The following is a 57671-nucleotide window of genomic DNA, read 5'->3' on the forward strand; positions in this document are numbered from 1 at the left end:
ACCAACCCCCCCCCGCGCCCCACGGCCGCCCCGCGCCCTACAGCGCCCGGGCCCCCCCCCCCCCCCCGGGCCGAGGCACCAACCGCCACCCCGGAAGCACCAAGAAGGCCAACCCCCGGCCAGATCAGCGAGCCCGCAACCGACCAGCCCACCTCTCGACCGCCTCCGACAACTCGCCGTTGCCGACCACATGCGGCACCCCGACCAGTCCGAGCAGGAACGGCACCATGGGAGCCATCGCCTCGCCGGCGACAAACCCCAGCGCGCAGACAGCATCGGCCAGTTCACCAACAGCCCTGCGGGCCGCGCCCCCGTCCCCGTAGGCGATCCGGGACAGCAACAGGGGAACGCGGTCGGCCGGAGCCCCCTTCGCATCACGCGGTTCTCCCCAGCTGACCCCGGAAACCGCCCTCCGCAGAGTTCCCGCACCTCGAGCGAACCGGGGCCCTCGCGCGAGAAGTCGGCCGGTCCGACTTCTCGCGCGGGCCGAGGCCCCTACCGCCGAGCCGGGAGCGCCAGGAAGGCTAGCCCTCCGGCCACGACGGCGAGCCCGCGACGGAGACTCGGCCTTGCGGACCGTGTGTGGCGCCCCGGGCAGGTCGAGTAGGAACGGCACGGACGACGAACCTCAGCGGGCGGACGGCATCGGTCAGTTCACCGACAGACCTGCGCCCCCACAGGCGATCCGGGACAGCAGCCGGGGAAAGTGCCCGGTCGCATTGCGCGGTTGCCCCCTCGGCAGGGTTCCTGCAGTGCGAGCACCCCCGGGGCCGCTACCGGCGGGCTGGGAGGGCCAGGAAGGCCAGGCCTCCGGCGAGGACGGCGAGGCCGCACCAGGAGACGGTGGGCAGGCGTTCGCCGAGGGCGGCCACGCCGAGGACCGCCGCGACGGCGGGTTCGGCGAGGGTCAGGGTGGTGGCGGTCTGGGCGGTGGTGTGGCGTAGGCCGTGGCCGAAGAGCCAGTAGGCGAGGAAGGTGGTGATCACCGCGAGGTGCAGCACCACGCCTGCCCCGCGCGGCGTGAGCAGCCAGCCCGTGGGGCCGCACAGCAGTACCGGGAGGACGATCAGCGCTCCGCCGCCGAACATCGCGCCCATCACCCCGCCGGAGGGGTGTCCGCCGGCGATCAGCCGCCCGCCGATCAGCGAGTAGACGGCGTACGAGAGTCCCGAGAGCGCGGCCAGGAGCACGCCCGGCAGGTCCACCGTCGTGCCGCCCCCGGCGAGTTCGGGGCCGAGCACCAGGAGGGCGCAGCCGAGTACGGCCAGCGCGGTGGCACCGGCCCAGCGTCCGCCGGGCCGTCCCTGTCGGGTGAGCCAGCCGAGCAGCCCGGTGAACACGGGCGCGCTGCCGAGCGCGATGACGGTGGCGACGGCCACGCCGGTACGGCTCACCGCCGGGTAGAAGGTCACCGGGTATCCGGCGACCGCGATGGCGCCGGCCGCGAGCAGCCACCGCTCGTGCGGCCCGCACTTCCGGGGGAGTACGCGGGCGGTGCGGTCGGTGAGGAAGAGGAGCAGCCCGCCGAGGACCAGCCCGGCGGCTCCGATTCCCGCGGCCGGGGCGCCTGCGGGTGCCAGCGAACTGGCCGTCCCGGTGGTGCCCCAGAGCACGGCGGCGGTCAGGATCGGCACCACGCCGCCACGCGGGCGGGTGCGGCGGGGGGCCGTGGGGCGGGTGCGGGCAGGTGAGGACAAACGATTCGGCACAGTCGTGAACTTCCGTCGTCGAAGACCGTCAGGGGAACGGGTTTCCGAGAACGGGCGCACGCCGCCGGCCCACGGCGGCCGCTGTCGGGCCGAGCCGGGGTCGTGGGGGGTCAAGCCACCGAAGCGCGCGCCCGATCAGGCGCTGAGCGGTGGCAGCACGACGTGCCAGTACAGGTTCACGCGTCGATGGTACCGACCGGCGGGCATGAGAAGTCGGCCGGTCCGACTTCTCACGCAGCGAGGGTCGTTGACGCGTCCTCACCCCGCAGGAACGGTCTCCTCGCGGCAGTCGCGGGGTCCGGGGCGATGGTGACCGCCCGCCCCACGCGCCCCCGGGAGGCCGTCACGCCCCTCCCGGGGGCGCGTCTCCTCGGCCGTGCAACCACCAGCGGCCCGCCCTCGACTTCCGGACCGTAGCGGACCGTTCATTCCTCCCTACGCTGAGTGTCGACCCCATCGGCCCACCGGAAGGACCCGCTCGTGCGCCGCTCCAGCCTCGTGCTGTCCCTGGCCCTGACCACCGTGGTCGCCTCCGCCCTGATGGCCGCCGACGTCGTGAAGGACGAGCCCTACTTGTCGGTGACCCTGCCGGTGCTCCGCGATCCGAAGGCGCAGCAGTTGCTCCACCACATGACGGACCCGGTGCAGGAGTGGGTGGAGTCCCGGGATCCGGCGGCGGCCGGCTACGCCGGGACGGTGATCGACGCGGCGAACCAGCACGCCGACATCTACTGGAAGGGCGAGACCCCGGCCCAGGTCCGTTCCCTGCTGGACGCGAACGCCGCGGACGTCGGCCCCGGCTACACCGTCGACGTCCATCCGAGCCCGTACTCCCGCGCGGAGATGCGCGCCGCGATCGACCGGTTCACCGCCGCGGTGGCGCGCGACGCGTGGACGTCGATCGGCCCGCAGGAGGATGGCACCGCCATCGCGATCACGTACGCGCCGGCGCCGGCGAAGCAGCTGACCGGTGGCGACGCGACCGTGCAGGCGTACTCCTCGCGGGCCGCCGAGATCGCCGGGATGCCGGTGACGGCCGGCGTCGAGGAGACACCGGTGGCGCTGTCCGGCAACCGGCACTCCGACAGCGCGCCGTACTACGCGGGCGCCGAGGTGAACACCGGAAAGGCGTCGTTCTGCTCGACGGCGTTCAGCGGCTGGAAAGGCGGGACGAAGGTGGTGCTGACCGCCGCACACTGCGGCGGCGGCCGGTACTACAACGGCACCGGCAGCTACATCGGGGACCTGGCCGCGGTCGGCAACGGCCTGGACGTCGGCATGATCGCGGTCAACGGGAACGGCGGCGGCCGGTTCTACGACGGTTCCTGGTCGGACAACGGCGGCTCGTCCCGGCACACGTACGGCGCCGGGCGGAACAACGTCGGGGACCTGATCTGCCTGAGCGGCGCCCAGTCGGGGTGGAGGTGCGACGTGCAGGTCAAGCGGGTCGACGTGGAGACGACGAACGACGAGGGTACGAAGATCAAGCCGGTGGACATCGCGGAGTCGAAGGGCGGCGACCGGCGGGCGGTCGCCGCGAAGGGCGACAGCGGCGGCCCCGCACTGGCGAACCCGTCCGGCCCGAACGGCGACATGGAGGCCCGCGGCGTCATCGTCGCCGCCAGGTCGGAGGTCGCCTGCCCGCCCGGATCGACGGCGCACCAGACGACCTGCTACGCGCAGGTGCTGTACGTGCCGATGACGCCGGTGGTCAACCAGATGGGCTTCTCGATCTCCTGACCCGGGACGTCATGACCCGGCTTCGCCACCCCCGATGGCGAGCGCGAGCTTCCACACGCCGGTGGACGGATTGGTCTCGTGCTCGCTCCCGGGCTCCGCCAGCTGCTTCGCCCGGCTCGCCGCCAGCCGCCAGTGCGGTTCGTAGTGGTCGAACTTCACGCCGGTCTTCTCGTATCCGGCCGGGAAGGTTCTCTCAAGGACTGGCAGGAGTTCCCTGAACGAACGGGCCGGACGGCGGTATTCCGTGAAATGCAGCAGGAGCCACACCTCGAAACACGGATTGGAGAACGCCACCTCGATATTCCGAGCACTCGACTTCAGCGCCTGTGGGACGCTTGCGTCCGCTCGGCTTCGCCGCCCTTGCCATCATCGTCCCCCCGCGCCGCAATGGCGCTGGCAAAATCGTCGTCGATGTACGGCACGCCGCCGTAACTCCCGCCGAGGTACCGCCGCTCGCGGTTCTCCTCCTGGCGCGGCTTGAAGTCGGCGAGGGCGAACAGCTCCGTCTCGCCGTGCTCGTTCTTCTCCACGAACCAGACCTGGTCCCGCCGCAGGACGTCCTCGCCGTCGGTTCGGCCGAGCAGGCTGGCGTCGTGCGAGGTGAAGATCAGCTGGGCACCGTTCGGGTTGGTCGCGGAATCCTGGAACAGCCCGATCAGGCGCGCTGTCAGGATCGGGTGGAGGCTCGAATCGATCTCGTCCACCACGAAGGTGCCACCCCGACGGAGCGCCCCCATGAAGAGAGGTGCCTGCCGCAGGAGGGCCTGGGTGCCCTCGGACTCCTCGGAAACGTCCATCCTGACGATCCCGTCGCGCCCGCGATGGCCTATCCAGGGGCGCATGACCTCACGTGGTCCGTGCTCTTCGAGTTCCTCCAGCCGCCACGACGGAATGCGCGTACCGTAGCGCTTCCGCAGCTCTTCCTCGTCGAGCAGCACGCGCTCCGTGCCGCATTCCGCGATCCCGAGGTCTGCGGCACGCAGGAGCGCGATGAACTCAGGGTGCCGGTCCGGGTTTTCGAGGATCCGCGCTGTACCGATGCGGCCAGGGCCCTGCATTCGCCGGCTGAACTGGAGGCTTCGGGCGAACCAGTCGTACACCGGGCGGAAGTCGTCCTGCCGGGAGCGTGCCGCGAGGGACATGAAGAGGACGTTGGGCTCGGTGATGTTCTCGACCAGCTCCAGCTCTCGCCGGTGCTGCGAGTCACCGATCTCCAGCCCGTCGACCGAACGCTCGAAGATCTTGCGCTTCCTGCCGTGGGGGAAGCTGTGCAGCCATTCGTCGACCACCCGGTCGTCGTCCACGCTGAACCCGTAGGTGTAGCGGATCCCGTCGATCAGCAGGTCCACCACGTACCAGGACGGTTCCCCGCGCGCCGCCTCTTCGAGCCGGAAGGGTTGCCGGGCCACGCCCCCGTCCGGCTCCGCGTCGCGATGCGAGCTGACGACCATCCTGGTCATGTACGCCAGGGCATCGATGACGTTCGACTTGCCGGCGGCATTGGCCCCGAAGATGCCCACCACAGGGACCGCTTCCCAGTGCGTCCCGGGCGGCCGGTCCGCGTCGTAGACCGGGTTCAGCTGTAGGGATTGCTCGTCTCTGATCGAGCGGTGGTTCGCGACCCTGAAGTTCAACAGCATCTGTGATCCCCCCTTCGCGGGCTGTGGGGCCTTTCTGTGCAAGTGAATCGCGCAAACAGGCCTTGGGCAAGCGTGGACAGGCTCTCACACGCCAGTGACCATCCCGGGAGCCACAGACCTCCCACGCCGAGGCTCCCGAATCCGGCGCAGGAAGTCGGCCGGTCCGACTTCTCGCGCAGGCCCCTCAGGTGGAGAGAGGTTCAGCGGCGCTGACGGCGGCCATGGCCACCTCGTCGGCGAACACGGCGGACACGGCGGACATGGCGCGAGCGGGCGCCACATCCGCCGCGAAGTCCTCGTCCGGCCCGGATCGCCGGAGAACGTCGTTCAGCGCGGCTCCATTGCCCGATGCGGCGGCCGCCCCGGGCGTGAGTGCCGGGGCTGCTCGGCAGGGCTCGTGGTCAGCGCGTGGCCGGGTGCAGGCCGCCGATGGGCCATTTCGGGCCGGTGTCCGGGGCGCCCTGCCAGGCCCACTGGGTGTCGGGGGTGACGGTGATGCCGTAGTCGTACGGGTCGGGGCGGCCCAGCGCGTCCCACTGCGTCCAGGCGGCCAGCACCTCGTCGCCGAGGCGGCGCGGCCCGCCTTGGAGGAGCTGCGATCGGGGGCGGATCTCGGCCCACGAGCGGTCCCCGTCGTGGAGCAGGGTGGCGGGCCCGTCCTCGCCCTGCGCGGTGAACAGCACGGCGTCCGGGACGGCGACGCGCAGCGCGAACCGGAGGTGCCAGTCCTCCAGGCCGGCCGGGTCGCGGTCCAGTGCCCCGTGCGCCTCGGGTTCGGCACCGCCGCGCACCTGCGCATAGGCGGCGGGCCCCGTGCCCGGCTGGGCCGGACCGGTCCGGTCGCCCATGAACTGGGCCAGGCCGTGGACCCAGCCGTGTGCGGCGGCGCCGACGACCGCGGCGGTGAGGGCGAGGTACCCCAGCCGGCCCCAGGGGTAGACGATCCGTCCGCCGGGCCGCACCGCTTCCACCCAGGACCAGGGGACGGTCTCGACGGCATAGGTGGCGTGCAGCCGGTCGACCCGGCCGCCGCCCGGCACCCCGCCTGCGGTGCCGTCGCCTGCCGTCACCTCGGCGTCGAGTCCGGCGGCGGCGAGCCGGGTGCGGGCGAACGCGGCCAGGTGCCCGTCGACTTCGGTGCCGACCACCAGGCCGGGCCCGGCCCGCCGGGCGGACAGCACCGCCGTCCAGCCCTGGCCGGTGCCGAGGTCCCACACCCGGTGCCCGGGTTCCAGGCGGAGGCTGTCCAGCATGTCCGCGACCGCGGAGGGCGCGGAGAGCGAGGAGGACGGGAGGCCGTCGGTGAGCCGGGTGACGGCGGCCGAGTGGACCCCGGAGTACAGCTCGTCCGCCCAACCGCCCGGATCTACCGCGCGGTCGAGCGGTGCGTAGGCCCGGCCGTCCCACCGCCACAGCCGGTCCGGCGCGAACCGGTCACGGGGCAGCGCGGCGAAGGCCTCGCGCAGCCACGGCGAGTCGGCCGACCACGCCCCGCCCTGCTGCATCTCCGCGTCCAGGCGCGTTCGGCGCCCGGCCAGGCCGCCGTCGCCCACCGTCACTTCTTGTGCTTCCCGTTGCCCGGGGGCGGCAGCTCGACCTTGCTGTCGGTGTTGTCCGGCGGCGGCGTTCCCTGCCCGGGGTCCGGCGGCTGCTTCTCGTGCTCACCCATCGCGCTTTCCCCTTCGGTCGGGTGCAACGGTCGGCGACCAATCTGGCGTCGCACCGCACCAGGCGGTAGAGGCGTGCGGGAGCTGCCAGGGGCGCGTACGCGTGTGTGTCCCGCCGGACCGTGCGAGGACCACCCCGGCTGGCGCGAGAAGTCGGCCGGGTCGACTTCTCGCGCGGCCGGCGGATGGCCGCGCCACCCACGACGGCCCCGGGTGTTCCGTCCCGTGAGGTCGGGGATGCGGGTGCCACCGGTGGCGTCGGCGCCGCGAAAACCCCGGCGGGGCTTGCGGGCGCTGCCGTAGGATCCGGGCCCGTGCAGAGTGACGATACGACCGGGTCCGAGAGTGACCAGGGGGCCGAGGAGCCCAGCGGCCTCCGGGCGATCTGGGCGAACACCCTGGAGCCGGTGGCTCCGCTGCCCTGGTACCGGCGGGTGCCCCGCAACGCCCTGATCGCGGCGGGCGTGGTCGTCGGCCTGTTCGCCGCGGTGACCGTCGCGGCGGTGACCGGGTTCGGCGCCCCGACGCGGCACCGGATCGTGCTCGCGGACCGGATCGGCGACCAGGTGCGGCTCCCGGACGAGGACAGCATCCTGACCCTGCGCGCCGACATCGAGCGGCAGATGACGGCCCTGCGGCCGTACCGGGAGCTGACGGTGGCCGGCTACGGCCCCGCCGGGGCGACCGAATCCACGCTGACCGTGATCGGGCTGACCGGCAGCTTCCCGGACGTCCGGCGGGAGCTGGACAAGTACTTCGGCACGGAGACGCAGACGACGGGCGCCCCGTCGGACGACCCGGTGGTGGTCGGGCGCCAGGACTACCCGGCCGGCCCCCTCGGCGGCGCGATGGACTGCGCGGTGCTCGACTTCCCGGCCGTGCCCCAGACCACCTGCGCCTGGGCGGACGGCAGCACCGTCGGCATCGTCGTCGACGAGACGGGCGCCGGCGAGCCCGGGGAACTGGCCCGGCGCACGCTGGACATCCGGGCGGCCGTCGAGGTCGAGGCGAAGGACTGATCGACGGTCCGGCCGGAACCGCCGTGGCCCGGGCCGCCGCCCAGGTGCTGGGCGAGGACCCGGACCGGGAGCCGTGGAACTGACCTCCACCAAAGCGGTTGAGCGCGAGAAGTCGGCCCACCCGACTTCTCGCGCGGCCGGCGACAGGACCAGCGGCGGGGCCGGTCAGTCCCGGTGGGGCTCCGGGGACCACCGGCCGAGCCACTGGTCGGCGCCGAAGGCCTCGAAGCGCTCGACCTCGGTGAAGCCCAGCTTCGCGGCGAGGCGCATCGAGGGGAGGTTGGCGGTCTGGGTGGCGAGCACCACCGGCTCGCCGGGCAGCACGCCGGTGAACCAGTCGAGGACCGCCGCGCACGCCTCGGCGGCGTAGCCGCGACCCCAGGCCTGCGGCAGGAACAGGTAGCCGAGTTCGGCCTGCTCGCCGACCCGGCCGAGGCGCCCCGCCTCCTTGCGGAGCAGGACCTGGCCGATCGTCTCCCCGTCGAGGTCGACCGCGAAGACGCCGGGGCTCCGGCGGGGCGCCCCGGGCATCTCGCGCTCGACCTCGTCCCGCGGCTTGGGGCCACCGAGGTAGGTGTTCACCTCCGCCGAGGCCAGCAGCTCGACGAACGCCGCACGGTCCCGGGCCTCGGGCTCGCGGAGTACGAGCCGCTCGGTCCTGATCGGGGCGGGCGGCCAAGGCAGCGGGCGCATACAGGTCTCCTGATCCTCTCGGGCGCCGGTTGCCGACGCCGTCGAAGATCAGGACGCGCTCCGGCGGAGCGCCAGTTGCGCGTCTCCGCAGGTCGCGGGCTCAGCCGTGCGGGTTGGCCGGGGTGGGGAGGGCGAGTTCGCACCAGACGGTCTTGCCGATGTAGCCGTCACCGCGCAGGTGGGCGCCCCACGAGGTGGCCAGGGCGGCGACGAGTTCGAGGCCCCGGCCGGACTCGTCGTCCGGGGTGGCCTCGCACGGGGTCGGGAGGGTGGAGTTCGCGTCCGAGACCTCGATCCGGAGCAGGGAGTCGGTGGGGAGGAGGATCCGGACACCGATCATCCGGTCACGCGGGGAACGGGCGTGGCGGCAGGCGTTGGTGACGAGTTCGCTGAGGAGGATCAGCCCGGTCTCGGCGGAGTCGATCGGCACCTCCCACTCGAAGGCCTGCCGGATGAACCGGATACGGGCACGGCCGGCGCTGCGGGGGAGCCGGGGGAACATCCACTCGACGACATCGGCGGGCTGAGTGAGCATCAGGGTCCTTGAGGGGTGTGTACGGACGGCGTCACTCGGGAGAGCTGAGTTCGGCCTTTTCACCCTTCAAGCGTCGGCAGCCGGGCATAGCCTCAGCAGTTACACCGCAGGTACAACGAGAGCTTGAACCGCCCTGTGACCAGGGCAGGGAGGAGCGCGGGATCGTGAGCGCGCCGAAAGAGAACCCCATGGCGTGGAAGTACTGCGGTGATCAGCTCAAGCGGTGGCGCGCGACGGCGGGCGTGACCCGGGAGCAGCTGAGCAGGGCGGCCTCCTACGACGTCGAGAGCGTGCGGTCGATGGAGGCGGGGCGGCGGAAGCCGACGCTCAAGTTGCTCCAGGCGGCAGATGATCTGTGTGATGCGAAGGGGATGCTGCTGGGAGCGGCTGCGTTCCTGGCACCCGAGAAGTTTCCGTCCTATTCACAGGGCTACACGGATGCCGAAGCCGACGCAATCGCGATCCACACCTACGAAGCCCTGCTTATCCCGGGACTGCTCCAGACAGAGGAGTACGCCCGAGAGCTGATCAGTCACGCCTGTCCGCCCCTGGACGACGAGACCGTCGAAGCGCGCGTCGCGGGCCGAATGCAACGCCAGGAGAAGCTGGCGAACTCGCCGACGGTGCTGTTCGGTTTCGTGATCTACGAGGCTGCGTTGCGGGCAAAGGTCGGCAGCGCAGGGCTAATGAAGAGGCAACTCGCGCACATCATCGACATGAGCAGCCTGCGGAACGTCGCGATCCAAGTGCTTCCTGCAGATCGTGCGGCATACCCCGCCCTCGGCGGCCCCATCATCCTGCTGGAGACGGCCAACAATGAGCAGCTGGCCTACGTGGAAGGGCACCGAACCGGGGTGCTGCACACCGATGCGGACAAGGTGAACGTCCTCAGGCAGCGGCATGGAATGATCCGCACGCAAGCCCTCAGTATCGAGGAGTCCGTAGAGTTCATCAGGAAAGTCTCGGAGGAGCTATGAGTGCCGAAGTCGGCTGGTTCAAATCCAGCTACAGCGACGACAACGGCGGAGCCTGTGTCGAGGTAGCCTCCTCCCCCTCCACCATCCACATCCGCGACTCCAAGGACAAGGCCGGCCCGACCCTCACCTTCTCCCCCGAGGCCTGGTCCGCCTTTGTCACCTTCGCCGCCGAAGCTCAAGTGACACGAGCCGAGTGACCCCTTAATGGAACGGTGAGGTAACTACCTCCCAACCACCCTCGCACGCAGCACATATGACTTATCGTCACGACTACACCACAGCCGGTTCCCCCGTGTAGCGTGCGCACCAACGAAACAACCCCCGCCGGTGCGCCAACACCGAACGGGGGTCTGACCGGCACGATCGAAATGCGAGCTCGATCCTGTGGCTACCCACGACGATACCGCCATGGCCACCCCCGGGTACGGCAAGCAGTCCGCCCCGGAGCAACTCCCCCGCTCCGCGCGCGACTTCGCCCACCTCCCGGCCCGCGAGGCCTACCTCGCCTCGCTCATCGACCGCCTCCCCGACGGCGCCGCCATGGACGCGAAGACCCTCGCCGTCCTCCAGCCCCACTACGGGCAGATGGCCTGCCGCTCGGCCCTCACCAAGCTCTCCACCGCAGGTCACCTGCGTCGCGTCCGTGAGCGCCTCGACTCCCGGCAGTGCCGCTGGGTCTTCCGCACCTACTTCTCCCGGACGTCCCGCTCCGACGGCTGGTGGGCGCACTTCCTCTCCACCGGGGAGGCGTCAACGCCCGCCGCACCCGATCCCCCCAGGGAGCGAACGCTCAACCGCACCTCCCCCACTTCGGCCGCCTACGCCGCCCTCGCCGGCCTCGGCCTGGTCGACCCCCGCCTCGCCCTCTCCGCCGCCGACTGCGCCGCGCTCGAACCGCTGGCCGCCGAGTGGCTGGACCGGGGGACCACGCTCCCCCTCTTCACCGCCGCGCTCACCGCGAACCTGCCGCCGGACATCCACAGCCCGGCGGGCTTCACCCGGCGCCGCCTGATCGACAAGCTGCCACCCGAACGTCCGCAGGCCCCGCGCCCCCCGCAGCCGGTCCCCATCCCCGAGTGCACCGACTGCCGCACCCCCTGCCGCCCGCACGCCCTCCTCGGCGGCCTCTGCCGCGCCTGCCGCAGCACCCCCGGCAGCCCACCGGCCGCACCACCCCGCCCGGGCGCCCTCTCCCCGGCCGCCGTCCACCGCCACGCCGCCCGGATCCGCGACACCCTTCGCGATCACAACAGCCAAGCGGTGCACATCCGTTGACATGTCGACCGAAGCGGACAGGGCCCTAGACTTCCTATAAACAGATTGGGCGAGACGCATGGCGGGTGAGCGTTGGACGAACGACAGTGGGCCTTCTACGAGGGCGCGGACGGATCGACGCCGGTGCGCAAGGACTTGGAGAAGGCCCGTCTCGCGTCCCACGAGGAGACCAAACTCGCCGTTCTGATGCGGCGGGTCCAGGAGAGGCAGACCCTGCCGGGCGACGTCAAGAGCCTCGGGAGCGACCTCCTTGAGGTTCGGCTCACCGGCAACCGCCGCATCTTCCGACTCCTCTACGCCGAGGAGGCCGACGGTCTCGTACTCCTCGCGCTGTCCTTCTTCCAGAAGAAGACCCAGAAGACCCCGCCGAGCGAGCTCAGCACAGCTGAGAGGCGCCTCAAGGATTGGCGGAACCGTAACCCAAAAGACTGAGCACCCGGTTCTCGGTATCGGCTTTGGGCGATACTGTTGAATCAACGGGAGGGTAGGGAGACCATGGCACCCACACTGCATGATCTACTCGGCATCGACCCGGACGACCCCCACACCGCAGCGGGCCTGGAAGACGCCGAGGCCTACGCCGCACTGGTGGAGACGCTCGTCGTGGCCCGCCAGAAGCGCGGCCTCACCCAGCGCGAGGTCGCACAGCGCATGGGGACATCCCAGTCGACCGTCTCCGAGTTCGAACGCGTCGGAGGCGACGCCCGCTACTCCACCCTGCAGCGCTACGCGCGGGCCGTCGATGCCCGGCTCCACAGCATGGTCGACCACACCTGCTCGGCCGTCGCACCGGCCTGGCAGCCGGCCCCCGTGGAGGTCGAGGTCCACGTGGCCGTCCGTGAACGGGGGCCCGGGCCACGACCCGCGGCCTGGGAGCCGGACAGCCAGAGGCCGGTGACGGCGTGATGGCGGGTCGGTCCACCGACAGGCCGACTCGGCGATTCGCGTCCGTCGGCGAGATCACCGAGGCCGCCGAACTCCTGGACGTCACGTTCCTGGAGGTCTCAGGCCGTCGGCTCTTCGACCAGCAGGAGGATCGCGAGGAGGCGGAGAGCCGGACGACACTCCTCACATGGCTCCGCGAGCGGGACGGCGGAACCGTCCTGGAAGTGCGGTGCCGCCTTGAGCTGGCCGGCACCCAGGCGGACTTCGCCGTCGATGCGACGGCCGCGTTCTCCGTCGGCGAGCCGTTCGAACTGGCGGAAGACCTCCAGCGGCAGTTCATCGAGCAGATCGGGGTCACCGTGCTCTACCCGTACCTGCGGGAGTCGCTGCACAGCACCGCGACGAGGCTCGGCGTCGACACCCCGATGCTCTCGCTGCGCAACCCCTGGCAGCCGACGAAGTAGGCAAGCAGGCCCGTGATCATGAATATTCACAGGCGGCAGCGTTAACCTATGCAAAATCCAAAGGTGAACTACGTAACATGCCTTGCATTCGAAGTCATCCGGTTTGCCCGCATGCTGAGATCCATGCGATAGTCGAAGCAGCCCAACGGCGGGCGACACCGCACGCCGCCCTGGGTTGATGACTTCGGCGGGCCCGACCTGGCACTGCCGACGCCCATCGCGCGGCACGCACCCCCTTGGCCGGCGCGATGACTTGCAAGGGCCCCCGCCCGCCGGACCACGGCGAATCCGGGGGCCCTGCGCGTTTCCCCGTGAAAAACGCCGACCGGCCGAACGCCTCAGCCCCGCTCGCGCACCTTCAGCTCGAACCAGACACCCTTGCCCCGCGGCAGCAGGTCCGCGCCCCAGCGGTCGGCGAGGTCGTCGACGACCCTCAGCCCCCGCCCGCGCTCGTTCACCGGCTGGGGCTCGGCGAGGATCATGCAGGGCAGCGCCCGGGAGGAGTCCCGGACCTCGATCCGGAGCCAGCCGGGCTTGCGGCTGACGTGCAGTCCGATGGTGCGGCCGGCCGCGTGCCGCACCGCGTTGGACACCAGCTCACTGGTGAGCAGTTCCCCGGCCTCCAGGTGCTGGTGGAGCTCCCAGGACTCCAGGACCGAGAGCACCAGCCGACGGGCCACCGGGCCCGACTCCGGCCGGGAGGGCAGCCGTACCTCGTTGGGCGCGGACTGGTCGCACAGTCTGCTGGAATACATCTCCTCCAGCTCCGCGGAGGTGAGCCGCTCCAACGCCGAGAGCCCGCCGCCCTGGACGTCGATCCAGGACACTTCGGCGACCACGCCGGCCCCGGAAACCAATGACTGATCTGCTTCGCCCCAACCCGCCATGCGGACCATCATTGCGGAACGCAAGCAGCCGCGTACGGACAATGAGCAAACGATCTCTCCGCGTCGGCATATGCCGGATGCAAGAAGGGGTCCCCCCGGGCCGACTTCCGTCAATCCCGGGTTGACCCCTCCCCCACCTCAGCGGCGGTTTACCAGGCGCTCCACGGGACGTTCCAGCCGCTCAGCCCGTTCGACGGGTCGAGCGTCTCCTTCCGGATCGAGTTCTTCACGATCATCACGTCACCGATCAGCGAGCCGTCGTAGAACTTGCCCGCCGACGTGCCGGAGCCGCCGCCCTCGACGTCCTTGAGGCCCACGCAGCCGTGGCTGACGTTGTCCTCGCCGAAGGTCCTGCTGCTGCTCCAGTAGTTGCCGTGCACGTACGTGCCGGAGTCGGTGAGCCGCATCGAGTGCGGGACCTGGAGGTCGTACGGCGCGCCGGTCATGCCGGGCATGCTGCTGGACTGCATCCGCACCACGCCCTCCTTGGACATGACCACCATCGTGCCGTTCCAGGTGGGGTGTTCGGGTGCGCCGGCGCTGATGTCGATCTCGCTCGACTGGCCACCCTGTACGACCGTCATCTTGTGCGCAGCGGCGTCAACCGTCGAAATCTGGGACCGCCCGATCGTGAAGGGCTCGTCCCGGTCCGCGCCGTACACCCCGGGGGCGATCTCGACGCTCTTCAGCCGGTACTTGACGGTCACCTTGGTGTCCGGCGCCCAGTACTGCTCGGGGCGGAAGTCCAGCCGGCGGTCGCCGAACCAGTGGCCCTTGACCACGGTGCCGTTGCTGGTCTCGAAGCTGATGCCGCGGGCGACCTCGTCCCGGTTCTTCACGTCCTTGCTGAAGTTCACCGAGACGATCATGCCGACGCCGTAGGTGGCGTTGTCGTCCACATTGTCCGAGGCCTTGGCGAGCGCCGTCGGGGTCAGCGTGGTGAAGTCGCTGTCCGCCGTGGCGACCGCGCCGTCGGCGTCCGCGGCCATCGCGCTGACCCGGTAGGCGGTGCCCACCTCCAGGCCCGCCGCGGGCGTCCAGGAGGCGCCGTCGGCGGAGATCGTCCCGGGGACCTCCTTGCCGGTCCTGTCGCTCACCTTGACGGTGGTCAGCTTGCCCCCGGTCGCGCCGACCTTGAGCGCGTTCGGCGCCACGTCCACCGAGCCGGCCTTGGGCTCGATGCTCACGGCGGCCGTGGAGACCTTCGGCGTCTTGCTGCTGGGCGCCGCCTCCGTGGGCTTGGCGCTCGCCGCGCCGGCCGCCAGATCGGCCTTGGCCGCGCTCCCCCCGCCCCCGTTCCCCCCGCTTGCCCCGCTGCCCCCACCGCAGGCGGCCGTCAGCGCCATCGCCCCGCCGACCAGACCGACGGCCACCACTCTGCGTATCGACCTCATCGTCGATTCCCTCCCTCAGAAGATCCGAGAAACTCCCCGTGGACCCGACGGACCCGACCGGTATACGCAACCGGCCACCGGAAAGGTTGCGCCATGCGTGGGGCTGCTCGCCCCGGAAACCGCGGCGGCCCGACCCCAACGAGTGAGGACCGGGCCGCACGACGGACGACGGACGCCGAAGGGGCCTACCAGGCGGCCCAGTCGACGTTCCAGCCGCCGAGCCCGTTGGAGGGCGCGACGGTCTTCTCCTTGGTGTTCACGACCTTGATCGGGTCACCGATCATCGAGTCGTTGAAGAACTTGCCGGCGACGGAGGAGTCGCTGCCGCCCTTCACGTCCTGCATCGACACGCAGCCGTGGCTGGCGTTGGTCTTGCCGAACGGGCTGGCCCAGTAGTTGCCGTGCACGAAGGTGCCGGAGGTGGTCAGCCGCATCGCGTGCGGCACGTCCTGGATGTCGTACTCGCCGCCGAGACCGACGGTCTGCGAGTTCATCCGGGTGACCTTCTCCTTGGACATGACCACCATCGTCCCGCCCCAGGACGGCGTGGCGTCCGCGCCGAGGGTGACCGGCAGGGTGGTGCTCTTGCCGTCCCGCTCGACGGTCATCTGGTGCGCCTTGGCGTCCGCGGTGGAGACCATCGACCGGCCGATGGTGAACGGCTCGTCCTTGTCCACGTCGCCGTAGATGCCGGGGGCGACCTCGACGTTCTTCAGCCGGTACTTGACGGTCACCTTGGTGCCCGGCGCCCAGTACGCCTCCGGACGGAAGTCCACCCGGCGGTCGCCGAACCAGTGGCCCTTCACCACGGTGCCGTTGCTGCTCTCGATGGAGATGCCCTTGACGACGGCGTCCTTGTTCTTGACGTCCTTGTTGAAGTTCACCGAGACGATCATGCCGACGCCGTAGGTGGCGCCGTCGCTGATGTTGTCGTTGGTGGAGATCTTCTTCTCCGGCGTCAGCGTGGTGAACGAGGTGGTGGACGCGGCCACCAGGCCCTCGCCGTCCTTCGCCTGGGCGTTCACCTTGTACGCCATGCCGACCGCGAGCGCCCCCGCGGGCTTCCAGCCGGAGCCGTCCGGGGTGATCGCGCCCTCGACCGGCTTGCCGTCCTTGTCGGTCACCTCGACCGTCGTCAGCTTGCCGTTCGAGACGGACACCTGCAGCCCGTTCGGCGGGACGTCCAGGGCTCCGTCCTTCGGCTCCACGGCCAGCACCGCGGCCGAGGGCTTCGGCGTGGCCGACCCGCCCCCGTCCGCCGCGGCCGAGGCCGCGCTGCCGCCGCCCGAACCCCCCGTACCGCCCGAACCACTGCCCTTGTCGTCGCCACAGGCCGCGGTGAGCAGCAGTACCCCGCCCATGACCAGCGCCATCGCACTCTTCCGCCCGTAGCGGTTGGTGGTGCGTATCGCGGTGCCGGCCGTCTTCCCCGTCTTCACGGTTTCTCCCCTCCCGGTATTCACTCTCTTGACGCGTTGAGTGCCCCCGTGAGTTGCACCGGACGTGGATCTTTCCGGGCCGGGCTGCGGGCGCGCCGGAGCAGGATAGCTAAGCCGTCCGAGTGAATCCTGAGAGGAGTCGGTTGACGCGGGCGTGAAACCGTGGTGAAGACAGGACGTAACGGGCGAACGGGACTTACGGCAGCGCCGAAGCCGACGGAGGAGCCGCCGAAGCGGACGCGGTGGCCGCCGCCCCCCGCCCCAGCGCGCTCCCCGCCACCCACTGCTCCCACGGCACGTTCCAGCCGTTCAGCCCGTTCTGCGGCGGCACGAAGTCCCCCGAGGAGGCCTTCACCTCCAGCACGTCCCCCTCCAGGGTGTGCTCGAACAGCCAGCCCGCCGGGGAGTCCTTGCTCGCCCCGCCCTTGGCATCGGACAGCCCGATGCAGCCGTGACTGGTGTTGGCGGCGCCGAACACCCCCGGGTCCGCCCAGTAGTTGCCGTGCACGAAGGTGCCGGAGGCGGTCAGCCGCATCGCGTGCGGGACGTCCTTGATGTCGTACTCGTCACCCATGCCGACGGTCTGCGAGTTCATCCTGGTCACCTTGTACTTCTCCGACACCACCATCACCCCCCGGTAGGTGGAGTGGTCCCGGCTGCCGCCGGAGACCTTGAGCACCCGGACCACCTTGCCGCCCTGCCCCGCCCGGACGGTCAGGGTGTGGGCGTCCAGGTCGACGGTGGAGACCTGCGCCCGCCCGACGGTGAAGTGCAGCTCCCGGCTCTGGGTGCCGTACTCCCCCGGCGCGCCCTGCACGTCCTTCAGCCGCAGCGCCACCGTGACCCTCGTCCCGGCCGCCCAGTACGCCTGCGGGCGGAAGTCCAGCCGCTGCCCGTCGAACCAGTGCGCGGCCACCGGCACCGGCGGATCGGCGGTGACCTGCACCGCCTTCTCCACCGCCGCCCGGTCGGTGATCGGACGGCTGAACCGCAGCGAGACCGGCATCCCGACCCCCACCGTGGAACCGTCCTCCGGGGTGAAGAACGCCACGAAGGTGTGCGTCGGGGTGACGGTCGTGAACGCCGAGTGCTGGGCCGCCCGCTGCCCCTGGTCGTCCTCCGCCACGGAGTCCACCGTGAAGGCCGTCCCGAGTGGCAGCGGCCCGTCCGGCGCCCACGCGCCGCCGTCGGCCGCGATCGTGCCCGGCACCTCCGTGCCCTTCCCGTCCGCCAGCCGCACCGAGACCAACCGCCCCTGCGCCACCGTCACCCGGACGGCCCCCTCCGGCCGCACATCCTGCGCCCCGTCCACCGGCTGCACCGAGAGCACCGCCCGCGAGGGCGCCGCCGGGGCCGTACGCCCACCCGGCCCCACCGCGTCCCCGTCCGGCACGCCCGGAGGCCCGCCGCACCCCGCCAGGACCGCCACGCAGCAGGCCACCGCCGCCACGCCCCGCGCCCACACCCGTCCACGGCGCCGCATCCCGGGGCCCTCCCACTGTTCAAGTCCGATGCCCGGAACAACGAGAACCCTCCCAACGAAGACACGCCGCCCCCGAAACCCCCGCTCCCGAAACCCCGGACCGCTTCCGGCCAACACATTCCGGGAAAGAGAAGGTGAATGGACCCAGAACACCCCGCCCAGGGAGGCCCCCGCCATGGCGTCAGAACAGCAGCTGAACCCCGGCAGCTGCCAACCCCTCGGCGCCCGCTACCACCTCGACCGCACGGGCCGGCGAGGCACCAACTTCGCCCTCTGGGCCCCCGCCGCCGAAGCCGTCGAACTGTGCCTGTTCGACGAGGACGGCCAGGAGACCCGCCACCACCTCACCGAGCAGGACGTCCAGGTCTGGCACGGCTTCCTCCCCGGCGTGCGCCCCGGCACCCGCTACGGCTACCGCGTGCACGGCCGCTGGGACCCGTGGACCGGCGCCCGCTGGAACCCCGCCAAGCTGCTGCTCGACCCGTACGCCCGCGCCGTCGACGGCTGTTACACCTCCCACGACGCCGCCTGCGCGGCCGTCCGCAACTGGCCCGAGGCGGACGTCGCCGACACCGTCCGGGACAACCGCGACTCCGCCCCGTACGTGCCCAGGTCCGTGGTCGTCCACGACGAGGACGACTGGTCCGACGACCGCCGCCCGAAGACCCCGTGGGCCGAGACCGTCCTCTACGAGCTGCACGTGCGCGGCTTCACCATGCGCCACCCCGACGTCCCCCCGCCCCTGCGCGGCACCTACGCCGGCCTCGCCCACCCCGCCGCCCTCGCCCACCTCACCCGCCTCGGGGTGACGGCCGTCGAGCTGCTGCCGGTGCACCAGTACGCCAGCGAGGACCACCTCCAGGCCCGCGGCCTGGTCAACTACTGGGGCTACAACACGATCGGCTACTTCGCCCCGCACGCCGGCTACTCCGCCTCCGGCTCCCGCGGCGGCCAGGTCGGCGAGTTCAAGCGGATGGTCCGCGCCCTGCACGCCGCCGGGATCGAGGTGATCCTGGACGTGGTGTTCAACCACACCGCCGAGGGCGCCGAACTCGGCCCCTCGCTCAGCCTCCGCGGCATCGACAACGCCGCCTACTACCGCCTCCCGCCGAACCGCCCGCGCGGCTACGCCGACTACACCGGCTGCGGCAACACCCTGGACACCCGCCGCCCCCAGGTGATCCGGCTGGTCACCGACTCGCTGCGGTACTGGGTCACCGAGATGGGCGTGGACGGCTTCCGCTTCGACCTGGCCGCCGCTCTGGCCCGCGGCGGCACGAACGGCGGCGACGCCGTCGACACCGACCACCCCTTCCTCGCCGCCGTCGCCCAGGACCCGGTGCTGAACCGGGTGAAGCTGATCGCCGAGCCCTGGGACGTCGGCCCCGGCGGCTACCAGGTCGGCGGCTTCCCCCCGCTGTGGGCCGAGTGGAACGACAAGTACCGCGACACCGTCCGGGACTTCTGGCGCGGCGCCCGCCCGGACGTCCGCGAACTCGGCTACCGCCTCTCCGGCTCCTCCGACCTCTACCAGCGGGCCGGCCGCCGCCCGTACGCCTCGGTCAACTACGTGACGGCGCACGACGGTTTCACCCTGCGCGACCTGGTCTCCTACGACCGCAAGCACAACGAGGCCAACGGCGAGGACAACCGGGACGGCACCGACGACAACCGCTCCTGGAACCACGGCGCCGAGGGCGAGACCACCGACGAGCAGGTCAACCGGCTGCGCCTGCGCCAACTGCGCAACCTGACGGCCACCCTGCTGCTCTCCGCCGGCGTCCCGATGCTCACCGCCGGGGACGAGCTCGGCCGCACCCAGGGCGGCAACAACAACGCCTACTGCCAGGACAACGAGGTCGGCTGGCTGGACTGGTCGCTGCTGGAACAGCCCGGCTGGCAGGAGCTGTGCGCGCTCACCGCCCGGCTGGTCCGGCTGCGCCGGGACCACCCGGTGCTGCACCGGCGGGCGTTCTTCTCCGGCCGGGCCACCACCCCCGGCGGCCGGCCCGACCTCACCTGGTTCACCCCGCGCGGCACGGAGATGACCGAGGCCGACTGGTTCGCGCCGACCGCCTGCCTCGGCATGCTGCTCTCCGGCTCCGCGTTGCCCGAACACGACGAGGCCGGGCGGCCGATCGGCGACGACGGCTTCCTGCTGCTGCTCAACGCGGGCCACGAACCGGTGGTGTTCACCCTGCCCGCGGCGGCGCCGGCCCCCGGCTGGGAGCCCCTGGTCGACACCGCCGCCGTGCACCCCGACGAACCGGCCCCGGCCGGCACCGTCGTGCTGGGCGGGCGCTCGCTGCGGCTGCTGCGCGCGCCCGCCCCCGCCACGTAGCCGGGGCTCAGCTCCCGGCGTGCCCGAGCTCGACGTTCTCCAGCACGCCGATCGCGTCCGGCACCAGCACCGCCGCCGAGTAGTAGGTGCTCACCAGGTAGGAGGCGATCGCCTTCTCGTCGATGCCCATGAAGCGGACGTTCAGGCCCGGCTCCACCTCGTCCGGGATGCCGATCTGGGTCAGGCCGACCACGCCCTGGTTGTCCTCGCCGACGCGCATCGCGATGAACGCGCTGGTCTGCTGGTCGGACACCGGGATCTTGTTGCACGGGAAGATCGGCACCCCGCGCCAGGTCGGCCGCTGCTTGCCGAGGACGTCGACGGTGGACGGGTAGACGCCGACCCGGTTGCACTCCCGCTCGAAGGCCGCGATCGCGCGCGGGTGGGCGAACAGGTAGTCGGTGTCGCGGCGCATGCTCAGCAGCTCGTCCAGGTCGTCCGGGGTGGGCGCCCCGGCGCGGGTCTGGATCCGCTGGTCGAAGTCGGTGTTGCCGAGCAGGCCGAACTCCGGGTTGTTGATGATCTCGTGCTCCTGCCGCTCCCGCAGGGCCTCGATGGTCAGCCGCAGCTGCTCCTCGGTCTGGTTCATCGGCTGGTTGTAGAGGTCAGCGACCCGGCTGTGCACCTTGAGCACGGTCTGCGCGACGCTCAGCTCGTACTCGCGCGGCCGCAGCTCGTAGTCCACGAAGGCGCCGGGCAGCTCGTACTCGCCCTGCCGGCCGGCCGCGAGGTCGATCTCCGCCTCGCCGTGCTCGTTCTGCGCCTGCGCCGCGTCCGCGGCGAAGCCCAGCAGCTGCTCGCGCAGCGACTCGGAACGGCCGATCAGCTCCTGGAGCACCGGCCAGGACAGCGCCATCGCGACCCCGGAGGTGCTCGCCTTCACGGTGTACGGCCAGCTGCCGCCGCCCTCGGTGATCGCCTCGTCGCCGACGTGGTCGCCGTCGGCGAGCGTGCCGAGCACCGTCACCTCGCCGTACTTGCCGGTGCCGATCCGGTCCACCTTGCCGTGCGCGATCAGGAACACCTCCTCGATCGGCGCCCCCTCCTGCACCAGCACCTCGCCCTGCGCGAAGTCCCGCTGCACGAACCGGCGGGCCAGCTCGGCCAGCACCTCCTCGTCCTCGAAGCCGCGCAGCGCCGGGACCTCCGCCAGCGAGGGGGCGATCACCGTCACCGCGGCGCCGGTCTTGGCGAAGCTCACCCGGCCGCGCCCGGGCGCGTAGCTCAGCCGCCGGTTGACCCGGTAGGTACCCGCGCTGACCTGCACCCACGGCAGCATCTTCAGCAGCCAGCGGGAGGTGATCTCCTGCATCTGCGGCTTCGACTTGGTCGTCGTCGCCAGGTTCCTCGCCGCGGTCGTGCTGAGGCTGAGCTGGGCCCGTACCTGCACGATTGCCGAGCCGGGGCCGGGGGTGGGCTCGGTTTCGACCGTCATCTGTGCACTCCTGTCACTCACGCACCACTGGACATCCGTACAGGACGTGTCATCGGCTCATCGGCAGGCGCCCGCAAGAGGCGCACGGCGCACTCCTACCTGCACGAATGGCGGCGCGCGCCCCCTGATTCGCGCCCGCACCGCCCGTCCGAGTGGCCGGTTCTCGCCGGGCGCCACCGACAGGGGCGAAAAACCGGATGAGAAATGACGGCCCGTCTGCCTACCCTCACCGCGATGGCCGAGAACAGACAAGACCCCGAGAACCCGACCCCGGGAAGCCCCCAGAGCGACGGAACCGGCCCCGCCGGGCCCGGGCCGCGGCACTCCACGGTCCGCTCCCTGCTGCGCCTGTGGCCGTACGCGCGCGCCGTCCGCGGCCGGCTGGCCGTCTCGGTGACGGCCGCCACCCTCGGCATGCTCAGCACCCTCGCCGTCCCGGTGGTCCTCGGCCTGATCGTGGACGGCCCGCTCGCCGAGCACGACCTGGCCGGCCTCTGGCCGCTGGTCGGCCTGCTGCTGGTCCTCGGCACGGTCGAGTCCGCGCTGTTCTACACCCGCCGGGTGGTGCTGGCCCGCCCGCTGGCCGGGCTGGAGACGGCGATGCGCGGGGACCTCTTCGCCAAGCTCCAGCGGCTGCCGGTCTCCTTCCACGACCGCTGGGGCTCCGGCCAGCTGCTCTCCCGGGCCACCGCCGACATGTACACCATGCGGCTGTTCCTGGCCTTCCCGCTGGTCTTCCTGATCGTCAACTCGGTGATGTTCCTGGCCGGCACCGTGGTGATGTTCACCCAGGACTGGCGGCTCGCGCTGATCGCCCTGGTGCCCGTCGTCCCGCTGTTCGTGCTCACCCGGCGGTTCGAGTCCGGCTTCTCCGGCGCCGCCCGGCTCGCCCAGGACCAGAACGGGGACATCGCCACCCTGGTCGAGGAGTCCGTCCTCGGCATCCGCATCCTCAAGGCCTTCGGCCGGCACCGGTCGATGACCGAGCGCTTCCGCGCCCAGGCCCAGGAGCTGCGCCGCACCGAACTGCGCAAGGCGCACCTGCTCGCCAACCTCTGGGCCGTCATCGTCGGCCTGCCGGAGATCGCGCTCGCCTGCGCCCTCGCCGTCGGCGCCTACCTGGTGGCCCACGACGACCTGAGCGCCGGCACCCTGGTCGCCTTCCTCTCCACCGCGCTCGCGCTGCGCTGGCCGGTCGAGTCGCTCGGCTGGCTGCTCGCCTACGCCAACGAGGCCGCCACCGCCACCGACCGCTTCTTCGAGGTGCTGGACGAACCGGACACCCCCGAGGCGGACGCCCCCGCCCCGGGCACCGCCGCGGCGCCCACCGCCCCGGACGGCATCCGCTTCACCGGCGTCCGCTTCCGCTACCCCGACGCCCCCGACGGCAGCCCCGACCTGCTGGCCGGCGTCGACCTGCACATCCGCAGCGGCGAGACGATGGCCCTGGTCGGCGCCACCGGCAGCGGCAAGACCACCCTCACCGCCCTGCTCCCCCGGCTGTACGAGGCCACCGCCGGCACCATCACGCTGGACGGCCGGGACATCCGCGAACTGCCCCGGCCGCGGCTGCGCGAACTCGTCTCGGTCGCCTTCGAGGAGCCCACCCTGTTCTCCGCCACCGTCCGGGAGAACGTCCTGATGGGCGCCCCGGGCGCCGGCGAGGAACAGCTGCGCACCGCCCTCGACACCGCCCAGGCCGGCTTCGTCGAGAAGCTCCCGAACGGCCCGGACACCGAGGTCGGCGAGCAGGGCCTGAGCCTGTCCGGCGGCCAGCGCCAGCGCCTCGCGCTGGCCCGCGCGGTGGTCGGCGACCCGGCCTTCCTCGTCCTGGACGACCCGCTCTCCGCCCTGGACGTGCACACCGAGGCCCTGGTCGAGCGGGCCCTGCGCGAGGTCCTCGGCACCACCACCGCCCTGGTCGTCGCCCACCGCCCCAGCACCGTGCTGCTCGCCGACCGGGTCGCGGTGCTGGCGGACGGCCGGATCACGGCCGTCGGCACCCACCAGGAACTGCTGCGCGACTGCGCGCACTACCGGGAACTGATGTCGGGCGAGGCCGCCCTGATACCCGACGGCCCCCTCGCACCGGAAGGAGCGCGCGCATGACCACCACCGCCGAACCCGTACGGGCCGAACCCGTCGCACCGGCCGAGGAGGAGCTCCCCCCGCCGCCCGCCGACGAGGAGGACATCCCCGTCCCACCCGGCGCGCCCCGGGCGCTGCTGCGCTCGCTGCTGCACACCCACCGGGCCCGGATCACCGTCGCGATGGTGGTGATCCTGGTCCAGCAGGCCGCGCTCCAGTCCGGCCCGCTGCTGGTCGCGGTGGCGATGGACCGCGGCATCCCGGCGCTGCGCGAGCACGACTCCGGCCCGCTGATCGCCGTGGTCGCGGCCTACCTGTTCTGCGCGCTGCTCAGCCCGGTGCTGCAGTGGGTCTTCATCAAGATCAGCGCCCGGGTCAACCAGGACATCGTGCTGGAGCTGCGCGGCCGGATCTTCCGGCACGCCCAGCGGCTCAGCCTGGACTTCCACGAGCGCTACACCTCGGGCCGGATCATCTCCCGCGCCACCAGCGACATCGACGCGCTGCGCGAGCTGCTCTCCGAGGGCCTCCAGGAGCTGCTGACGGTCCTGCTGTCGGTCTGCTACATCTCGGTGCTGCTGGTTGTGCTGGACTGGCGGCTCGGCCTGGTCTCGCTGGCGTCCTTCCTGCCGCTGGCCCTGATCGCCCACTCCTTCCGCCGCCGCTCGCGCCGGGTCTACCGGCGCTCGCGCACCTCGGCCGCCTCGCTGATCGTCCGCTTCACCGAGACCATGAACGGCATCCGCCCGGTGCAGGCCTTCCGCCGGGAGAAGGCCAACGACGCCGCCTTCGCCGTGGTCAACCGGCAGTCCGCCACCGCCACCGCGGACGGCCTGCTGGAGATCGCCCGCTACGTCGGCCTCTCCCGCCTCACCGCCAACCTGTGGTTCGCCGGCGTGGTGCTGCTCGGCGCCTACCTGGTCGTCGACGACGCGCTGGAGCTGGGCGTGCTCACCGCCTTCGCGCTCTACCTGCGCCGGCTCTTCGACCCGGTCGACCAGCTGGCGATGTTCCTGAACAGCTACCAGTCGGCCGCCGCCGCCCTGGAGAAGATCGCCGGCCTGCTCGCCCACGAGCCGACCGTCGCCGAGCCGGCCGAACCCGCCGAGCTGCCGGAGGCCTCCGGCCAGGGCCGCGCGGTCGCCTTCGAGGGCACCCGCTTCGCCTACCGGACGGGCAAGGAGGTGCTGCCGGCCTTCGACCTGCTGATCCCCGCCGGGCAGACGGTCGCGGTGGTCGGCGCGACGGGCGCGGGCAAGTCCACGGTCGCCAAGCTGCTGGCCCGCTTCTACGACCCGACCGACGGCCGGATCCGGCTGGACGGCGTGGACCTGCGCGACCTGGCCACCCCCGAACTGCGGCGCGGCGTGGTGATGGTGACCCAGGAGTCCTTCCTGTTCTCCGGCACCGTCGCCGAGAACATCGCGGTCGGCCGCCCCGGCGCCACCCGGGAGGAGGTCGAGCAGGCCGCCCGGGACATCGGCGCGTACGAGTTCATCGCCGCCCTGCCGGACGGCTTCGACACCGACGTGCGCAAGCGCGGCGGCCGGATCTCGGCCGGCCAGCGCCAGCTGGTGGCCTTCGCCCGCGCGCTGCTGGCCGACCCGGCGGTGCTGATCCTGGACGAGGCGACCAGCTCGCTGGACGTCCCCGGGGAGCAGGCCGTGCAGCGGGCCATGCGCACCGTGCTGGCCGGCCGGACGGCCGTGATCATCGCCCACCGGCTCTCCACCGTGGAGATCGCCGACCGTGTCCTGGTGATGGACCAGGGCCGGATCGTGGAGGATGGCTCCCCACAGGAGCTGATCGACGGCTCCGGCCGTTTCGCCGCCCTCCACCGGGCCTGGCGGGACAGCCTGGTCTAGGGCCCCGCCCCGGACCCCACGAATGTGCCCGTCCGGGTGCGCCGTCACGCACCCGGCCGGGCATTCCCCACTTCCCGCACGGAGGTACGCGGGCGGCCGCCCACCCGGTTCACCACCGGTGGACGGCCGCCCGCGGCCTCAGCGCAGCAGCCCCGCGTCCATCCCGGCCGACTCGGCCGGCAGCGCGACCAGCCCCAGCTCGGCCGGCGAGGCCAGCCGCGGGTGCGCGGGCAGCACCCGGACGGTGTAGCCGAACGGGCCGGTCCGGCAGAGCTCCAGCGAGCCCTCGTAGCGGATCCGGCCGTCCAGATCGGGCCCGCCGACCGGCTTGAGGGCGAGCAGGCAGGCGTCCGAGATCCGGTCCCGCTCGTCCACCCGGCCGGAGACCGCCTGCACCTCGACGTCGCCCGGCCGCAGCGTCCCGAGCGCGACCTGCACCCGCAGCTCCAGCGAACTGCCCAGCTCCTGCGCCTCGGTCGGGCAGTCCGCCTCGACGTGCTCGACCCGGACGGCCGGCCAGGCCTCCCGGACCGTCGCCTTCCAGAGCGCCAGCTCCCGCGCGCCGTGGCCGTGCTGCCCGGCCAGCTCCCGCTGGGCCTGCGCCGCCGGGGCGTACAGCCGCTCGACGTACTCCCGGACCATCCGCCCGGCCAGCACCTTGGGCCCGAGGGTGACCAGGGTGTGCCGGACCATGGCGATCCACTGCTGCGGCAGCCCGTCCGCGTCCCGGTCGTAGAACCGGGCGGCGACCTGGTTCTCGATCAGGTCGTAGAGCGCGGCCGCCTCGATGTCGTCGCGCCGCTCGGCCTCGCCGCTGTCCGGGTCGAGCGCCCCGCCGCTCTCGTCGGCCGTGGGGATCGCCCAGCCGTTGCGGCCGTCGAACCACTCGTCCCACCAGCCGTCCAGGACGGACAGGTTGAGGCAGCCGTTGAGCGCCGCCTTCATCCCGGAGGTGCCGCAGGCCTCCAGCGGGCGCAGCGGGTTGTTCAGCCAGACGTCGCAGCCCGGGTAGAGGCGCTGGGCCATCGCCATGTCGTAGTCCGGCAGGAAGACGATCCGGTGCCGCACCGCCGGGTCGTCGGCGAAGGCGACCATCTGCTGGATCAGCCGCTTGCCGCCGTCGTCCGCCGGGTGGGCCTTGCCGGCGACCACGATCTGCACCGGCCGGGTGGGGTGCAGCAGCAGCGCGCGCAGCCGCTCCTGGTCGCGCAGCATCAGGGTGAGCCGCTTGTACGAGGGCACCCGGCGGGCGAAGCCGATGGTGAGCACGTCGGGGTCGAGCACCGAGGAGACCCAGCCGAGCTCGGCCTCGCCGGCCCCGCGCCGGCGCCAGGAGGCGTGCAGCCGACGGCGGGCCTCCTCCACCAGCTGGGCCCGCAGGGCGCGCCGCAGTTGCCAGACCTCGGTGTTGCCGATCCGCTCCAGGCCCGTCCAGCGCTTGCTCTCGCCGGTGGTCATCGCCTCCTCGGCGCGCTCGGCGCCGATCTCGGCGGCGCCGAGCCGGACCACCGCCGGGTCGATCCAGGTGGCGGCGTGCACGCCGTTGGTGACCGAGGTGATCGGCACCTCGGCCGGGTCGAAGCCGGGCCACAGGCCGTTGAACATCGAGCGGCTGACCTCGCCGTGCAGGGTGGAGACCCCGTTGGCTCGCTGGGCCAGCCGCAGGCCCATGGCGGCCATGTTGAAGAGCTTCGGGTCCCCGTCCTGCCAGCTCTCGGCGCCGAGCGCGAGCACCTGCTCGACCGGCACGCCGGGCAGCGCGGCGTCGCCGCCGAAGTGGCGGGCGACCAGCTCGCGGTCGAAGCGGTCGATGCCGGCCGGGACGGGCGTGTGGGTGGTGAAGAGGGTGCCGGCCCGGACGGCCTCCAGGGCGGCGGCGAAGTCGAGGCCGGTCCGGTCGTCGGCGACCAGTTCGCGGATGCGCTCCACGCCGAGGAAGCCGGCGTGGCCCTCGTTGGTGTGGAAGACATCGGGGGCGGGGTGCCCGGTGAGCCGGCAGTAGGCGCGCACCGCCCGGACGCCGCCGATGCCGAGCAGCATCTCCTGGAGCAGCCGGTGCTCGCTGCCGCCGCCGTACAGCCGGTCGGTGACGTCCCGCTCGGCGGGCGAGTTGGCCTCGATGTCGGAGTCGAGCAGCAGCAGCGGGACCCGCCCGACCTGGGCCTTCCAGATGTGGGCGGCCAGGGTGCGGCCGCCGGGCAGGGCCAGGTCGACCCGGCCGGGGGTGCCGTCGGCCTCCCGCAGCAGGCTGACCGCGAGTTCGTCCGGGTCGAGCAGCGGATAGCGCTCCTGCTGCCAGCCGTCCCGGCTCAGGGACTGGCGGAAGTAGCCGTGCCGGTAGAACAGGCCGACGCCGACGACCGGCACGCCGAGGTCGCTGGCGGCCTTGAGGTGGTCGCCGGCCAGGATGCCGAGCCCGCCGGAGTACTGGGGCAGCGCGGCGGCGATGCCGTACTCGGGCGAGAAGTAGGCGATCGCGGCGGGCAGCGGGGCGGCGTCGGACTGCTGCCGGGTCTGGTACCAGCGGGGGCCGGTCAGGTACTCGCGCAGGTCGTCGGCGAGGTCGCCGAGTCTGCGCAGGAAGCGCCGGTCGGCGGCGAGCGCGGCCAGCCGGGCGGCCGGGACCTCCCCGAGCAGCCGCACCGGGTCCTCGCCGGTCGCGGCCCAGACCTCCGGGTCCACGGACCGGAAGAGGTCCCTGGTCTCGGGGTGCCAGGACCAGCGCAGGTTGAGGGCCAGCTCGTGCAGCGGCTGGAGTTGTTCGGGCAGGACGGTGCGGACGGTGAATCTGCGGATTGCCTTCACGGCGTGAAGCGTAGCCGTGGCGGTCGGCCGGACAGTGCGTCAAGTGGACTATTGGGCATCCGTTCGGGCTATTGATGAGATCGCATTCGGCGCATTGGACTGCACGGGGGGCGCGCGAGGCGCACATTTCGGGGGCCCGCGCTACCAATACGTGAACTCTTCGGTACGGCTTCATTTCCGATGGCGCATCCACCCGGGAGAAGGCCCGAAACTACTGTCGTACCGCTGCAAAAACCTTGTCGCCGGTGCGAGGATGACCGAAGGTCGTTGATGCAGTGGGGAGTACGACGACGGGTGGCGTCCCCCGCGAAGCAGCACGTCCGAATCCTTTTCGTGTTGTCCGTTCCCGTCCTTCTTAGCCCATTCGGCGCTCACCGCGCACGGACGCGTGTCCTCCCTACCGGCCCGCTCGTTCACGGGTGGACCGGGTCGGCCGGGGCGCGCCCGGCGGAGGCGTGCGCCGGGACGCACACGGGCTCCGGGGCGTCCCACCGCCGGCTCGGCGGGCGCCGGGCAGGTTGCCGGGAACAGCGGCGCGGGCAGGCTTCCGGTCGCACGTCCTCCCCACCCAGCAGTCCTCCGGTACTCCCCCGGCCCGTACCCAGGCCCGCGGGGAGCTGCCGCCGATCTCGGGCAGGAGCTTGGCATGCACGGCGACACGCGGGACCAGTCCACACCGGTGGCCGAAGGCCTCGACGCAGCGGTCGCGGAATCCGCCGGACGGATGGATTCTGACACTCGGACAGATCCGGCGATGCCGGCGCCGAGGGCCTCCGGGGCGGTCCGTGCCGGATCCTCCGAATCCGAAGCCCCCTCGACGGCCCGGCACCCCGCGGCCGAGGAGGACCGGGCGGCGGCACCCCGCAGGCGCACCACCACCACGCGCCGCACCACCGCCACCACCCCGAAGACCGCAGCTCCGAAGGCCGCCACCGCGGAGGCCGCCGGGTCCGCCTCCGCGAAGGCCCCGGCCACCGGGGCGACCGCCCGGAAGGCCCCCGCTCGCAAGCCCTCCGCCCGCAAGACGACAGAGAGCGACACCGTGATCGGCCGCATCCCCGTCCTGGACGTCAGTCCCCTCGTCGACGCCGGCCGCCGCCCGGCCAAGGCCGTCGTCGGCGAGACCTTCCTGGTCACCGCGACCGTCTTCCGCGAGGGCCACGACGCCGTCAACGCCAACGTGGTGCTGCGCGACCCGCGCGGCCGCAGCGGCCCGTGGACGCCGATGCGCGAACTGGCCGAGGGCACCGACCGCTGGGGCGCGTACGTCACCCCGACCGCGCCCGGCCGCTGGTCGTACCTGGTGGAGGCGTGGAGCGACCCGGTCGCCACCTGGCGCCGGACCGCCTCGGTGAAGCTGCCCGCCGGGATCGACACCGCGCTGGTCCTGGAGGAGGGCGCCCGGCTGCTGGAGCAGGCCGCGGCCGGGGTGCCCAAGAAGGAGGGCCGCGCCGACGTGCTGGCCGCCGCCGACGCGCTGCGCGACCAGACCCTGCCGCCGCTGTCCCGGCTGGCCGCCGCGCTCGCCCCCGAGGTGCTCGACGCGCTGGTCCGCCACCCGCTGCGCGAGCTGCTCAGCGCCTCCCGCCCGATGCCGCTCCAGGTCGACCGCGAGCGCGCGCTGTTCGGCTCCTGGTACGAGTTCTTCCCCCGGTCGGAGGGCGCCGTGGTGGACCCGGCCGGCGTCGAGCCGCCGCGCCCTGGCAACCTGCGCAGCGCCGCCGAACGCCTGCCGGCCGTCGCCGCGATGGGCTTCGACGTGGTCTACCTGCCGCCGGTCCACCCGATCGGCCGAGCCTTCCGCAAGGGCCCGGACAACACCCTGACGGCCGGCCCGCACGACGTCGGCTCGCCCTGGGCGATCGGCTCCCCCGAGGGCGGCCACGACGCCGTCCACCCGGACCTCGGCACCATCGAGGACTTCGACCACTTCGTCGCCGAGGCCAAGGCGCTGCACCTGGAGGTGGCGCTGGACTTCGCCCTCCAGTGCTCCCCCGACCACCCCTGGGTGAACAAGCATCCGGAATGGTTCAGCCACCGCACGGACGGCACCATCGCGTACGCCGAGAATCCGCCGAAGAAGTACCAGGACATCTATCCGGTCAACTTCGACCAGGACATGGACGGAATCGTCAAGGAAACCATCCGGATCCTCCGGTTCTGGATGTCGCACGGCGTCCGGATCTTCCGGGTCGACAACCCGCACACCAAACCGGTGGTGTTCTGGGAGAAGGTGCTCGCCGACGTCGCCCGGACCGACCCCGACGTGGTGTTCCTGGCGGAGGCCTTCACCCGCCCCGCGATGATGCACACCCTGGCGAAGATCGGTTTCCACCAGTCGTACACGTACTTCACCTGGCGCACCACCAAACCGGAACTCACCGACTACCTCACCGAACTCAGCGGTGACGCCGCCGCCTACATGCGGCCCAACTTCTTCGCCAACACGCCGGACATCCTGCACGAGTACCTCCAGCACGGCGGCCGGGCCGCCTTCGCGATCCGCGCGGTGCTCGCCGCCACCCTCTCCCCCAGCTACGGCGTCTACGCCGGCTTCGAGCTGTACGAGAACGAGCCGGCCCACCCGGGCTCCGAGGAGTACCTCCACTCGGAGAAGTACGAACTGCGCCCGCGCGACTGGAGCCGCACCGACACCCTGGCCCCGCTGCTGACCGTGCTGAACCGGCTGCGCCGCCGCCACCCCGCCCTCCAGCAGCTGCGCGACCTGCGCTTCCACCCCACCGACAACGACCAGGTGCTCGCCTACTCCAAGACCGCGACCACCCCCGAGGGGCTCACCGACCAGGTCGTCACCGTGGTGAACCTCGACCCGCACCACGTCCAGGAGGCCACCGTCACGCTCGACGGCGACGGCCCGTACGCGGTGCACGACGAGCTCACCGGCGCCGTCTACACCTGGGGCCGGCACAACTACGTCCGGCTCGATCCCTCAGCCGAGCCGGCTCACCTCCTCACGGTTCGGAGGAACCCAGCGTGACAGTGAACGAGCCCGTCCCCGACACCTTCCCCGAGACCTCGAAGAAGAAGCTCGACCCGCAGTGGTTCAAGCGTGCGGTCTTCTACGAGGTGCTGGTGCGGTCCTTCCAGGACAGCAACGGCGACGGTGTCGGGGACCTCAAGGGGCTCACGGCCAAGCTCGACTACCTCCAGTGGCTCGGGATCGACTGCCTCTGGCTCCCCCCGTTCTTCGCCTCGCCGCTGCGCGACGGCGGGTACGACGTCTCCGACTACACCTCGGTGCTGCCGGAGTTCGGCGACCTCGCCGACTTCATGGAGTTCGTCGACGCCGCCCACGCCCGCGGCATGCGCATCGTGATCGACTTCGTCATGAACCACACCAGCGACCAGCACCCGTGGTTCCAGGCCTCCCGCTCCGACCCGGACGGGCCCTACGGCGACTTCTACATGTGGGCCGACGACGACAAGCAGTACCCGGACGCCCGGATCATCTTCGTCGACACCGAGACCTCCAACTGGACCTACGACCCGGTCCGCAAGCAGTACTTCTGGCACCGCTTCTTCTCGCACCAGCCGGACCTCAACTACGACAACCCCCGGGTCCAGGACGAGATGATCGCCGGGCTGCGGTTCTGGCTCGACCTCGGCATCGACGGCTTCCGGCTGGACGCGGTGCCGTACCTGTTCGCCCGCGAGGGCACCAACTGCGAGAACCTCCCGGAGACCCACGAGTTCCTCCAGCGGGTCCGCAAGGAGATCGACGCCAACTACCCGGACACCGTGCTGCTCGCCGAGGCCAACCAGTGGCCGGAGGACGTCGTCGACTACTTCGGCGACTTCGCCTCCGGCGGCGACGAGTGCCACATGGCGTTCCACTTCCCGGTGATGCCCCGGATCTTCATGGCGGTGCGCCGGGAGTCCCGCTACCCGGTGTCCGAGATCCTCGCCAAGACCCCGCAGATCCCCGGCGGCTGCCAGTGGGGCATCTTCCTGCGCAACCACGACGAGCTGACCCTGGAGATGGTCACCGACGAGGAGCGCGACTACATGTACGCGGAGTACGCCAAGGACCCGCGGATGCGCGCCAACGTGGGCATCCGCCGCCGGCTCGCCCCGCTGCTGGAGAACGACCGCAACCAGATCGAGCTGTTCACCGCGCTGCTGCTCTCCCTGCCCGGCTCGCCGGTCCTCTACTACGGGGACGAGATCGGCATGGGCGACAACATCTGGCTCGGCGACCGGGACGGCGTGCGCACCCCGATGCAGTGGACCCCGGACCGCAACGCGGGTTTCTCCTCCGCCGACCCGGGCAGGCTCAGTCTGCCGCCCATCATGGACCCGGTGTACGGCTATCAGGTGACCAACGTCGAAGCGCAGCAGAGCAGTTCGAGCTCCCTGCTGCACTGGACGCGTCGCATGATCGAGATCCGCAAGCTCAATCCGGCGTTCGGCCTCGGCAGCTACGCCGAACTGCCCTCCAGCAACCCCGCCGTGCTGGCCTTCGTGCGCGAGTACGAGGGGGACCTGGTCATGTGCGTGAACAACTTCTCGCGGTTCGCGCAGCCGACCGAGCTGGACCTGCGGCAGTACGGCGGGCGGTACCCGGTCGAGCTGATCGGCGGGGTGCGCTTCCCGTCGATCGGCGAGTGGCCCTACCTGCTCACCCTGGCCGGGCACGGCTTCTACTGGTTCCAGCTCCGGCAGCCCCCGCGCCTGAGCGGGACCAGGCGATCGAAGTAACGATCCGCCGCACGTGGCACAGCAGCCGTGAACAGCACCACCAGACCCTCCGGGGGCGCGAGTTGAACCCCCGCGCCCCCGGAGTTCTCTGCACCACCGCGTACGGAGAACAGCCCAACGGCCACCCACACGAAGGCGTGACACCCGAGCCGTGCTCGCGTGCCGCGACCGCCGCGCCGCCGCAATCCGGAAGACTGACGGACCCGGCCACGACCCGTCGGGCAGTCCGCGTGCTTCCGGGGAAAGGGAGCCATGTCCGAAACCTCCCGTTCTCAAGCCCACCTCCAGGACGACGCCCCCACCGGTCCCGCCACCCCCGCGGGCACCCGGGGCGCCGGGGCCCGGAGAACCGCCCTGGGCGTCAGCGAACTCGTCCAGGCGGCCCTGCCACTGATCGCCTCCTGGCTGCCCACCCAGCGCTGGTACGCCGGCAAGGGGAGGCCCATCACCGGCCTCACCCCGGCCGTCGGCACCCCGCTGCAGGTCGGCGACCCGGCCCTGCTGCACCTCCTGCTGCGGGTCGAGCACGCCACCACGGCCGGCGCCCCGCACGGCGACATCTACCAGCTGCTGCTCGGCATCCGCTCCGGCGGACTCGGGGACATCGGGCCCGCCGCCGTGCTCGGCCGGCTCAGCCAGGGCCCGTACGACGGCGCGACCCTCTACGACGCGGTGCACGACCCCGAACTCACCGGACGGCTGCTCGAACACCTGGCCACCGGGGACCGCTTCGGCGCGCTCTCCTTCCGCCGCACCCCCGGCTCCGGACTGCCCGCCAACCTCCCCGGCCGCGCCTCCACCGCCGAGCAGTCCAACAGCTCGGTCATCTACGGCACCTCGTACATCCTCAAGCTGTTCCGCCGCATCCACCCCGGCACCAACCCCGACCTCGAACTGTCGCTCGCGCTCTCCCGGGCCGGCTCCACCCGCATCCCCCGGGTCGCCGCCTGGTTCGAGAGCCGGATGGAACGCGCCGAACCCGCCACCCTCGGACTCCTGCAGCGCTACCTGCCGGACGCCGAGGACGGCTGGGAACTCGCCCTCGACCAGGTCGGCCGGCTCAAGGGGGACCGCTCCCCCGGCAACTTCGCCATCGAGGCGCACCGGCTCGGCCGGGCCACCGCCGAGGTGCACCGGGTCCTCGCCCGCTCGATGCCCGTCGCCCGGCTCGACCGCGCCCAGACCGGACGGCTGGCCGGCGCCATGGCCGACCGGCTGGACAGCGCCGTCGCCGCCGTCCCCGGCCTGCTGCGCTTCCGGGCCGCCCTGCGCACCGCCTTCCAGCAGCTCGCCGACGCCCACCCGGACGGCCTGCCGGTCCAGCGCATCCACGGCGACCTCCACCTCGGACAGGCCATGCGCACCCCGCACGGCTGGGTGCTGCTGGACTTCGAGGGCGAGCCCGCCAAGTCCGTCAACGAGCGCCGCGAACCGCAGCCCGCCCTGCGCGACGTCGCCGCGATGCTGCGCTCCTTCGACTACGCGGCCGCCCACCTGCTGGCCGGCGGCCCCGTCGACCCGGAACTGGCCCACCTGGCCGCCGCCTGGGCCCAGCGCAACCGCACCGCCTACGGCGCCGGCTACACCGCCGGCGGCGGCGCCGACCCGGCCGCCTCGCCGGAGCTGATGCGGGCGCTGGAGATCGACAAGGCGGTCTACGAGGTGGTGTACGAGGCCCGGCACCGGCCGAGCTGGCTGCCGATCCCGCTGGCCGCGATCAACCGGCTCGCCCTGTCCGTCTGACCGGCCCTTCCCGTACCCACGCCTTTTCCGCACCGCCCGATTCCCGCACCGCCCGTTCACGCACCACTCGTTTCCGCACCACGCGTCTCCCGTCCCACCCGTTTCCTGTCCCGACCGTTTCCTGTCCCGCCCGCAGGAGTTCGCCCACCCCGCCGCAGGAGGACCCCGCCGTGACGCCGATCGACCCGACCGGCCGCCCCACCCGCCCCGTACCGGCCACCTTCCTGGCCGGACCGCTCCCCGCCGAAGGCCACACCGGCCACGAGCACGGGGCGCACCGGGCGGCCGAGGAGGAGGGGGGCGCCGGCACCGGCTCGGAGCCCCCGGCCACCCTCCCGTCCCCTGCCGACCCACTCGCGGCCCCGCAGCCCCGGGAGGCCGAGCGCCCGGCCCCCACCGGGGCGCTGCGGCTGCCCGAGGCGCCGCTGCCGCCGGCCGAGGTCGACCGGCTGGTGGGCGGGCAGCACCACGACCCGCACGCGCTGCTCGGCGCGCACCCGGTGCACGGCGGCACGGCGATCCGGGTGCTGCGCCCGTTCGCCGAGCGGGTGGTCGTCGAGACCGCCCACGGCCCGGCCGAACTCACCCACCAGCAGAGCGGGTTGTTCACCGGCCTGGTGGCCGGCGGCGAACCGCCGGAGTACACCCTGCTGGTGACGTACCCCGACGGCGAGCCGCTGCGCCAGCACGACGGCTACCGCACCCCGCCCACCCTCGGCGAACTCGACCTGCACCTGATCTCCGAGGGCCGGCACGAGCAGCTGTGGCGGGCGCTCGGCTCGCACGTGCGCACCGTCGACGGGGTGGCCGGCACCGCCTTCGCGGTCTGGGCGCCGAACGCCGTCGGGGTGCGGCTGATCGGCGGCTTCAACCACTGGAACGGCACCGGGCACCCGATGCGCTCGCTCGGCTCGTCCGGGATCTGGGAGCTGTTCGTCCCCGGCCTGGCCGAGGGCGCCACCTACAAGTACGAGGTGCACACCCGGCAGGGCTGGGTGCTGGACAAGGCCGACCCGCTGGCCCGGGCCGCCCAGTGCCCGCCCGGCACCGCCTCGGTGGTCACCTCCTCCGACTACGCCTGGCAGGACGGCGAGTGGATGGCCCGCCGGGCCCGCGCCGCGCACCACCGGGCCCCGATGTCGGTGTACGAGCTGCACCTGCCCTCCTGGCGGCCGGACCTCACCACCTACCGCGCCATCGCCGAGGAACTGCCGCGCTACCTCCAGGAGTTGAACTTCACCCACGTGGAGCTCATGCCGGTGATGGAGCACCCCTTCGGCGGCTCCTGGGGCTACCAGGTGTCCGGCTACTACGCCCCCACCGCCCGGCTCGGCGGCCCCGACGACTTCCGGTACCTGGTGGACACCCTGCACCGGCACGGCATCGGCGTGATCGTCGACTGGGTGCCCGCGCACTTCCCCAAGGACGACTTCGCGCTCGCCCGCTTCGACGGCGAGCCGCTGTACGAGCCCGCCGACCCGCTGCGCGCCGAGCACCCCGACTGGGGGACGCTGGAGTTCGACTACGGCCGCAAGGAGGTGCGCAACTTCCTCGTCGCCAACGCGGTGTACTGGTGCGAGGAGTTCCACGTCGACGGCCTGCGGGTGGACGCCGTCGCCTCGATGCTCTACCTCGACTACTCCCGCGAGGGCGGCGACTGGACGCCCAACCGGTTCGGCGGCCGGGAGAACCTGGACGCCGCCTCCTTCCTCCAGGAGATGAACGCCACCGTCTACCGGCGCTGCCCGGGCGCGGTGACCATCGCCGAGGAGTCCACCGCCTGGGACGGGGTCACCCGCCCCACCGACGCCGGCGGCCTCGGCTTCGGGCTGAAGTGGAACATGGGCTGGATGCACGACTCGCTGGTCTACATGTCCAAGGAGCCGGTGCACCGCAAGTACCACCACAACGAGATCACCTTCTCGATGGTGTACGCCTACTCCGAGAACTACGTCCTGCCGATCTCGCACGACGAGGTGGTGCACGGCAAGCGGGCGCTGGTCTCCAAGATGCCCGGCGACTGGTGGCAGCAGCGCGCCAACCACCGCGCCTACCTCGGCTTCATGTGGTCCCACCCGGGCAAGCAGCTGCTGTTCATGGGGCAGGAGTTCGCCCAGGGCGCGGAGTGGGACCACGAGCAGGGCCCGCAGTGGTGGGTGCTCGACGAGCGGTGGCCGGCCCACGAGGAGCACCTCGGGGTGCGCCGGCTGGTCCGCGACCTCAACCGGCGCTACCTCGACACCCCGGCGCTGTGGGAGCTGGACACCGTCCCCGAGGGCTTCCGCTGGCTCGACGGCGGCGCCGCCGAGGACAACCTGCTCTCCTTCGTCCGGTACGCGGCCGACGGCTCGCCGCTGGTCGCGGTCTGCAACTTCTCGCCGGTCGTCCGGCACGGCCACCGGGTCGGGCTGCCCCGGCTGGCGGGCCGCGACCAGCTGTGGGAGGAGGCGCTGAACACCGACGCCGAGGAGTACGGCGGCAGCGGCGTCGGCAACTCCCACCCGGTCAAGGCCGAGCCGGTGGAGTGGGACGGCCAGCCCCGGTCCGCCGAACTGGTCCTCCCCCCGCTCTCCACCGTCTGGCTCCGCCCCGCACGCTGAGCGCTGAGCGCCGGGCGCCTCCGGTGCCCCGGACGCCCCGGGTGCCCGCCCCGTCGGCGGGCACCCGGGGCGGGACCTCCGCCCCTTGCCCGAACCCCGTCGCTCTGCTCGCGGACACCCGTTCGGGGTGCGAAGGTATGGTCGATATGACCACTTTCCGAGACGACGGGACGGAGACATCCACGTGGCGCGCAGCGTGTACGTGACCGGCATCGACCGGGGGGACGGCCGCCAGGCGGTCGAACTCGGGGTCATGGAACTGCTCACCCGCCAGGTGGACCGGGTCGGGGTGTTCCGCCCGCTGGTGCACGCCGCCCCCGGGCAGCCGGGCTCCGACCACGTGGTCGAGCTGCTGCGCGGCCGCTACCGGCTCGACCTGCCCAGCAGCGAGCTGTACGGCCTCGGCTACGAGGAGGCCGCCGCCCTCCAGGCCGCCCACGGGCAGGACGAACTGGTCTCCGCCCTGGTCGACCGCTTCCACGCGCTGGAGCGGCGCTGCCAGGCCGTCCTGGTGCTCGGCACCGACTTCGCCGACACCAGCATCCCGGACGAACTCGCCTTCAACGCCCGCCTGGCCAACGAGTTCGGCGCCGCCGTGCTGCCGGTGGTCGGCGGGCACGGCGAGGACCCCGAGACGGTGGTCGCCGAGCTGCTGGGCGCCCACCGCGCCTACACCGACCTCGGCTGCCAGACCCTGGCGATGATCGCCAACCGGGTCGCCCCCGGCGCCAAGCAGCGCATCCAGCGCGCCCTCACCGAGAAGCTGCCCGTCCCCGCCTACGTCATCCCGGAGGAGCCGGCCCTGGCCGCGCCCACCGTCGCCCAGCTGGTCGAGGCGACCGGCGCCGAGGTGCTGCTCGGGGACGCCGCCGGCCTCGCCCGGGACGTGCGCGGCTACGTCTTCGGCGGCGCCATGCTGCCCACCTTCCTGGACGCGCTGACCGAGGGCGCCCTGGTGGTCACCCCCGGGGACCGCGCCGACCTGGTGATCGGCTCGCTGGCCGCGCACGCCGCCGGCGCCCCGCCGATCGCCGGCGTGCTGCTGACGCTCGGCCAGCACCCCGGCCCCAACGTGATGGCACTGGCCGCCCGGCTCGCCCCCGGCACCCCGGTCGCGGTCGTCCCCGAGGGCAGCTGGCCCACCGCCGCCCACCTGACCCACCTGGAGGGCAAGCTCACCTCGGCCAGCCCCCGGAAGGCCGAGATCGCCCTCGGCCTGTTCGAACTGCACGTCGACACCGCCGAGTTGACCAACCTGATCGAGGTCGGCCGGTCCGAGCGGGTCACCCCGATGATGTTCGAGCACGAGCTGCTGGAGCGCGCCCGGGGCACCCGCCGGCACGTCGTCCTGCCGGAGGGCACCGAGGAGCGGGTGCTGCGCGCCGCCGAGATCCTGCTGCGCCGCAACATCTGCGACCTCACCCTGCTCGGCGAGGCGGACGCCGTCCGCCGCAAGGCGTCGAGCCTGAGCATCGACCTCCCCGCCGAGGACCCGGCCGCCGACCGCGCCCAGGTGCGGATCGTCGACCCGGCCACCAGCCCGCTGCGCCGCCAGTTCGCCGAGCTGTACGCGAAGCTGCGCGCCCACAAGGGGATGACCGTCGAACTGGCCCTGGACGTGGTCACCGACGTCTCGTACTTCGGCACCCTGATGGTCCAGGAGGGCATCGCGGACGGCATGGTCTCCGGCGCGGCGCACTCCACCGCCGCCACCATCCGGCCCGCCTTCGAGGTGATCAAGACCTCGCCGGGCGCCTCGATCGTCTCCTCGGTCTTCTTCATGTGCCTGGCCGACCGGGTGCTGGTGTACGGCGACTGCGCGGTCAACCCCGACCCGGACGCCCAGCAGCTGGCCGACATCGCCATCCAGTCGGCCGCCACCGCCGCCCAGTTCGGGGTGGAGCCGCGGGTCGCGATGCTCTCGTACTCGACCGGCACCTCCGGCTCCGGCGCGGACGTCGACAAGGTCCGCAAGGCCACCGAACTGGTCCGCGAGCTGCGGCCGGACATCCTGGTCGAGGGCCCGATCCAGTACGACGCGGCGGTGGACGCCCGGGTCGCGGCCACCAAGCTGCCGGGCTCCCCGGTGGCCGGGCGGGCCACCGTGCTGATCTTCCCGGACCTCAACACCGGCAACAACACCTACAAGGCGGTCCAGCGCTCGGCCGGGGCCGTCGCCGTCGGCCCGGTGCTCCAGGGGCTGCGCAAGCCCGTCAACGACCTCTCCCGCGGGGCGCTGGTGCAGGACATCGTCAACACCGTCGCGATCACCGCCATCCAGTCCCAGGACCACGCCTCCCAGGACCGCACCTCCCAGGACCTCGCGTCGGACAGCAAGGAGCTCCCCGCATGAGCAAGGGCACCCGCGTCCTCGTCCTGAACGCCGGCTCCTCGTCGGTGAAGTACCAGCTGATCGACATGCTGGACGGGGCCAGGCTGGCCGCCGGGCTGGTCGAGCGGATCGGCGAGGCCGGCGGGCGGCTGGTGCACACCCCGCGCACCGGCGGGCCGCGCGAGACCGTCCAGGCCTTCCCGGACCACGCCGCCGCGCTCAAGGCCGTCGCCGAGGAGCTGTCCGCCGACGGCGTCGGGCTGGACTCCCCCGAGCTGGCCGCGATCGGCCACCGGGTGGTGCACGGCGGCCTGCGGTTCACCGAGCCGACCGTGATCACCGACGACGTGCTCAAGGAGATCCGCCGGCTGATCCCGGTCGCCCCGCTGCACAACCCGGCCAACATCACCGGCATCGAGGTCGCCCGGGCCCTGCGCCCCGACCTCCCCCAGGTGGCCGTCTTCGACACCGCCTTCCACGCCTCGATGCCCGAGTACTCGGCCCGGTACGCGATCGACAAGGACGTCGCCGACCGGCACCGGGTGCGCCGCTACGGCTTCCACGGCACCTCGCACCAGTACGTCTCGCGGGCCACCGCCCGGCTGCTCGGCAAGGACCCGGCCGAGGTCAACGTGATCGTGCTGCACCTGGGCAACGGCGCCTCCGCCTCGGCCGTCGCCGGCGGCCGCTGCGTGGACACCTCGATGGGCCTGACCCCGCTGGAGGGCCTGGTCATGGGCACCCGATCGGGCGACATCGACGCCGGCGTGGTGTTCCACCTGCACCGGGTCGGCGGGCTGTCCGTGGACGAGATCGACGACCTGCTCAACCGCCGCAGCGGCCTGCGCGGGCTGTGCGGCGAGAACGACATGCGCGAGATCATGCGCCGGGCCGACGAGGGGGACGCGGACGCGAAGCTCGCGTTCGACTCGTACGTCCACCGGCTGCGCAAGTACATCGGCGGCTACTACGCGGTGCTCGGCCGGGTGGACGCGATCGCGTTCACCGCCGGGGTCGGGGAGAACGCGGCGCCGGTGCGCGCGGCGGCCACCGCGGGACTGGAGGAACTGGGCATCGCCGTCGACCCGGAACTGAACTCGGTGCGGTCCGGCGAGGCCCGGATCGTCTCGCCCGAGTACGCACGGGTGGCGGTCGCCGTGGTGCCCACCGACGAGGAGCTGGAGATCGCCCGACAGACCTTCGCGCTGGTGCACCGGGAACGCCGGGAGTCCGAGGACTGACACGGATCCGTCTCACTCCTCGGAAGCTTTCGTCGGCGATTCCTCCCGGTGCGTGCCGAATGCACCTATAACACGAACGGATAGACTGATCCATATGCGCCGAGCGAAAATTGTCTGCACCCTGGGTCCGGCGACGGACTCCTACGAACAGCTGAAGGCCATCGTCGAGGCGGGCATGAACGTCGCCCGACTGAACATGAGCCACGGCAACCACGCGGACCACGAGGAGCGGTACCGCAAGGTCCGCCAGGTCTCGGAGGACACCGGCAAGGCCATCGGCGTCCTGGCCGACCTCCAGGGTCCGAAGATCCGTCTGGCGACCTTCGCCAACGGCCCGGTGACCGTCGACAACGGCGACGAGTTCACCATCACCACCGAGGACGTCCCCGGTGACCAGCACATCTGCGGCACCACCTACAAGGGCCTGCCCGGCGACGTGAAGGCCGGCGACCCGATCCTGATCAACGACGGCGTCATCGCCCTGGAGGTCGTCAGCGTCGACGGCCCGCGGGTGAAGACCGTGGTGGTCGAGGGCGGCGTGCTCTCGAACAACAAGGGCATCAACCTGCCCGGCGCGGCCGTGAACGTGCCCGCCCTGTCCGAGAAGGACAAGGACGACCTGCGCTTCGCGCTGCGCCTGGGCGTCGACATGATCGCCCTGTCCTTCGTCCGCAACGCGGACGACATCAAGGACGTCCACGAGGTCATGGACGAGGTCGGCATCCGCGTGCCGGTCATCGCCAAGATCGAGAAGCCGCAGGCCGTCGAGGCCATGGAGGAGATCGTCCTCGCCTTCGACGCCATCATGGTCGCCCGCGGCGACCTGGCCGTGGAGTACCCGCTGGAGCGGGTGCCGCTGGTCCAGAAGCAGCTGATCACCCTGGCCCGCCGCAACGCCAAGCCGGTCATCGTCGCCACCCAGATGATGGAGTCGATGATCCACGCCTCGCGCCCGACCCGCGCCGAGGTCTCCGACGTCGCCAACGCCATCCTGGACGGCGCCGACGCGGTCATGCTGTCCGCCGAGTCGAGCGTCGGCAAGTACCCCGTCGAGACCGTCCGCACCATGGCCCGGATCTGCGAGACGGCCGAGGGCGAGCTGCTCGCCCAGGGCCTCCAGCCGCTCAACCCGGGCCGCAAGCCGCGCACCCAGGGCGGCTCCGTCGCCCGCGCCGCGTGCGAGCTGGGCGACTTCCTGGACGGCAAGGCGCTGGTCGCCTTCACCAAGTCCGGCGACACCGCCCGCCGGCTGTCCCGCTACCGCTCGCCGATCCCGGTGATCGCCTTCACCCCGGACAGCGCCACCCGCAACCAGCTCTCGCTGAGCTGGGGCGTCGAGGCATACGTCACGGAGCAGGTGGCCACCACCGACGCGATGGTCGCGCAGGTCGACCGGGAGCTGCTGAAGCTCGGCCGGCTCGGCGAGGGCGACACCGTCATCGTCACCGCCGGTGTCCCGGTCGGCGTCCCCGGCACCACCAACATGGTGCAGGTGCACCACCTGGGCACCCGGGGCGAGTGAGCACCCGTCAGGCCTGAACGCCCGTGGGGCGGTCCTCCTTCCGGATGGCCGCCCCACGGTCCTTGTGGCGTCCGCTACTTGTCGCTGTAGGGGGCGTCGTCGTTGAACAGGCGCATCCCGGGGATGCGCAGGGTGCCGCCGAACTGGCCGGCCTGCTTGGCGGTGACGCCGGTCAGCTCCAGGTCCAGCGGGATCGGGATGGAGCCGATCAGGTCGTACAGCCAGCGCGGCAGGGTGTCCGGGGTGAGGGTGATCTCGCCCAGGTCGATCGGGATCGGCAGGCCGAGCACCTTGGAGAGGTGGCCGGACAGCCGCTCCACGTACATGGTGACCGGGCCCTTGCGCATCGTCGAGGTGGAACCCGGGGCGCCCTGGACGTGGAAGGTGACGCCGTTGCCCTCCAGGGTCGACATGTCGAGGTTGTCGATGTCCACGCTGTCGACCACGAACTTCAGGACGCGCTTGCTGCCGGTCACGGTCTTCACGTCGTAGACGCCGTGGAAGGCCGCGCCGTGCAGGGCGAGCCGGCTGGTCTTCAGGGTCCAGTTCTGCTCCGGGACGACGTGCCCGGGGGCGGGCGCGCCGGCGGTCAGGCCCCGGGCGTCCACATCGCAGTTGGGGTTCTCGGTCGGCGTGCCGGACGGGCTGCCGGAGGCGCCCGCGGAGGGCGTCGCCGAGGCGTCCGCGGACGGGGTCGCGGAGGGCTTCGGCTTGCCGCTCGCCCTGCCACTCGGCGTGGCGGTGGGCGAGGGCTCGTCGGCGGCGGGCCGGGTCGCGGGCGGCGCGGCCTGCGGGGCGGCGGCCGGGGCCTGCACCGGGGCGTCCGGGTGCGGGGCCTCGGTGTGCGGGGCGGGGGCGGCCGGAGCGGCCGGGCCGGCGGGCGCCGCGGGGGTGGTGGTCGGGGCGCCGCCCGGGGTCGGGCTCGGCGAGCCGTTCGGGGTGAGCAGCCGGTTGACGCCGTCGACGAGGCCGTCGATCAGCCCCGCCCGGGCCGCCGGGCCGGTGGTGGTGGGCGTCGCGGCGGCCGACGGCTTGACCGGCGAGGTCGGCTGCTGGGCCGGGCCGGTGGTCGGTGCGGGGTTCGGCACCGAGCCCGGGTCCGTCGAGGGGCCGGCGGTGGGCGCGGTGCTCGGCGCGGTACTCGGCGCGGTGCTCGGCGCCGTGGACGGGCCCGGCGGCGGCTCGGGCAGCTCGCTCTTGGGCACCGGCGTCTCGACCGGCGCGACGTCCGGCACGGCGGCCGGCGCGGTGCCGCAGGGCTTGCCCGCCGCCGACTCGGCGACCGCCGGGTTGGGCGTGTAGGCGGCGGCCATCAGCAGCGCGGTCGGCACCGCGGCCAGCGCCAGTGCCCGGCCCCTCAGCCGGACCCGTACGGGGGTGCGCGGGGCCGCGTGCCGGCCGGAGCGCTGCGCGGGAACGGTCGTACCGTCGGCTTGCTCGGCCGGCCCGGTCACCGCGCCTCCTCCTGGTCCACGGCGCCGGCCCGCTTCCGGTCCGCGGTGTCGGACTGCTTCGGGACGGCGGCCGCGGGTTCGGCGGCCTGCGGCCCGCCCTGGGCGGGCAGTTCGGCGGTGGGCGCCTCGACGGCGCCGTCGGCGGCCGGCTCGGTGGCGACGCTCCGCGCCACGGCGTTCCCGGCCGCCGCGTCCCCGGCGCCGCCCTTGGCCCGGCCCCAGCGTCCGCGCCCGGCCGCCTTCGCGGCCTTGGGCTCCGGCAGCGGCGCCCAGGAGACCATCAGCCCGCCGCCGATCAGGCCCGGCAGCAGGGCCAGTCCGAAGCCCCCCAGGTTGGAGACCGGGAGGGAGACCAGCGTCAGCAGCGTGGTGGCGATGCCGGCGAAGACCCGTACGGCCGGCTGGAACCAGGCGGTCAGCCCGAGCACGATCAGCAGCACGCCGATGATCAGTGACCCGGCACCCGCCGTGGTGGCCATGGCCACCGTCATGCCGCCCAACGAGAGCTTGGCGTACGGGAAGTACATGATCGGGACGCCGGCGATCATGGCCAGCAGACCGCCGTAGTACGGCCGCGTCCGACGGAACGTACGGAACACCCGGCGCAGCCACTGGGCGGGGTTCTCGTGCTCGGCGGGCCGGTAGGAGGCAAGGGCGCTGGACACGGTGCAGCTCCTCGATGGTGTGAACGAGGGATGGAGGAGACACGGGATCCGGGGACGGCGCACGCACCGTCCCCGGTCCCGCGGGTGCCGTCGGGGCGGGCGGGCCGGGCCCGGCCCGCCGCCGTCAACGGCCTAGTAGCACTCGCCGGAACCGTCGGTGTGCAGCGCGAGCTTCAGGCCCGGGAGCTTGAAGGTGCCGGCCGAGGTGGCCCAGGCGGTCTGCTGCACGTTGTACAGGTCGGCCTTCTCGGCAGCCTGTGCGAAGCCGGTCTGACCGGACGGCAGGCCGCCGAGCTTGGACTTCCAGCCCTGGGTGGCCTCGCCCTTGAGGGTCGACGCCTCCTGGCCGATGTTGATGTTGGAGAACTCGGCGTCGGCGTTCAGCTGGTCGAGGTCGATCAGCAGGTTCTTGGCGTAGACCTGCTTCTTGACGTCCTCGCTGTTGCCGGCCTCCAGACGCAGGATGATCTTGGGCAGCTTCCACGGCAGGCCGGGGATGACGTTGGGGTCGGTCACCACCGACTGGCAGAGGCCCTTGATGGTGGCCTCGTCGAAGGCCGAGACGGCGACCGGGTGCGGCGTGCCGTTCGACTCCGCGTCGATCGAGCCGAACTGGGCGAAGTTCCTGCCGTGCAGCTCCGGCGTGGTGACCTTGAAGCTCTGGCCGGAGACGCTGAACGAAGCCGCCAGCGCGTTGTTGGCGATCGAGACGCCCACCGCGGCGGTGGCCGCGATGCTCGGCACCATCACCAGGGCGAAGCGCTTCCAGCGGGTCTTGCCGTAGGTCTGGGACATGCGAGTCCTCCTTCTAGGACGTACATCTCCGGCTCCCCGGCGGCGCGTCCCGCACCGGTGGGGACCTGGGATGGGAGAGAGCTACGTCCTCGGTAGCGGAGAGCGCCTTGGGCGTCGTCGGACGCGGGAGCGGCCCGCGTGCAGCGGACCTCCCGTCCAAGCACCGGCCGTCCTTGCGGGGCGGCGGGCAGGACCGACGACATCGGCGATCACCCCCGAGCGACAACCAGCGACCGCGCAGGGCCGCGCGGCCGGTCGAAGGACAGGAACCGCCGTGGGACCGCGGATACCCCCCTGCCCTCCCTCCCGCCGGCCGGGGCCGACGGACCGCCCGGTGGGGATCCCGCGCTCCGCGTGGCCGACCGGGGTCGGGGTGTGGAGCCCGGGACCGGGCGTGGCCGATCGTGCTTGAATCCCGGGCGAAGCACAAGAGGTTCCTTACTGACGGGTAATGCAACATCAGGTGGCGTTGATCATGGAATCGACCCGGGCTGCACCCTGCGTGACGTCTTGAAGGAAACGTGACGGCGAAATCTGCCGGAAACGCAAGCGAAACACCCATGGGTGGTCACACAAGGTGACCACCCACGGGTGAAATCAAGATTTGGTAAACCTCTGTTCAGTTGACCGGATTGTCGCCAAATCACCAGCGACACCGCAGGTCATCCGCCGTGCCAGGCAGCGGACCTGATCCGGACTCAGAACCGGCTCGGGACGGACCGGGAACCGGCCCGGAGCGGGCTCAGAACAGCACGCGCGCCAGCGCCGTACGGGCCGCGACGACCCGCGGGTCCTCCGGGCCGATCACCTCGAACAGCTCCAGCAGGCGCAGCCGGGCGGTGTCCCGGTCCTCGCCGGCCGTCCGCCCGACGGTGGCCACCAGGCGCCCGAAGGCGTCCTCGACGTGACCGCCGACCAGGTCCAGGTCGGCCGCCTTGAGCTGGATCCCGACGTCCTTCGGGTCGGCGGCGGCCGCCGCCCGGACGGCCTGGAGGTCCAGACCCTCGATCCGCTTCAGCAGCTCGGCCTGGGCCAGGCCCAGCTTGGCCTCGGTGTTGCCCGGCTGCTCGGCCAGCACGTTCCGGTAGGCCTGGATGGCACCGCCCAGGTCGCCGGCGTCCAGCGCGTCGTGCGCGGCGGACAGCGCCGGGTCCTCGGGGCGCTGCGGGGCGGCGGCCGGGGCCTCGCCCGGGGCGGCCGCGCCACCGGCCAGGCCGGCCACGCCGAAGCGCTGCTCGGCGACCAGGATCAGCTGGTCCAGGATCTGACGGATGTTGGCGGCGCTCTCCGCGCCCTGGAACAGCGGCACCAGCTGGCCGGCCACCACGGCCATCACGGCCGGGATGCCCTGGATGCCGAACTGCTGGGAGAGCAGCGGGTTGGCGTCGACGTCGATCTTGGCGAGCACGAAGCGGCCGGCGTACTCCTCGGCCAGGCCCTCCAGGACCGGGCTCAGCTGCTTGCAGGGCCCGCACCACTCGGCCCAGAAGTCGATGACGACCGGCACCTCGGTGGAGCGCTGGACGACCTCGGTCTCGAAGGTGTCCTCGGTGACGTCGATGACGAGCTGGTGGGCGGTCTGGGCGGGGGCGGCTCCGTCCGCATCGGCGGCGGACGCCTGACGAGCCCGCTCGGCCCGGGCCTGCTCGGCCTTCTGGGCGGCTTCGCCGGCCGCCTTCACTGCGGCGAGGTCGACCGCACCGCGCAGGGCGGAGCTGTTGAGACGCGAATTCCGTGGCTGCATGGCACCATCCTCCCCCGTCCGCGCTGCTCGCGGGCACCAACCTCCGGAAAGTCGCCCCGCGCGGACCGCGCGGTGCGGGTTCCCGGGCGCCGTGCCCCTCCCCCGGTAGCCTGGACCGTTCGGCGCGGATCCCCACCCGCGCCCGCGCCGCTCCCGTCCCACGGGACGCGGCGCCTGGTTGTCACTGCTTTCGCTACGAGTCGTAGCGTAACTGGAGCCGGTGGCCCGGCCGCAAGCCCCTCCGGTGGTTCGGGGACGTGACCTGCCCCACTTTCCCGGGGTGCCCCGCTGCCCGAACGGACGAACAGTCGCTACCGTTACCAGCCCCACCCAAGTTACTTACCAGTAGAGCGCAAGGAGGCCCGGTGCCGGCCGCCCAGCCCCCAGCGAGCCCGCAGGGCACGCACCAGGACTGCCCGGCGCCCGCGGGCACCGCCCGGGCCAAGGGCCGCCCGCGCAGCGCCGCCGCCGACCGCGCCATCCTCGACGCCACCCGCGAGACCCTGGCCGAACTCGGCTGGGGCGGACTGACCATGGGCCACGTGGCGAGCCGGGCCGGGGTCGCCAAGACCACCCTCTACCGCCGCTGGCCGTCCAAGAACGAGCTCGTGGTGGACGCCGTCGCCACCCTCTTCGACGAGCTGGTGATGCCCGACCTCGGCAGCCTGCGGGCCGACATCGAGGCCGTGGTGGCCCAGTTCGCCGACCTGCTGGCCCGCCCGGAGACCCAGGCCGCGCTGCTCGCGCTGTTCGCCGAGGGCACCCGCGACCGGCAGCTGCGGCGGCGGATCCGCGAGGCCATCGTGGACCCGCAGAAGCGGCTGGTCCGCCAGGGCCGGGCGGCCGCCCAGGCCCGCGGCGAGCTGGAGGCGGACACCGACGACACCTCGGCCCGCGAGGAGGTCGACATCATCTTCGACACCATCGCGGGCACCGTCGAACACCGCGTCCTGGTCAGCGGCGAGCCGATCACCCCGGAGTGGACCCGCCGCTTCACCGACCTGCTGCTCGGACCGATGCTCGCGGGCTGAGCGCACCCCGGCCGGAGACACGGCGGAGCCGCCGTACGGGATCCCGTACGGCGGCTCCGCGTCGGCCGCGGCCTCAGAACATCGCGTTCTCCTGGTACGTGCCCCACTCCTCGCGCAGCGCGTTGCAGATCTCGCCCAGCGTCGCCTCGGCGCGCACCGCGTCCAGCATCGGCGGGATCATCGACTCGCCCGAGCGCGCCGCCGCCAGCATGGCGTCCAGCCCGGCCCGGACGGCCGCGTCGTCCCGGGCCGCCTTGCGCTCCCGCAGCACCCGGACCTGCTCGCGTTCGACCTCGTGGCTGACCCGCAGGATCTCCAGCTCCGGGGTGACGCTGCGCGGGTGGCAGTTGACGCCGACCACGCGCTTGTCGCCCTTCTCCACCGACTGCTGGTACTGGAAGGCCGCCTCGGCGATCTCCCCGGTGAACCAGCCCTCCTCGATGCCGCGCAGGATGCCGGAGGTGATCGGGCCGATCTCGTGGTCCTCGCGGCCCTTGTCCAGGATCCGCTGGAAGATCGCCTCGGCCTGCTGCTCGATCCGGTCGGTCAGCGCCTCGACGTACCAGGAACCGCCCAGCGGGTCGGCGACGTTGGCGACGCCGGTCTCCTCCATCAGCACCTGCTGGGTGCGCAGGGCGATCTCGGCGGCCTGCTCGGAGGGCAGCGCCAGGGTCTCGTCCAGGGCGTTGGTGTGCAGCGAGTTGGTGCCGCCGAGCACCGCGGCCAGCGCCTCGACGGCGGTGCGGACCACGTTGTTGTACGGCTGCTGCGCGGTCAGCGAGACGCCGGCGGTCTGGGTGTGGAAGCGCAGCCACTGCGCCTTGTCGGTCTTGGCGCCGAAGCGCTCGCGCATCCAGCGGGCCCAGATCCGGCGCGCGGCGCGGAACTTGGCGATCTCCTCGAAGAAGTCCAGGTGCGCGTCGAAGAAGAAGGACAGGCCGGGCGCGAAGACGTCCACGTCCAGGCCGCGGGAGAGGCCCAGCTCGACGTAGCCGAAGCCGTCCGCGAGGGTGTACGCCAGCTCCTGCGCGGCCGTGGCCCCGGCCTCGCGGATGTGGTACCCGGAGACCGACAGCGGCTTGTACGCGGGGATGCCCTCGGCGCAGTAGGCCATCAGGTCGCCGATCAGGCGCAGGTGCGGCTCGGGGGCGAAGAGCCACTCCTTCTGCGCGATGTACTCCTTGAAGATGTCCGTCTGGAGGGTGCCGTTGAGCACCGCCGGGTCCACGCCCTGGCGCTCGGCGGCCACCAGGTACATGCAGAAGACCGGCACGGCCGGGCCGCTGATCGTCATCGAGGTGGTGACCCCGCCGAGCGGGATGCCGTCGAACAGCACCTCCATGTCGGCGGCCGAGTCGATGGCCACACCGCAGTGGCCGACCTCGCCGAGCGACTTCGGGTCGTCCGAGTCGTAGCCCATCAGGGTCGGCATGTCGAAGGCGACCGAGAGGCCGCCGCCGCCCGCGTCCAGGATCATCCGGTAGCGCTCGTTGGTCTGCTGGGCGTTGCCGAAGCCGGCGAACTGGCGGATGGTCCAGGTGCGGCCCCGGTAGCCGGTCGGGTGCAGACCGCGGGTGTACGGGTACTCGCCCGGCCAGCCGATCCGCTCGAAGCCCTCGTAGGCCTGCCCGGCGGGCGGGCCGTAGACCGGCTCGACCTCGTCGCCGGAGAGGGTGGTGAAGTCCGCGTCGCGCTTGCGGGCCTTGTCGTACCGCTGCTGCCAGCGCTGCCGGCCCCGCTCGATCTCCTCGGCGTCCATGATCCCGAACTCCGCTCCGTACGGCCGCCGCGGCGACGGGGCGGCACAGCTAGTAGGACGTCCTAACAATTTACTCGGACGTCCTAGTACTTGTCGATGGACAACCCGCCCGCACGGCCCGCGATCCCCCGAAAGGGACCCGGGATCCGGCCCGGGGCCCCGGGAGCCGCCCGAACGGGGCCCGGGAACGCCGGAGCGCCCCTCCCCCGGTCGGGGAAGGGGCGCTCTCGCGAAACCTGGGAGTCGGAGCCCGGAAGCCGGAGCCCGGGGCTCAGACGCCGGCCGGCTGGCGGGCGCCGCCGCCCGCCGGGAGCTGCTCGGCGGCCTCGCGGGCCACCTTGCGCTCGAAGACGAAGGAGAGGAACGGGATGCAGCCCGCCGCCAGGGTGAGCACCAGCCGGCCCATCGGCCACTTCAGCTTCTGCCCGAGCATGAAGGTCACCACGAAGTACCCGATGTAGAGGTAGCCGTGCAGCATCGCGACGTACGTGGTCACGTCCTTGGCCGCGTCGAAGCCGTACTTCGCGACCATGAAGCCGCAGAACACCAGCAGCGCCGTACCGGTCGCAATGGCCAGGGCCCGGTACCAGCCCAGCAGGGGGGTCGCCTTCATGATCTTCCTCGCCTCGCTCGGCACGGTCCGCCGGTACGCCCGGATCCGCGCACCGCTCACACGAGGGTAGCCGCCTTCACGCCCGGCCCTTCGCAGCCCCCTCGGACGGCTCGGCGAAGTCGCCGGCCGCGATCCGCAGCGGCCTGAGCAGTTCGAACACCTGGTGGCACTGCTCGGCGTCGTACTCCTCCAGCCCGAACTCCATCGCCATCAGCTCCCGGGTCGCCTCCTCGACCACCTCGCGACCGCGCCCGGTGATCGCGGCCAGCACGCCGCGGCCGTCCAGCGGGTTGGGGCGGCGGGCGACCAGGCCGGCCCGCTCCAGGCGGTCGACGGTGTTGGTGACGCTGGTCGGGTGGACCATGAGCCGCTCGCCGATCTTGGAGAGCGAGAGCTCGCCGGTCCGGCTGAAGGTCAGCAGCACCAGGGCCTCGTAGCGGGCGAAGGTCAGCCCGTACGGCTTGAGCACCGCGTCCACCCGGGAGAGCAGGATCTGGTGCGCGCGCATGACCGAGGTGATCGCCGCCATCGAGGGGACCCCGCCCCAACGGCGGGTCCACAGCTCGTCGGCGCGGGCGATCGGGTCGAAGTCGAGAGCGAGGGGCTTGGCCACCTCCTTACCGTACCGGCGGACGGGACGTGTGCTACCAGGCGTCCTGATGGTGGACAAGCGCAACACGTGGCGGGAACCCGCCAATCGGACGGCCAGGTCCATACCAGGACATTGCGCCGACGTGAACGTGCGGCAACGGGCCACCGGCGCACCGGGGTTGACCCCGGAGCGGCCCGGCGCCGCGCCACCAGGCTTCGGTTCGGACGGTAACCCGCTGCAAACCAGGACGATTTGCCCCTTTTGTCCATCCGTTCACATTCCTCCGCCGTGGCGGGACTTGGCCAATTCATGAGCAAGACCTGTCATTTGATTTGCTCGATTGTCATGCTTTCGATCAACCCCGTTCGGCAGCCACCACCCCCACCCACCGGTGGCGAAGCCGCTCAGTCCGCACGGGGCCCGCACGTCAGCGCCCGTTCCGCCCCTCAGGTGCCGTCCCCGGCCCCCGGAACGCCGCGCGACCGCGCCCGCTCGCGGTTTTCCGGAAGGACTCGTTCGTGAAGCGAAAGCTCGCCGCAGTCGCCGTACTCTCCGCCACCGCCCTGCTCACCGGTGTCGTCCAGGTGAGCACCGCAGCCGTCGCGGACCCCGCCCCGCAGTCCCAGGGCGCGAAGCAGCGCGCCGACCTGATCGCCCTGGCCAACGGCCAGGCCGGCAAGGTCGCGCACGCCCTGGCCCTGGGCGGCCAGGAGCAACTGGTGGCCAAGGACGCCGTGGTGGACGCCGACGGCACCCGCCACCTGCGCTACGAGCGCACCTTCGCCGGCCTCCCCGTCCTGGGCGGCGACCTGGTGGTGCACCAGAAGGCCGACGGCTCGACCACCTCGGTGGACAAGGCCACCGGCGCCACCATCGCCCTGCCGAGCCTCACCCCGCAGATCCCCGCCGACAAGGCCGCCGACCAGGCGACCGGCGCCGTGCAGTCCACCGTGGGCATCGCCGCCGACAAGGACGAGTCCCCGCTGACCGCCGTGCACCAGACCGGCAAGGCCGAGCTGGTCGTGTGGGCCACCGACGGCAGCCCGCGCCTGGCGTACCGCACCACGGTCGAGGGCGAGCGCGCCGACGGCACCCCGAGCCGCCAGCTGCTGGTCACCGACGCGGCGAGCGGCGAGGTGCTCTCCAGCCACGAGCAGGTGCGGACCGCCGCCGGCACCGGCAAGGGCGTCTTCGTCGGCTCCGTCCCGCTGACCACCACCCAGAGCGGCTCGAGCTACCAGCTCAAGGACGCGACCCGCGGCGGCCAGGCCACGTACACCCTGAAGGGCAAGACCTCCGGCTCGGGCACCCTGGTCGCCAACACGACCAACAGCTTCGGCAACGGCCTGTCCTCCAACAGCGAGTCCGCCGCCGTGGACGCCCAGTACGGTGCGGCGGTCACCTGGGACTTCTACAAGAACACCTTCGGCCGCAACGGCATCAAGAACAACGGCGTCGGCGCCACCAGCCGGGTCCACTACGGTTCCAACTACGTGAACGCGTTCTGGGACGACTCCTGCTTCTGCATGACGTACGGCGACGGCAGCGGCAACACCCACCCGCTCACCGAACTCGACGTGGCCGGCCACGAGATGAGCCACGGCGTCACCTCCGCCACCGCCAACCTCAACTACTCGGGCGAGTCCGGCGGCCTGAACGAGGCCACCTCGGACATCTTCGGCACGATGGTCGAGTTCTACGCCAACCTGCCCTCCGACAAGCCGGACTACCTGATCGGCGAGTTGATCAACATCAACGGGGACGGCACCCCGCTGCGCTACATGGACAAGCCGTCCAAGGACGGCGCCTCGGCCGACTACTGGTCCTCCACCGTCGGCAACAAGGACGTCCACTACTCCTCGGGCGTCGCCAACCACTTCTTCTACCTGCTGTCCGAGGGCAGCGGCGCGAAGACCATCAACGGCGTCAGCTACAACAGCCCGACCTCCAACGGCTCCACGCTCGCGGGCATCGGCCGGGACAAGGCCGCACAGATCTGGTACCGCGCGCTGACCACCTACTTCACCTCCACCACCAACTACGCGGGCGCCCGCACCGGCACCCTGAAGGCCGCCGCCGACCTGTACGGCGCCTCCAGCGCCGAGTACAGCGCCGTCGCCGCGACCTGGGCCGCCGTCAACGTCAACTGACGTACCGCACAGGCGCGTCGGACGCCCGGGGCCTCCGGCAGGAGGTCCCGGGCGTCCGCCGTTCCGGGCGGCAGCCCGGGCCGTCCCGGACCGTCGAGACCGTCCGGGGCCGCCCGAGCCGCCCGGGGCTGTCAAGGCCGTCCGGCTGGCGGAGTCCCGCCAGGGGGACGAACCGCCGAAACCGGGCAATGGGCGGCAACCGAACCATCCGTACCGGCACTGGCGGTTCTTGGCCAATCCCGGTAGGCGCCCTGTCCATCCCTGCCAACGATTGTCATGCTTCTGACCAAGTCCCGTCCGACCATCCGCCGCCCCACCCGTTTCCGGCGGATCGTCAGGTACCGCACGGGACCGGCACGTCCGCGCCCTACCGCCCCCAAGGTGCCAACCCCGGCGCCCCGGTACGCGGCGCACCCGCACGCACCCGCGGGTCTCGTGGAAGGAACCCCCGCACGTGAAGCGAAAGCTGACTGTCGGAGCCGTACTCTCCGCCACCGCACTGCTGGCCGGCGTCATCCAGATCGCCGCCGTCCCCGCCCAGGCCGCCGCCCCCTCGCCGGCCCAGCAGCAGTCCGCGCTGCTCGCGCTGGCCTCCGGGCAGAGCGCCCCGGTCGCCCAGGCCCTCGCCCTCGGCGGCCAGGAGAAGCTGGTGCCCAAGGACGTGGTGGTGGACAAGGACGGCACCCGCCACCTGCGGTACGACCGGACCTACGCGGGCCTGCCGGTGCTCGGCGGCGACCTGGTCGTCCACCAGAAGGCCGACGGCTCGGTGAGGTCCGTCGACCGGGCCTTCGCCGGACAGCTGTCCGTGCCCAGCCTGACCCCGGGCCTCGCCGCGCCCCAGGCGGCCGAGAAGGCCGCCGCCGCCGTGCGGGCCACGGTCGGCGCCGCCGACCAGGAGGAGGCCGCGCTCAGCCGGGTCGACGGCGCCGGCGCGCCCGAGCTGGTCGTCTGGGCCGCCGACGGCACCCCGCGACTGGCCCACCGCACCACGGTCGAGGGCCAGCGCGCGGACGGCACCCCGAGCCGCCAGGTGGTCGTCACCGACGCCGCCACCGGCCAGGTGCTCTCCACCGACGAGCAGGTGAAGACCGCCACCGGCACCGGCAAGGGCGTCAACGTCGGCAGCGTCTCGCTCACCACCACCCAGAGCGGCAGCTCCTACCAGCTGAAGGACGCCTCCCGGGGCAACCAGTCCACCACCGACCTCAAGGGCGGCACCTCGGGCAGCGGCACGCTCGTCGCCAACACCACCAACAGCTTCGGCAACGGCCTGGCCTCCAACCGCGAATCCGCCGCCGTGGACGCCCAGTTCGGCGCGGCGGCCACCTGGGACTACTACAAGAACACCTTCGGCCGCAACGGCATCAAGAACAACGGCGTCGGCGCGGCGAGCCGGGTCCACTACAGCACCAACTACGTCAACGCGTTCTGGGACGACTCCTGCTTCTGCATGACGTACGGCGACGGCTCCGGCAACACCCACCCGCTGACCGCGATCGACGTCTCCGGCCACGAGATGAGCCACGGCGTCACCTCCGCCACCGCGAACCTCAACTACTCCGGTGAGTCCGGCGGCCTCAACGAGGCCACCTCGGACATCTTCGGCACCATGGTCGAGTGGTCCGCCAACCTCTCGGTCGACCCGGGCGACTACCTGATCGGCGAGAAGCTCAACATCAACGGCAACGGCACGCCGCTGCGCTACATGGACAAGCCGTCCAAGGACGGCGCCTCGGCCGACTACTGGTCCTCCACGGTCGGCAACAAGGACGTCCACTACTCCTCGGGCGTCGCCAACCACTTCTTCTACCTGCTCGCCGAGGGCAGCGGGGCGAAGGTCATCAACGGGGTCAGCTACAACAGCCCGACCTCCAACGGCTCGACGGTGACCGGCATCGGCCGGACCAAGGCGGCGGCGATCTGGTACCGCGCGCTGACCGTCTACATGACCTCCACCACCAACTACAAGGCCGCCCGCACCGCGACCCTGAAGGCCGCCACCGACCTGTACGGCGCCTCCAGCACCGAGTACAACGCGGTCGCGGCGGCCTGGAGCGGCGTCAACGTCAGCTGACCCGCGCCACCCCCGGTAGGAACCGGTGGGAAATCGAGCCACCCCCGGTAAGAAACGGCGACAGGCTGCCGCGGCCCTTTGGGAGAGGAGGCCGTGGCAGCCTGTCGACCGTCCACGAGGAGGCCGGAGCCCGAGCGGGGGCCCGGGCGGCCGGCTCAGGCGGTGGCGGGCTTCAGCTCGCCCCGCTCCTCCTTGGCCAGCATCCGCTCGGCGAAGAAGCCGCCGGTGGGCAGCACCGCGAGCACGAACATCAGGACGCCGCGCTTGGCGTCCCACTTCTGCGCCTGCCAGGCCTGGATCCAGAAGACCACGTACAGGATGAACAGGACGCCGTGCACCATGCCCATCACCGGGACGGCGTCGAACGAGGTCGTCCGCTTCAGCACCGAGCAGATCAGCAGCAGGATGAAGGAGACCCCTTCGGGGCCGGAGACCAGGCGCAGGCGGTGGACGGCGCTGCTGTTCACGATGGATACCTCGATATGGGGGGTCGGCGGCGCGGGCTCGCTTGTGAAGCGACTCACAAGCATTCCGGCCCATTATCGCCGAGCCCACGGACGGGACCCCGGCCGGGGGTGGCCGCCGTGCCCCATCTCACAGCGGCCGGCCCGGCGCCTGCCCGAAGCCCGTCCGGCGGCCGCCCGCCCTGTCACAGCTCTGTGCCGGAACGCCACCGAGCGCGACCGCCCGTCACCGGGAACCCCTATCCTGCTGCCCGCGCGCCCACCGATCCGGGCGCCGAGGCATCGCACACGGGGGGTACTCACCACATGTTCAAGCGCGACTGGGACCGCAGGACCTGCGCCAAGCGCGGCCACGCCACCTACGCGCCGACGGAGCCGGAGCTGGCCTCCCGGCTGCACGCGTCGACCGCCCTCGGCGACGCCTGGCGCTGCCTGCGCTGCGGCGACTTCGCGCTGGGCGCCCCGCACGGCTCCGGCCCGGCCGACGAAGCGCCGCTGGTGCCGCGCGGCAAGGCGCTGCGGGACCTGTTCATCCTGCGCTTCCTGGCCGTCGAGCGGGTGCTGCGCGGACTGCTGATCATCGTGGTCGCCTGGGCCGTGTGGAAGTTCTCCAACAGCCAGGACGCGGTGCACCGGGTCTTCGACGAGAACCTCACGGTGTTCAGGCCGGTCACCGACCACTTCCACTGGGACCTCGAACACGCCCCGATCGTCGAGACCATCCGCAAGACCTTCGACTTCAAGAAGAGCACCCTGCTGATCGTCGCGGGCGCGCTGATCGCCTACGCGGTGATCGAGATCGTCGAGGCGGTCGGCCTCTGGCTGAACAAGCGCTGGGCCGAGTACCTGACGGTGGTCGCCACCGCGGCCTTCCTGCCGCTGGAGGGCTACGAGCTGAGCCACCACGTCAGCGCGCTGAAGATCTGCACCCTGGTGCTGAACATCGCGGCGGTGCTCTGGATCATGCTCTCCAAGCGCCTGTTCGGGCTGCGCGGCGGCGTGGTGGCCTTCGAGGCGGAGCGCCACTCGGCCTCGCTGCTGGAGGTCGAGCAGGCGGCCGGCACCGTTCCGAGCCCCGGACAGGGGGCGCACGCCCGGGCCTGACCGGGGCGCGTGCGCCGGGCGTGACCGGCGCGTTTGTCCCAGACCGGTACCAGTCGGCCCACGCACCCTCCCCGCGCCACGGCCGCAGCGGCTAGATTGCGGCCGTGGCACAGTTCAGACTCCAGGGATCGCGCGTGCTCGCCGTCGACTTGGGCGGCGACGCCGTCAAGGCGCGACACGGCTCGATGGTCGCCTACACCGGGCAGATGGCCTTCAAGAAGTTGACCGGCGGCGGGGACGGCCTGCGCGGCATGGTCACCCGCCGGCTGACCGGCGAGAAGATGACGGTCATGGAAGTGAAGGGGCAGGGCACCTGCTACTTCGCCGACAAGGCCACCGAGATCAGCCTGGTGCGGCTGAACGGCGAGACGCTGTACGTCGAGTCGGACAACCTGCTCTGCACCGAGTCCGCCCTGCACACCGGCACCAGCTTCACCGGGCTGAACGGCATGTCCTCGGGCAACGGCCTGTTCACCACCAAGGTGGAGGGCCACGGCTGGGCGGCCGTCACCTCCAACGGCCCGGCCGTCATCCTGCGGGTCGACAAGAGCATGCCGCTGCGGGTGGACCCGGGCGCGTACGTGGCGCACACCGGCACCCTGCAGCGCAGCCTGAAGTCGGGCGCGGGCTGGACCACGATCATCGGCGAGGGCGGCGGCGAGGCCGTCCAGATCGAGTTCACCGGCGAGGGCCTGGTGTACGTCCAGCCCTCCGAGAAGGCCACC

General features: G+C 72.1%; 43 protein-coding genes (1 of these 43 cut by a window edge). 23 read left to right on the forward strand and 20 right to left on the reverse strand.

Annotated elements, in window-relative coordinates:
* Positions 1-773 precede the first annotated feature (773 nt).
* A complete protein-coding gene (locus ACFCY1_RS33015; RefSeq protein WP_375876957.1) occupies positions 774-1637 on the reverse strand; it encodes a DMT family transporter in 864 nt (287 codons plus the stop codon).
* 552 nt (positions 1638-2189) lie between these two features.
* Between ACFCY1_RS33015 and ACFCY1_RS33020 the strand changes: the two genes are divergently transcribed.
* Complete coding sequence (locus ACFCY1_RS33020; RefSeq protein ID WP_375876958.1) at positions 2190-3449, forward strand: hypothetical protein; 1260 nt, start codon at positions 2190-2192, stop codon at positions 3447-3449.
* 9 nt (positions 3450-3458) lie between these two features.
* Here ACFCY1_RS33020 and ACFCY1_RS33025 read toward each other — a convergent pair whose 3' ends face one another.
* From ACFCY1_RS33025 to ACFCY1_RS33035, 3 genes are all read right to left on the reverse strand, one after another.
* Positions 3459-3743: an RloB family protein gene (locus ACFCY1_RS33025; RefSeq protein ID WP_375876959.1), complete on the reverse strand. Its 285-nt coding sequence runs from the start codon at positions 3741-3743 to the stop codon at positions 3459-3461.
* Positions 3744-3766: 23 nt separating this feature from the next.
* Positions 3767-5089 carry an ATP/GTP-binding protein gene (locus ACFCY1_RS33030; protein ID WP_375876960.1) on the reverse strand — a complete coding sequence of 441 codons (1323 nt, stop codon included), beginning with the start codon at positions 5087-5089 and terminating at the stop codon, positions 3767-3769.
* A 401-nt stretch (positions 5090-5490) separates the two neighbouring features.
* On the reverse strand, positions 5491-6642 hold the full coding sequence (locus ACFCY1_RS33035; RefSeq protein ID WP_375876961.1) for a protein-L-isoaspartate O-methyltransferase: 1152 nt from the start codon (positions 6640-6642) through the stop codon (positions 5491-5493).
* Positions 6643-7070: 428 nt separating this feature from the next.
* Between ACFCY1_RS33035 and ACFCY1_RS33040 the strand changes: the two genes are divergently transcribed.
* A complete protein-coding gene (locus ACFCY1_RS33040; protein WP_375876962.1) occupies positions 7071-7775 on the forward strand; it encodes a hypothetical protein in 705 nt (234 codons plus the stop codon).
* 165 nt (positions 7776-7940) lie between these two features.
* Here the strand turns inward: ACFCY1_RS33040 and ACFCY1_RS33045 are convergent, their stop codons facing one another.
* Both ACFCY1_RS33045 and ACFCY1_RS33050 read right to left on the reverse strand, forming a co-directional pair.
* Positions 7941-8468, reverse strand: a complete 528-nt coding sequence (locus ACFCY1_RS33045; RefSeq protein ID WP_375876963.1) for a GNAT family N-acetyltransferase — start codon at positions 8466-8468, stop codon at positions 7941-7943.
* Positions 8469-8568: 100 nt separating this feature from the next.
* The gene (locus tag ACFCY1_RS33050) at positions 8569-9003 is read right to left on the reverse strand and encodes an ATP-binding protein (protein WP_375876965.1); all 435 of its coding nucleotides are present in this window, start codon (positions 9001-9003) and stop codon (positions 8569-8571) included.
* A 164-nt stretch (positions 9004-9167) separates the two neighbouring features.
* Between ACFCY1_RS33050 and ACFCY1_RS33055 the strand changes: the two genes are divergently transcribed.
* The 6 genes from ACFCY1_RS33055 (at position 9168) to ACFCY1_RS33080 (ending at position 12604) form a co-directional block, all read left to right on the forward strand.
* Positions 9168-9980 carry a helix-turn-helix transcriptional regulator gene (locus ACFCY1_RS33055; protein ID WP_259316735.1) on the forward strand — a complete coding sequence of 271 codons (813 nt, stop codon included), beginning with the start codon at positions 9168-9170 and terminating at the stop codon, positions 9978-9980.
* Positions 9977-10177 carry a DUF397 domain-containing protein gene (locus ACFCY1_RS33060; protein ID WP_375876966.1) on the forward strand — a complete coding sequence of 67 codons (201 nt, stop codon included), beginning with the start codon at positions 9977-9979 and terminating at the stop codon, positions 10175-10177. Before ACFCY1_RS33055 ends, ACFCY1_RS33060 begins: the two co-directional genes overlap by 4 nt.
* Before the next feature lie 211 nt (positions 10178-10388).
* A complete protein-coding gene (locus tag ACFCY1_RS33065) occupies positions 10389-11255 on the forward strand; it encodes a hypothetical protein (RefSeq protein WP_375876967.1) in 867 nt (288 codons plus the stop codon).
* A 72-nt stretch (positions 11256-11327) separates the two neighbouring features.
* On the forward strand, positions 11328-11687 hold the full coding sequence (locus ACFCY1_RS33070; protein ID WP_049649066.1) for a type II toxin-antitoxin system RelE/ParE family toxin: 360 nt from the start codon (positions 11328-11330) through the stop codon (positions 11685-11687).
* A 63-nt stretch (positions 11688-11750) separates the two neighbouring features.
* On the forward strand, positions 11751-12161 hold the full coding sequence (locus ACFCY1_RS33075) for a helix-turn-helix domain-containing protein (RefSeq protein WP_063780013.1): 411 nt from the start codon (positions 11751-11753) through the stop codon (positions 12159-12161).
* Positions 12161-12604 carry a hypothetical protein gene (locus ACFCY1_RS33080; RefSeq protein ID WP_049649065.1) on the forward strand — a complete coding sequence of 148 codons (444 nt, stop codon included), beginning with the start codon at positions 12161-12163 and terminating at the stop codon, positions 12602-12604. Before ACFCY1_RS33075 ends, ACFCY1_RS33080 begins: the two co-directional genes overlap by 1 nt.
* A 338-nt stretch (positions 12605-12942) precedes the next feature.
* On the opposite strand, the gene ACFCY1_RS33085 is transcribed toward ACFCY1_RS33080, so the two are convergent.
* The 4 genes from ACFCY1_RS33085 to ACFCY1_RS33100 all read right to left on the reverse strand — a co-directional run bounded on the left by ACFCY1_RS33085 (position 12943) and on the right by ACFCY1_RS33100 (position 17807).
* Positions 12943-13443: an ATP-binding protein gene (locus ACFCY1_RS33085; protein ID WP_053111920.1), complete on the reverse strand. Its 501-nt coding sequence runs from the start codon at positions 13441-13443 to the stop codon at positions 12943-12945.
* A 197-nt stretch (positions 13444-13640) separates the two neighbouring features.
* Entirely contained in the window at positions 13641-14885 is a 1245-nt protein-coding gene (locus ACFCY1_RS33090; RefSeq protein WP_375876968.1) for an Ig-like domain-containing protein, read from the reverse strand.
* A 185-nt stretch (positions 14886-15070) separates the two neighbouring features.
* Positions 15071-16324: an Ig-like domain-containing protein gene (locus ACFCY1_RS33095; RefSeq protein WP_234348164.1), complete on the reverse strand. Its 1254-nt coding sequence runs from the start codon at positions 16322-16324 to the stop codon at positions 15071-15073.
* A 196-nt stretch (positions 16325-16520) separates the two neighbouring features.
* Positions 16521-17807: an Ig-like domain-containing protein gene (locus ACFCY1_RS33100; RefSeq protein ID WP_375876969.1), complete on the reverse strand. Its 1287-nt coding sequence runs from the start codon at positions 17805-17807 to the stop codon at positions 16521-16523.
* Positions 17808-17982: 175 nt separating this feature from the next.
* Here ACFCY1_RS33100 and glgX point away from each other — a divergent pair, with 175 nt between their 5' ends.
* Positions 17983-20148: a glycogen debranching protein GlgX gene (gene glgX / locus ACFCY1_RS33105; protein ID WP_375876970.1), complete on the forward strand. Its 2166-nt coding sequence runs from the start codon at positions 17983-17985 to the stop codon at positions 20146-20148.
* A 7-nt stretch (positions 20149-20155) separates the two neighbouring features.
* Here the strand turns inward: glgX and ACFCY1_RS33110 are convergent, their stop codons facing one another.
* Positions 20156-21583, reverse strand: a complete 1428-nt coding sequence (locus tag ACFCY1_RS33110) for a family 2B encapsulin nanocompartment shell protein (protein ID WP_375876971.1) — start codon at positions 21581-21583, stop codon at positions 20156-20158.
* Positions 21584-21817: 234 nt separating this feature from the next.
* On the opposite strand from ACFCY1_RS33110, the gene ACFCY1_RS33115 reads away from it, so the two are divergent.
* Complete coding sequence (locus ACFCY1_RS33115) at positions 21818-23692, forward strand: ABC transporter ATP-binding protein (protein ID WP_375876972.1); 1875 nt, start codon at positions 21818-21820, stop codon at positions 23690-23692.
* Positions 23689-25536, forward strand: coding sequence for an ABC transporter ATP-binding protein (locus ACFCY1_RS33120; RefSeq protein WP_375876973.1), 1848 nt, complete (start codon positions 23689-23691; stop codon positions 25534-25536). The genes ACFCY1_RS33115 and ACFCY1_RS33120 overlap by 4 nt, the downstream gene beginning before the upstream one ends.
* A 138-nt stretch (positions 25537-25674) precedes the next feature.
* Here the strand turns inward: ACFCY1_RS33120 and glgP are convergent, their stop codons facing one another.
* Positions 25675-28341, reverse strand: coding sequence for an alpha-glucan family phosphorylase (gene glgP / locus ACFCY1_RS33125; RefSeq protein ID WP_049651957.1), 2667 nt, complete (start codon positions 28339-28341; stop codon positions 25675-25677).
* A 1042-nt stretch (positions 28342-29383) separates the two neighbouring features.
* Here glgP and ACFCY1_RS33130 point away from each other — a divergent pair.
* The 7 genes from ACFCY1_RS33130 to pyk all read left to right on the forward strand — a co-directional run bounded on the left by ACFCY1_RS33130 (position 29384) and on the right by pyk (position 42498).
* Complete coding sequence (locus ACFCY1_RS33130; RefSeq protein WP_375876983.1) at positions 29384-31339, forward strand: alpha-1,4-glucan--maltose-1-phosphate maltosyltransferase; 1956 nt, start codon at positions 29384-29386, stop codon at positions 31337-31339.
* Positions 31336-33060 (forward strand): maltose alpha-D-glucosyltransferase, encoded by a 1725-nt coding sequence (gene treS, locus ACFCY1_RS33135; protein ID WP_074001467.1) that lies wholly within the window; start codon positions 31336-31338, stop codon positions 33058-33060. The genes ACFCY1_RS33130 and treS overlap by 4 nt, the downstream gene beginning before the upstream one ends.
* A 252-nt stretch (positions 33061-33312) precedes the next feature.
* Positions 33313-34803, forward strand: coding sequence for a phosphotransferase (locus ACFCY1_RS33140; RefSeq protein WP_375876974.1), 1491 nt, complete (start codon positions 33313-33315; stop codon positions 34801-34803).
* Between the two features lie 170 nt (positions 34804-34973).
* Entirely contained in the window at positions 34974-37403 is a 2430-nt protein-coding gene (glgB, locus tag ACFCY1_RS33145; protein ID WP_375876975.1) for a 1,4-alpha-glucan branching protein GlgB, read from the forward strand.
* A gap of 184 nt (positions 37404-37587) precedes the next feature.
* Positions 37588-39756, forward strand: coding sequence for a phosphate acetyltransferase (gene pta / locus ACFCY1_RS33150; protein WP_079271889.1), 2169 nt, complete (start codon positions 37588-37590; stop codon positions 39754-39756).
* Positions 39753-40976: an acetate kinase gene (locus tag ACFCY1_RS33155; RefSeq protein WP_074001464.1), complete on the forward strand. Its 1224-nt coding sequence runs from the start codon at positions 39753-39755 to the stop codon at positions 40974-40976. The genes pta and ACFCY1_RS33155 overlap by 4 nt, the downstream gene beginning before the upstream one ends.
* Positions 40977-41070: 94 nt before the next feature.
* A complete protein-coding gene (gene pyk, locus ACFCY1_RS33160) occupies positions 41071-42498 on the forward strand; it encodes a pyruvate kinase (RefSeq protein WP_375876976.1) in 1428 nt (475 codons plus the stop codon).
* Positions 42499-42572: 74 nt separating this feature from the next.
* On the opposite strand, the gene ACFCY1_RS33165 is transcribed toward pyk, so the two are convergent.
* From ACFCY1_RS33165 to ACFCY1_RS33180, 4 genes are all read right to left on the reverse strand, one after another.
* Positions 42573-43952 (reverse strand): hypothetical protein, encoded by a 1380-nt coding sequence (locus ACFCY1_RS33165; protein WP_375876977.1) that lies wholly within the window; start codon positions 43950-43952, stop codon positions 42573-42575.
* Complete coding sequence (locus tag ACFCY1_RS33170) at positions 43949-44617, reverse strand: DUF6114 domain-containing protein (protein ID WP_375876978.1); 669 nt, start codon at positions 44615-44617, stop codon at positions 43949-43951. Before ACFCY1_RS33170 ends, ACFCY1_RS33165 begins: the two co-directional genes overlap by 4 nt.
* A 132-nt stretch (positions 44618-44749) precedes the next feature.
* Positions 44750-45412: a DUF6230 family protein gene (locus ACFCY1_RS33175; protein ID WP_049651461.1), complete on the reverse strand. Its 663-nt coding sequence runs from the start codon at positions 45410-45412 to the stop codon at positions 44750-44752.
* A 742-nt stretch (positions 45413-46154) separates the two neighbouring features.
* Entirely contained in the window at positions 46155-47156 is a 1002-nt protein-coding gene (locus tag ACFCY1_RS33180) for a tetratricopeptide repeat protein (RefSeq protein WP_375876979.1), read from the reverse strand.
* Between the two features lie 365 nt (positions 47157-47521).
* Between ACFCY1_RS33180 and ACFCY1_RS33185 the strand changes: the two genes are divergently transcribed.
* On the forward strand, positions 47522-48187 hold the full coding sequence (locus ACFCY1_RS33185) for a TetR/AcrR family transcriptional regulator (RefSeq protein WP_079271888.1): 666 nt from the start codon (positions 47522-47524) through the stop codon (positions 48185-48187).
* A gap of 73 nt (positions 48188-48260) precedes the next feature.
* Here the strand turns inward: ACFCY1_RS33185 and ACFCY1_RS33190 are convergent, their stop codons facing one another.
* From ACFCY1_RS33190 to ACFCY1_RS33200, 3 genes are all read right to left on the reverse strand, one after another.
* Positions 48261-49946, reverse strand: coding sequence for a methylmalonyl-CoA mutase (locus ACFCY1_RS33190; RefSeq protein WP_049651459.1), 1686 nt, complete (start codon positions 49944-49946; stop codon positions 48261-48263).
* Between the two features lie 271 nt (positions 49947-50217).
* Positions 50218-50559, reverse strand: a complete 342-nt coding sequence (locus ACFCY1_RS33195) for a DUF3817 domain-containing protein (protein WP_049651458.1) — start codon at positions 50557-50559, stop codon at positions 50218-50220.
* 76 nt (positions 50560-50635) lie between these two features.
* Positions 50636-51172, reverse strand: coding sequence for a MarR family winged helix-turn-helix transcriptional regulator (locus tag ACFCY1_RS33200; RefSeq protein WP_049651457.1), 537 nt, complete (start codon positions 51170-51172; stop codon positions 50636-50638).
* 497 nt (positions 51173-51669) lie between these two features.
* Between ACFCY1_RS33200 and ACFCY1_RS33205 the strand changes: the two genes are divergently transcribed.
* Both ACFCY1_RS33205 and ACFCY1_RS33210 read left to right on the forward strand, forming a co-directional pair.
* Positions 51670-53301: a M4 family metallopeptidase gene (locus tag ACFCY1_RS33205; RefSeq protein ID WP_375876980.1), complete on the forward strand. Its 1632-nt coding sequence runs from the start codon at positions 51670-51672 to the stop codon at positions 53299-53301.
* Positions 53302-53755: 454 nt separating this feature from the next.
* Positions 53756-55378 carry a M4 family metallopeptidase gene (locus ACFCY1_RS33210; RefSeq protein ID WP_375876981.1) on the forward strand — a complete coding sequence of 541 codons (1623 nt, stop codon included), beginning with the start codon at positions 53756-53758 and terminating at the stop codon, positions 55376-55378.
* A gap of 155 nt (positions 55379-55533) precedes the next feature.
* Here ACFCY1_RS33210 and ACFCY1_RS33215 read toward each other — a convergent pair whose 3' ends face one another.
* On the reverse strand, positions 55534-55908 hold the full coding sequence (locus tag ACFCY1_RS33215; RefSeq protein ID WP_049651454.1) for a DUF3817 domain-containing protein: 375 nt from the start codon (positions 55906-55908) through the stop codon (positions 55534-55536).
* A gap of 240 nt (positions 55909-56148) precedes the next feature.
* Between ACFCY1_RS33215 and ACFCY1_RS33220 the strand changes: the two genes are divergently transcribed.
* Both ACFCY1_RS33220 and ACFCY1_RS33225 read left to right on the forward strand, forming a co-directional pair.
* Positions 56149-56946 carry a DUF2127 domain-containing protein gene (locus tag ACFCY1_RS33220; RefSeq protein WP_375876982.1) on the forward strand — a complete coding sequence of 266 codons (798 nt, stop codon included), beginning with the start codon at positions 56149-56151 and terminating at the stop codon, positions 56944-56946.
* A 104-nt stretch (positions 56947-57050) separates the two neighbouring features.
* A protein-coding gene (locus ACFCY1_RS33225; RefSeq protein ID WP_074001459.1) for an AIM24 family protein crosses the window boundary here: on the forward strand, positions 57051-57671 show its 5' portion. 18 nt of this gene lie beyond the right edge of the window; the window shows 621 of its 639 coding nt (coding positions 1-621); it begins with the start codon at positions 57051-57053; its stop codon lies off the right edge, out of view.

The sequence above is a fragment of the Kitasatospora sp. NPDC056273 genome, from assembly GCF_042268845.1.
Classification (GTDB): domain Bacteria; phylum Actinomycetota; class Actinomycetes; order Streptomycetales; family Streptomycetaceae; genus Kitasatospora.

Excerpts from the sequence above, each read along its gene's own strand:
- ACFCY1_RS33030 (WP_375876960.1), bottom strand. The coding sequence starts at position 5,089 with ATGCTGTTGAACTTCAGGGTCGCGAACCACCGCTCGATCAGAGACGAG.
- ACFCY1_RS33045 (WP_375876963.1), bottom strand. The coding sequence starts at position 8,468 with ATGCGCCCGCTGCCTTGGCCGCCCGCCCCGATCAGGACCGAGCGGCTC.
- ACFCY1_RS33050 (WP_375876965.1), bottom strand. The coding sequence starts at position 9,003 with ATGCTCACTCAGCCCGCCGATGTCGTCGAGTGGATGTTCCCCCGGCTC.
- ACFCY1_RS33060 (WP_375876966.1), top strand. The coding sequence starts at position 9,977 with ATGAGTGCCGAAGTCGGCTGGTTCAAATCCAGCTACAGCGACGACAAC.
- ACFCY1_RS33065 (WP_375876967.1), top strand. The coding sequence starts at position 10,389 with ATGGCCACCCCCGGGTACGGCAAGCAGTCCGCCCCGGAGCAACTCCCC.
- ACFCY1_RS33075 (WP_063780013.1), top strand. The coding sequence starts at position 11,751 with ATGGCACCCACACTGCATGATCTACTCGGCATCGACCCGGACGACCCC.
- ACFCY1_RS33080 (WP_049649065.1), top strand. The coding sequence starts at position 12,161 with ATGGCGGGTCGGTCCACCGACAGGCCGACTCGGCGATTCGCGTCCGTC.
- ACFCY1_RS33090 (WP_375876968.1), bottom strand. The coding sequence starts at position 14,885 with ATGAGGTCGATACGCAGAGTGGTGGCCGTCGGTCTGGTCGGCGGGGCG.
- ACFCY1_RS33100 (WP_375876969.1), bottom strand. The coding sequence starts at position 17,807 with ATGCGGCGCCGTGGACGGGTGTGGGCGCGGGGCGTGGCGGCGGTGGCC.
- glgX (WP_375876970.1), top strand. The coding sequence starts at position 17,983 with ATGGCGTCAGAACAGCAGCTGAACCCCGGCAGCTGCCAACCCCTCGGC.
- ACFCY1_RS33110 (WP_375876971.1), bottom strand. The coding sequence starts at position 21,583 with ATGACGGTCGAAACCGAGCCCACCCCCGGCCCCGGCTCGGCAATCGTG.
- ACFCY1_RS33115 (WP_375876972.1), top strand. The coding sequence starts at position 21,818 with ATGGCCGAGAACAGACAAGACCCCGAGAACCCGACCCCGGGAAGCCCC.
- ACFCY1_RS33120 (WP_375876973.1), top strand. The coding sequence starts at position 23,689 with ATGACCACCACCGCCGAACCCGTACGGGCCGAACCCGTCGCACCGGCC.
- ACFCY1_RS33140 (WP_375876974.1), top strand. The coding sequence starts at position 33,313 with ATGTCCGAAACCTCCCGTTCTCAAGCCCACCTCCAGGACGACGCCCCC.
- ACFCY1_RS33155 (WP_074001464.1), top strand. The coding sequence starts at position 39,753 with ATGAGCAAGGGCACCCGCGTCCTCGTCCTGAACGCCGGCTCCTCGTCG.
- pyk (WP_375876976.1), top strand. The coding sequence starts at position 41,071 with ATGCGCCGAGCGAAAATTGTCTGCACCCTGGGTCCGGCGACGGACTCC.
- ACFCY1_RS33175 (WP_049651461.1), bottom strand. The coding sequence starts at position 45,412 with ATGTCCCAGACCTACGGCAAGACCCGCTGGAAGCGCTTCGCCCTGGTG.
- ACFCY1_RS33180 (WP_375876979.1), bottom strand. The coding sequence starts at position 47,156 with ATGCAGCCACGGAATTCGCGTCTCAACAGCTCCGCCCTGCGCGGTGCG.
- ACFCY1_RS33190 (WP_049651459.1), bottom strand. The coding sequence starts at position 49,946 with ATGGACGCCGAGGAGATCGAGCGGGGCCGGCAGCGCTGGCAGCAGCGG.
- ACFCY1_RS33195 (WP_049651458.1), bottom strand. The coding sequence starts at position 50,559 with ATGAAGGCGACCCCCCTGCTGGGCTGGTACCGGGCCCTGGCCATTGCG.
- ACFCY1_RS33215 (WP_049651454.1), bottom strand. The coding sequence starts at position 55,908 with ATGCTTGTGAGTCGCTTCACAAGCGAGCCCGCGCCGCCGACCCCCCAT.
- ACFCY1_RS33220 (WP_375876982.1), top strand. The coding sequence starts at position 56,149 with ATGTTCAAGCGCGACTGGGACCGCAGGACCTGCGCCAAGCGCGGCCAC.